This is a genomic window from Bacteroides sp. OM05-10AA (assembly GCF_003439055.1).
Classification (GTDB): Bacteria; Bacteroidota; Bacteroidia; order Bacteroidales; family Bacteroidaceae; genus Bacteroides; species Bacteroides intestinigallinarum.
This window is the reverse complement of record NZ_QSUR01000002.1, coordinates 288,357-346,027: the sequence shown is the minus strand read 5'-3', so window position 1 is coordinate 346,027 and position 57,671 is coordinate 288,357. Positions and strand designations below refer to the sequence as shown.

Annotated in this window: 30 protein-coding genes (2 of these 30 cut by a window edge); 25 read left to right on the top strand and 5 right to left on the bottom strand. The window is 40.6% G+C overall.

The window, feature by feature from the left end; genetic code table 11:
- Positions 1-1,109: the 5' end (the start) of a TonB-dependent receptor gene (locus DXB58_RS02550; RefSeq protein WP_122135811.1), read on the bottom strand. It extends 1,852 nt beyond the left edge of the window; the window shows 1,109 of its 2,961 coding nt (coding positions 1-1,109); the start codon lies at positions 1,107-1,109; its stop codon lies beyond the left edge, outside the window.
- Positions 1,110-1,479: 370 nt separating this feature from the next.
- On the opposite strand from DXB58_RS02550, the gene DXB58_RS02545 reads away from it, so the two are divergent.
- The 3 genes from DXB58_RS02545 to DXB58_RS02535 all read left to right on the top strand — a co-directional run bounded on the left by DXB58_RS02545 (position 1,480) and on the right by DXB58_RS02535 (position 8,890).
- Entirely contained in the window at positions 1,480-5,427 is a 3,948-nt protein-coding gene (locus tag DXB58_RS02545) for a two-component regulator propeller domain-containing protein (protein ID WP_122135810.1), read from the top strand.
- A gap of 188 nt (positions 5,428-5,615) precedes the next feature.
- The gene (locus DXB58_RS02540) at positions 5,616-6,323 is read left to right on the top strand and encodes a hypothetical protein (protein WP_122135809.1); all 708 of its coding nucleotides are present in this window, start codon (positions 5,616-5,618) and stop codon (positions 6,321-6,323) included.
- A 50-nt stretch (positions 6,324-6,373) separates the two neighbouring features.
- A complete protein-coding gene (locus DXB58_RS02535) occupies positions 6,374-8,890 on the top strand; it encodes a glycoside hydrolase family 95-like protein (RefSeq protein WP_122135808.1) in 2,517 nt (838 codons plus the stop codon).
- A gap of 163 nt (positions 8,891-9,053) precedes the next feature.
- Here DXB58_RS02535 and ahpF read toward each other — a convergent pair whose 3' ends face one another.
- The 3 genes from ahpF to DXB58_RS02515 all read right to left on the bottom strand — a co-directional run bounded on the left by ahpF (position 9,054) and on the right by DXB58_RS02515 (position 15,964).
- A complete protein-coding gene (gene ahpF / locus DXB58_RS02530) occupies positions 9,054-10,604 on the bottom strand; it encodes an alkyl hydroperoxide reductase subunit F (RefSeq protein WP_122135807.1) in 1,551 nt (516 codons plus the stop codon).
- An 85-nt stretch (positions 10,605-10,689) separates the two neighbouring features.
- A complete protein-coding gene (ahpC, locus tag DXB58_RS02525) occupies positions 10,690-11,256 on the bottom strand; it encodes an alkyl hydroperoxide reductase subunit C (RefSeq protein WP_004307892.1) in 567 nt (188 codons plus the stop codon).
- Positions 11,257-11,998: 742 nt separating this feature from the next.
- Positions 11,999-15,964 (bottom strand): hybrid sensor histidine kinase/response regulator transcription factor, encoded by a 3,966-nt coding sequence (locus tag DXB58_RS02515; protein WP_122135805.1) that lies wholly within the window; start codon positions 15,962-15,964, stop codon positions 11,999-12,001.
- 320 nt (positions 15,965-16,284) lie between these two features.
- Between DXB58_RS02515 and DXB58_RS02510 the strand changes: the two genes are divergently transcribed.
- The 22 genes from DXB58_RS02510 to DXB58_RS02405 all read left to right on the top strand — a co-directional run bounded on the left by DXB58_RS02510 (position 16,285) and on the right by DXB58_RS02405 (position 56,416).
- Positions 16,285-19,368: a TonB-dependent receptor gene (locus DXB58_RS02510; protein ID WP_122135804.1), complete on the top strand. Its 3,084-nt coding sequence runs from the start codon at positions 16,285-16,287 to the stop codon at positions 19,366-19,368.
- An 11-nt stretch (positions 19,369-19,379) separates the two neighbouring features.
- A complete protein-coding gene (locus DXB58_RS02505; RefSeq protein ID WP_158571545.1) occupies positions 19,380-21,380 on the top strand; it encodes a RagB/SusD family nutrient uptake outer membrane protein in 2,001 nt (666 codons plus the stop codon).
- Between the two features lie 24 nt (positions 21,381-21,404).
- Complete coding sequence (locus tag DXB58_RS02500) at positions 21,405-24,200, top strand: SusC/RagA family TonB-linked outer membrane protein (RefSeq protein ID WP_122135802.1); 2,796 nt, start codon at positions 21,405-21,407, stop codon at positions 24,198-24,200.
- 21 nt (positions 24,201-24,221) lie between these two features.
- Positions 24,222-25,934, top strand: a complete 1,713-nt coding sequence (locus DXB58_RS02495; protein ID WP_117937003.1) for a RagB/SusD family nutrient uptake outer membrane protein — start codon at positions 24,222-24,224, stop codon at positions 25,932-25,934.
- 29 nt (positions 25,935-25,963) lie between these two features.
- Positions 25,964-27,676, top strand: coding sequence for a hypothetical protein (locus DXB58_RS02490; protein WP_122135801.1), 1,713 nt, complete (start codon positions 25,964-25,966; stop codon positions 27,674-27,676).
- 58 nt (positions 27,677-27,734) lie between these two features.
- A complete protein-coding gene (locus DXB58_RS02485) occupies positions 27,735-29,036 on the top strand; it encodes a glycosyl hydrolase (RefSeq protein WP_158571544.1) in 1,302 nt (433 codons plus the stop codon).
- Positions 29,037-29,075: 39 nt separating this feature from the next.
- Positions 29,076-30,293: a glycoside hydrolase family 27 protein gene (locus tag DXB58_RS02480; RefSeq protein ID WP_122135799.1), complete on the top strand. Its 1,218-nt coding sequence runs from the start codon at positions 29,076-29,078 to the stop codon at positions 30,291-30,293.
- A gap of 345 nt (positions 30,294-30,638) precedes the next feature.
- Positions 30,639-31,736 (top strand): glycoside hydrolase family 26 protein, encoded by a 1,098-nt coding sequence (locus tag DXB58_RS02475; protein ID WP_122135798.1) that lies wholly within the window; start codon positions 30,639-30,641, stop codon positions 31,734-31,736.
- A 20-nt stretch (positions 31,737-31,756) separates the two neighbouring features.
- Positions 31,757-33,958 (top strand): alpha-galactosidase, encoded by a 2,202-nt coding sequence (locus tag DXB58_RS02470; protein ID WP_122135797.1) that lies wholly within the window; start codon positions 31,757-31,759, stop codon positions 33,956-33,958.
- Positions 33,959-33,977: 19 nt separating this feature from the next.
- The gene (locus tag DXB58_RS02465; protein ID WP_122135796.1) at positions 33,978-35,420 is read left to right on the top strand and encodes a family 43 glycosylhydrolase; all 1,443 of its coding nucleotides are present in this window, start codon (positions 33,978-33,980) and stop codon (positions 35,418-35,420) included.
- A 5-nt stretch (positions 35,421-35,425) separates the two neighbouring features.
- A complete protein-coding gene (locus DXB58_RS02460) occupies positions 35,426-37,912 on the top strand; it encodes an alpha-L-arabinofuranosidase C-terminal domain-containing protein (RefSeq protein WP_122135795.1) in 2,487 nt (828 codons plus the stop codon).
- A gap of 54 nt (positions 37,913-37,966) precedes the next feature.
- Entirely contained in the window at positions 37,967-39,967 is a 2,001-nt protein-coding gene (locus DXB58_RS02455) for an alpha-L-arabinofuranosidase C-terminal domain-containing protein (protein ID WP_117932903.1), read from the top strand.
- A 97-nt stretch (positions 39,968-40,064) separates the two neighbouring features.
- Positions 40,065-41,240, top strand: coding sequence for a glycosidase (locus DXB58_RS02450; protein WP_117932901.1), 1,176 nt, complete (start codon positions 40,065-40,067; stop codon positions 41,238-41,240).
- A gap of 16 nt (positions 41,241-41,256) precedes the next feature.
- Positions 41,257-42,627 (top strand): MFS transporter, encoded by a 1,371-nt coding sequence (locus DXB58_RS02445; protein WP_122135794.1) that lies wholly within the window; start codon positions 41,257-41,259, stop codon positions 42,625-42,627.
- Positions 42,628-43,821, top strand: a complete 1,194-nt coding sequence (locus DXB58_RS02440; protein WP_117932897.1) for an AGE family epimerase/isomerase — start codon at positions 42,628-42,630, stop codon at positions 43,819-43,821. It abuts the gene before it with no gap.
- Between the two features lie 36 nt (positions 43,822-43,857).
- Positions 43,858-44,496, top strand: a complete 639-nt coding sequence (locus DXB58_RS02435) for a hypothetical protein (RefSeq protein ID WP_117932895.1) — start codon at positions 43,858-43,860, stop codon at positions 44,494-44,496.
- Between the two features lie 407 nt (positions 44,497-44,903).
- Positions 44,904-45,428: an NUDIX domain-containing protein gene (locus DXB58_RS02430; RefSeq protein WP_122135793.1), complete on the top strand. Its 525-nt coding sequence runs from the start codon at positions 44,904-44,906 to the stop codon at positions 45,426-45,428.
- 178 nt (positions 45,429-45,606) lie between these two features.
- Positions 45,607-46,917: an ATP-binding protein gene (locus tag DXB58_RS02425; protein WP_122135792.1), complete on the top strand. Its 1,311-nt coding sequence runs from the start codon at positions 45,607-45,609 to the stop codon at positions 46,915-46,917.
- A 23-nt stretch (positions 46,918-46,940) separates the two neighbouring features.
- Positions 46,941-49,958, top strand: coding sequence for a tetratricopeptide repeat protein (locus tag DXB58_RS02420; protein ID WP_122135791.1), 3,018 nt, complete (start codon positions 46,941-46,943; stop codon positions 49,956-49,958).
- 21 nt (positions 49,959-49,979) lie between these two features.
- Positions 49,980-51,701 (top strand): TonB-dependent receptor, encoded by a 1,722-nt coding sequence (locus tag DXB58_RS02415; protein ID WP_122135790.1) that lies wholly within the window; start codon positions 49,980-49,982, stop codon positions 51,699-51,701.
- A 272-nt stretch (positions 51,702-51,973) separates the two neighbouring features.
- The gene (gene topA / locus DXB58_RS02410; RefSeq protein ID WP_004323094.1) at positions 51,974-54,319 is read left to right on the top strand and encodes a type I DNA topoisomerase; all 2,346 of its coding nucleotides are present in this window, start codon (positions 51,974-51,976) and stop codon (positions 54,317-54,319) included.
- 72 nt (positions 54,320-54,391) lie between these two features.
- Entirely contained in the window at positions 54,392-56,416 is a 2,025-nt protein-coding gene (locus DXB58_RS02405; protein WP_009001024.1) for an LruC domain-containing protein, read from the top strand.
- Between the two features lie 236 nt (positions 56,417-56,652).
- On the opposite strand, the gene DXB58_RS02400 is transcribed toward DXB58_RS02405, so the two are convergent.
- Positions 56,653-57,671: the 3' portion of a low temperature requirement protein A gene (locus tag DXB58_RS02400; protein ID WP_122135789.1), read on the bottom strand. Its footprint extends 169 nt past the window's final position; 1,019 of the gene's 1,188 nt are visible here — the last part of the coding sequence; its start codon lies beyond the right edge, outside the window; it ends in the stop codon at positions 56,653-56,655.

Below are 57,671 nucleotides of genomic sequence, written 5' to 3'. Positions count from 1 at the left end.
ATACCCCCGTTATGACTGTGAGTACGTGAAGCATTAATTTTGGTAGAAAGTGTCAACCACTTAGTGAGTTCATTATCCAAATTTATCCGCAACTGTGCACGTTGATACTTGGTCGTGATGGTCATGGCTGTCATATTCAATACATTGGCTGAAATAAGATACTTATTTTTAGCCGTTCCACCCGAAATACCTAATTTATAGTCCTGACTAATACCGGTCTGCAACATCAAATTCTGCCAGTCAATGCCTTTGGAGCCATTCTTATAGGCTTCCATCTCATCATCTGCAAATGAGATACCATTATACTCCTTTAATGCAGTCGCATATTCATAAGCATTCAGTAAGTCATATTTTTTAAGAATGTTCGATACGCCTATAGCCACATCCGCATAAATCTGCACTTTACCTTCCACCCCTTTTTTAGTAGTTACCAATACCACACCATTAGCGCCGCGTGAGCCATAAATAGCCGTTGCCGAAGCATCCTTCAGAACTTCAATAGATTGAATGTCAGCTGGATTTACATCTAGTCCACCAGACATAATGCCATCGATGACATACAAGGGGTCATTGCTGGTATTAAGAGAAGTAGTACCACGAACACGAACTTTAACTGTGCCACCAGGTAAACCATTTACGCTCGTCACTGCCACACCTGCAGTACGTCCTTGCAGAATATCTTCCACCCGCTTTACCGGCTGATCCTTAAATTGTTTGGAAGAAACAGAAGCCACAGCACCTGTTATATCTGATTTTTTCACTACACCATAGCCGATGACCACTACCTCACTCAATTGGTTCTGATCTTCCTGCATTGTAATCTTCAAACTGGTATTCGTTCCCAGTTTAACCTCTTTAGTCACGTATCCGATATAAGAGAATGATAGTGTAGAGCCAACAGGAGCACTAATCGAGAACTTTCCGGAAATATCCGTTACGGTACCAGTTTGTGCATCTTTAAGAGTTACGTTGACACCGATGATAGGTTCATTGCTTTCGGCATCCATAACAGTACCCGAATACTGCTTTGCAACCTGTGCATAAGTAGATGTAACTGCTGCAAAAAGAAATAGTAGCAAGCAGCCAAGCGTTTTTCTTAGATTATCCATATACTTTTCATTTAGTTAGAATATAATAATATTAGATTTTTAGGAATTTTAGATACAAGTCAAGGCATTCAAAATGTTCCCAACATTACTTCGCCACCTCTTCATTCTAAAGTTTTAGGATGTATTCATAGTAAATAGTCTTTTTTTAAGGTTTAATACTATTCCGTATTTAGTGTCAACTATGCAAATATAGGTGCAAAGCGTGGAAATAGAGATCAAATAACATCCATAATTAGTCCGCTACTGTTCAAAAGGAGTATTCTGGATATCCTTTCTAGCTATCTAATGAGCTTTGTGGACAAAAGAAGATGAAATCTATTGTACAGTTTCATAACTTCTTTTATATTTGCTCTATCAAAAGAACATAACTATGTCAAAAGCACACGTACTAAAGAGGTATTCTTTTCTAATCTGGATATTATTCTTTGTTCTTTCTACCAAGGCTGAACAACAAGACTACTACTTCAGACAAATTTCTTTGGAACAGGGATTGTCACAATCAAGAGTGCAGTGCATTTACAGAGATCATTTAGGAGTAATATGGATAGGTACTAAATGGGGGTTAAATAGTTATGACCAATCTGAACTGAAAAGTTATTTTCATGACCGGGAGCAGCCCAACTCATTGCCCGACAATTTCATTCGTTTTATTACAGAGGATCGTTTCGGCGATTTATACGTTTCTACCAATAAAGGAATTGCCATCTACAATAAAGCCGAAAATCAGTTTCAGCCATTGAAATATAACGGAAAACCATTTACCGCTTGGTCTTATCTTCAAATAGATGACAATTTCCTGTTTGGAGGAGAAGAAACCTTATACCAATACAATCTGGCGGATAAAAGTATTACGACGATCTTCCCCGACATCGACGGAGACAAGTTGAAATGTATCAACCGCATCTTTCAGTGGAGTCCCAATATACTGATAACCAGCAGTAAGAAAGATGGGCTTTGGATGTATGATCTAGCAAAAAAGAAAATGTATCGATGTCCATTTGTAAAAGAGCGCGAGATAAACACCATATTTGTTGACTCTCAAAACCGGCTTTGGGTGTCATTCTATGGCAAAGGAATGGCTTGCTACTCGAAAGAGGGGAAAAGACTTTTCAGTTTATCCACCAGGAATTCCGAGCTCAACAACGACATCATTTTTGATTTTCTTGAAAAAGATAATCAACTTTGGATAGCCACTGACGGAGGAGGCATCAACATACTTGACCTCCAGACTATGAAGTTCTCTTATCTTAAACATATTTCCGATGATGAGCAATCCTTACCGAACAACTCTATCTACCGGCTCTATAAAGATCAAATGGACAATATATGGATAGGCAGCATACACGGAGGATTATTCGCTATTAAGAAAGTATTCATCAAAACCTATAAAGATGTTCCACTGAACAATCCCAATGGAGTTAGTGAACGCATCGTGGTTAGCATCTTTGAAGATAAGGATACATTGCTTTGGATTGGAACAGACGGAGGAGGTATCAACTCATTTGACCAAAAAACGAATACATTTCATCATTACCCTACTACATACGGAGAGAAAGTCACCTCTATCACAGATTTTTCTGAAAATGAGCTCTTATTATCATGTTTCAATAAAGGGGTCTATACCTTTAATAAGAGAACCGCACAGATGCAACCTTTTCCCATTATCAATGACTCTATTTCTAAAAGAGAATTTTCATCCGGCGACTTGGTAAACCTATATGCTACAAAAGATAACATTTACATATTAGGAGCAAAAGTCTATATCTACAACAAGCATACCCGGCAAACATCTATTCTCTATGCACCCCAAATAGACATTCAGCGCCAAATAGCTATGCAGGCTATTTATTCCGACGATACCCATCTGTATCTAATGGGAACCAACAACCTGTTTAAACTAAACTTCAAAACCAACGAACTGTCCTCATTGGTCAGCATGAAAGAGGGAGATGATTTCACATCGGCCTGCCGAGATGATAAAGGTAACTTTTGGATAGGAAGTAATTTTGGATTGCTCTTCTACAATAAACAGACTGGAAAAACAGAAAAGATACACACCAACTTGTTCAACAGTGTATCCAGCCTTGCCTATGATAAAAAAGGAAAAGTCTGGATAGGAGCGCAAAATATGTTCTTTGCGTATATTATTAACGAAAAACGTTTCGTTATCCTGGACGAATCCGATGGAGTTCCTTCCAACGAATTGATATTTACCCCTATTCCTGCTCTTCGTACTCCCAATCTGTATATGGGAGGCACTATGGGACTGGTACGCATTAATACGGATATTATTTTCGAAAGTAATTCGTCTCCTATTCTCAAGCTACTTGAAGTAAAACTAAATGGTAAATCAACTCTGAAACAGGTTAATAATAACTGTATTTCGATTCCCTGGAATCATTCATCGTTCAACATCAAAGTGATTGCTGACGAAAAGAACTCCTTCCGAAAACACCTTTTCCGGTATGTCATCACAGGAAAAGACAAAATGGTGATCGAGAGTTATCTCCAGACACTCGAATTGGGTACCTTAGCATCAGGGGAATATACCATCAGCGTATCCTGTGATACCCCCAACGGTGAATGGAGCCAGCCGACAGAGATCTTAACTATTATGGTCTCACCTCCTTGGTGGAAATCTACCTGGTTTATTATACTATGCATTTTCTTTGCATTTCTAGTTGCAGGAGTAGTCTTCTTTAGTTTGATAAGAAAAAAAGAGAATCGGCTGAAACGTGAGATGCGGGAACATGAGAAGAAGATATATGAAGAGAAAATACGCTTCTTAATCAATATCAGTCATGAGCTACGTACCCCTTTGACACTCATTTATGCTTCCCTGAAACGAATTCTAAATAAAGAGGTAAAGCAAGATGAGCTGCCAGAATATCTACAGGGTGCATTCAAGCAGGCCAATCAGATGAAAGATATTATCAACATTGTGCTTGATGCACGCAAAATGGAGGTAGGACAGGAAGTGCTACACATCTCTTCGCATCCTTTGCACAAGTGGATACAGGAAGTGGCAGAAACATTTCAAACTGCATCAAAGGCCAAAGAAATTGAAATTACATACGACTTTGACGACAGCATACAATATATCGCGTATGATGACACCAAATGTAGAGTTGTTCTTTCCAATCTGATTATGAATGCTTTGAAATATAGCCCTAATCAGACTCGTATCGTCATAAAAACAATCCGTACAAATGAAAGTATACAGGTACACGTACAAGACCAGGGAATCGGATTGGATAATGTAGATATAAAAAAGCTCTTTACCCGTTTCTACCAAGGCAAACATAATGAGGGAGGAAGTGGTATCGGTTTATCTTATGCTAAAATGTTGATTGACCTGCATGGAGGCAGGATGGGGGCTTTCAATAATGAAGACAGAGGGGCCACATTCTTTTATGAAATACCGGCTAATCTACAAGAGCAGGAAGTATCATGTCCTCAACATTCCTACCTCAATGAACTTTTAAGTTCTCCGGAGGAAGAAGAGAAAATAGAATCCGGTTCTTTCTCTCTACAAGGATATTCGCTGTTGATTGTAGAAGACAAACAGGACTTAAGGGAATTCTTAAAAAGTGCCCTTAAGGATAAATTCAAGAAGATCTATCAGGCAGAAAATGGACTGGTAGCACTGGAAGTTATTAAGCAACAGCAACCGGACATTATAGTAAGTGATGTAATGATGCCACAAATGAATGGCTATCAGCTATGCAAGGAAATTAAAGAGAATCTGAATATTAGCCATATCCCTGTCATCCTGCTTACCGCCAGAGCCGATTCTGAAAGCCAGATGTTAGGATACAAATTAGGAGCTGATGCCTATTTACCCAAACCATTTGAAATGGAAATGCTCCTCAGCGTGATCCAGAATCAGATGAGAAACCGTGAATATATTAAGTCCAGATACAGGGGCAATCAATTCATTCTGTCTCCGCAAGAGGCTACTTTCAGCAATGCAGATGAACAATTTATGATTAAATTGAATGAAATGATCGATCAGAATCTGTCTCAACCAGATTTGGATGTGAAATTCCTGACTGCTCAAATGGCAATGAGCCGGACATCCTTATATAATAAGATCAAGGAACTGACCGGCATGGGAGCAAACGATTATATCAATCGTAGAAGAATCGACAAAGCAATCATTCTTTTAACTCAGTCTGACATGAGCATTACTGAAATATCAGAGCAGGTAGGTTTCACTTATCAACGATATTTCAGTACGTTATTTAAAGAAATGAAAGGAATGACTCCTTCTCAATTCAGAGCGCAACACGGTTCTACCCAACAACAATCAGAGTAGATTCAGCACTTTAGTTTATCATTTATATAGAAATTATACTTTCCGGGACAGAGCGATTAGGATTTTCAGTGCAGATTTGGACGTTTCATGATTTGAAATGACTAAAATCTGATGAGCAGAATAGGGTATTCGACTACTTTTGCAACGAAGCAATTTAAAGAAAACGAATACACTTAAATTCAATTATTATGAGAAACTGCTATTTAACTCTGTTACTAATATGCATTTGCGGCCTTTGCTTTGCACAGCAACAGACCAATGACATCAGTACTAAAAATCCGCCAAACAAAGAATGGAACTTCAATAATCTGGATGGATGGGAATATGGACATCAGGATGACAACCCGGATAATCAATGCATATTAGAGAATGGTTACTTACGGATCTTTACACGGGCTAACTCGGTGGATCGGAAAAAGGTTCGCACTGTAGAACGGATTTATACAACAGGAAGATATACCTGGCGCACTCATATCCCACAAATGGGAATAGGAGATCAATGCAGCGTAGGTTCGTGGATATACCATGACGACCAACATGAATTGGATTTTGAAGTCGGATATGGTAAAGATACAGTTCGCAAGGAGTTAAATGCAACTCCCGACGAAATGATTGCTTATATGACATCGCAGGCATATCCTTTTTCTTCCGTTCCTGTAGTAATCAAGACCGGATGGCATCTGTTCGAAATTGATCTGACATTAAAAAACGGGAACTATTACATCACCTGGTTAATAGACAACGAGCCCAAACATGAACTTCAACTGAAATTTGGAAAAGACATTGCATTCCATATTTTTTGCAGTGTAGAGAATCTTAAATTTATTGGAGACCGACCGGCACAGCAGGAAAATTCCGGATTGTTTGATTTCGTCAGATATACATATCATGACTAAATAAATGAGCTTAGCACATATTTCTTAAAAGCCCCCAAAAAATTAATACCATGAGAACAACGTTCATTTCACTTTTCCTGATATTCATGAGCACTTGTCTCAATGCGCAAGATAGAGCAGACTACAAATATCTTAATATGTCCTCCTCTCCTTTCAAAGTTGATGAAAGTTATCTGTCAAAACATGATATCGTTTATTTTTCTCCGACTCAATTAGAAGCCGAGGGGTTTCCTATGGGAAACGGGAACATAGGAGGCATGATCTGGAACAACGACAATGGTATTGAACTCCAGATAAACAAAAACGATTTATGGAGCAAACCAGATAAGGAAGAAAACGACCTATCCGTCCTAAAGCATGCAGCGCGTCTAAAGATAGATTTCGGTATTCCTGTTTTTAGCTGGATACACTTGAAGAACTTTGAGGGACGATTATCATTACAGAAAGGTGAAACGACTTATAAAGCCGCCACTCCTTATTCGACAACCACTATCCGGACCTGGCTGGCTCATGATCGAAACGTATGGATACTGAAATGTGAAAACCTGCCCAATGAAGAGCTAACAGGAGCTGAACAGAAATCAACCGTTTCACTCGAAAGGCTCGGCAGTCGTTCTTTCTCCGGATGGTATGCCGGACGATTTCCCAAAGATCCAAAGATAGGCATAGGCAAAACCCAGTCATTGCTCAACGGCAATGATATGATTATTGAAGAAAATGGCGACGGACTGCATTTCGCCGTAGCGTGCAGAATCATAAAAGAACCGGCTTCGCCTGTGATTATCAATTCGCATCGCATGGAACAGAAAACGGTTAAAAACAAGCTCACAGTCCTGATTAGTGTAGTGACAGATCGTGAGAATAAGGCTCCTGTAGAAGCTGCCCGAAGATTACTTGATGAAGCGGAAACAGATGGCATTGAACAATTAAAGGCAGATAAAGATAATTGGTACAAAAATTTCTGGTCTAATGCTTTCATGAAATTAGGAGACGATTATCTTGAAAACATCTATTATTTGCGCAGATACCTGATGGCTGCCGGTTCGCAAGGAGAATTTCCTGTTGCATTCAATGGAGGATTGTGGCGTTGGAATCGCGATGTCATGAATTGGGTAACTCCTCATCATTGGAATACACAACAGCAATACTGGGGATTATGTGCGCAGAATGACTGTCAACTAATGGCTCCGTATCTCGACACATACTTCAAGATGATTCCATCGGGAGAAACGCTCGCAAAAGAATATGGAGCATCAGATGATGCATTACTTATCACTGAAGCCCATTGTTTCACCGGAGAGCAGACAGGGAAAGACCGTGAAGATATGAGAAACAACTTTACTCCTGCTTCACAAATAGCTTCTCTCTTTTGGGATTACTATGCATTCACCGGAGACAAAGACTTTCTGAAAAGCAAAGCATACGTTTTCATGAAAAAGGCTGCTAATTTCTATCTCGAGAAATTACAATGGGATGCAGAAAAGAAAGAGTTCTATTTTCTTTCTTCTTTATATGAGTCAGCAGATATCAGCTATGTAAAGAATACGATTAGTGACAGGAATTGCATCGAACAGCTTTTCAGAAATTGTATCAAAGCAGCCACTCTATTAAAGACGGACAAAGATAAAATTGCCCAATGGAAACACGTATTGAATCACTTATGGAAGATTTCTTACGAGCCGTTTGAATCATGTGGAGAAGTTATCGCTCCGGCGGAAGAATACTATACAGAGTTACGATACTCTCCCTGGATGTGGGCGAGTGCCGGCTCAAGTGCCTTTCCAACAGGTCTGATTGGCATTGATGATAAAGATTCGCGCATGGGAAAAGCTATAACCAATTTACAGAAATGTCGTGAGAGTGCAAATGCACACTACCCTCTCCCGGAAATTGCAGCACGAATGGGACTTGGAGACGAAGCTCTTAAATACCTTATGAATGGAGTGAACATCCATCAAATGTATCCACAAGGACTGATGCACAATGTCACCGGATATCCGGATAATATTTATGACCTCCAATCCGTTCACGACTTGTTGGGGCATATTTACACTATCCGTTCGCATGATTTCTTCCAATGTGGAATGGAGCCTATAAGCAATTATAGTACAGCAATGAATGAGATGATGCTCCAAAGCAATGAAGACAAAATCAGAGTATTTCCTGCAATACCAGCAGCATGGGATACAACACGAATAGCTTTCACCTTACTGGCAAGAGGAGCATTCATTGTGTCGTCCGAAAGAGATGAACAAACCAAAGTAACCCAGATAGGAATAAAAAGTCTGAAAGGAAATATCTGCAGAGTTCAAAACCCATGGCCAGTTAATAATATTGTGGTTATGTCAGTCAATGATAAAAACAAAGTAAAATATAAAATTGAGAAGAATAATGTGATTACGTTTACCACAATCACAGACGGAGAATATATTGTTAAGCTCAACAGTGATAAAGAAGTAAATGTTCCAACTGTTTATTCCGGAACTCCTAATAGCAAGGTTAAATATTGGAAACAGCGTACTTTAGGTAAAAATAGCGGATGGAACGACAATCCCATCCAACATTAGCCCACATCAAATGAACAGGTCTTTCACTGCCATTCAAAGAGAACGTCATACTCTCTAAATGTAAAATAGCCCTCGCTACAAATCTGTAACGAGGGTATTTTTTAGAGGAGTCATTCCTCCTTTCGCTAATGTTTTGTTTCTGTGCTTTTTATATCTGAATATATCAGATAATTCCTCTCACTCTATCATCAAATGCAGAAAGCGCAGCTTTCGCCCCTTCGCCCATAGAGATAATAATTTGCTTATAAGGAACCGTAGAAACATCTCCGGCTGCATAGATACCCGTCACATTCGTACGGCAATGTGCATCAATCATGATTTCGCCCGGACGGTTGGTTTCCACTATGTCGCGGAATACACTGCTATTCGCAGAAAGCCCGATCTGTACAAATACACCATCCAATTCCACCAAACGTTCTTCTTCCGTTTTGCGGTCTTTGATGCGCAGGGCAGTCAACTTATCACCATTTCCTATCACTTCCGTAGTCTGTGAACTTACAAACACTTCCACATTCGGCAATGATTTAAGTCGCTCTTGAAGTACACTGTCTGCTTTCAACTCATCCATAAATTCAAAAACAGTCACTTTGGAGCAGATACCGGCCAAGTCAATGGCTGCCTCAATACCGGAATTTCCTCCACCTACTACTGCTACCTGCTTTCCTTTATAAAACGGACCATCGCAATGAGGACAGAAAGCAACACCACGACCAATATATTCGGCTTCTCCCGGAACATTCAGTTTGCGCCAGCTTGCACCAGTTGCAATAATCAGTGCCGGAGCCAGGAATTTCTCACCAACAGAGGTAGTGATCTGCTTCTGTTTTCCAACCACTTCTACTTTTTCTACTTTACGATGCTCCAGTAAATCCACCGGATAGCGTAAGAGATGTGTTTTCAGATTATCGGCAAGTTCATTTCCTGTCGTTTCCGGAACAGAGATTAAATTTTCAATACCTACCGTTTCTTTCACCTGTCCGCCGACACGCTCGGCCACGATAGCTACACGGAGTCCTTTACGGGCAGAATAAATAGCTGCCGATATTCCAGCAGGTCCTCCACCGGCTACAATCACATCATATTCTTTCACCTCTGCATTCGCTTTGGTTTCGTCAATACCATATTGTTCTTCCAACTTGGCAAGCAATTCGCCAAATTCACCACGACCTACATGAAGTAATTTTCCGTCTGCAAAGACAGAGGGCACTCCTTGTATCTTCAGTGCATCTACTTCATCCTGATAAAGCGCACCGTCTACCATTTCATGCGTAATAGCCGGATTCAAAGTAGTCATTGCATTCAGGGCCTGCACTACGTCAGGGCAGTTCGTACAAGTCAACGAAACATAAGTGGTCAGATGTATCGGACCTTTCAGTGCTTTCACACGGTTGCAAACGGCCTCATCGGGAAAGTTCTTTCCTTTGCCATCCTGATTCAGGATAGCCAAAAGCAATGACGTGAACTCATGTCCGTTAGGAATACCCCGGAATGTAATTCCGGTGCGGTCGCCATTCTTCAGTAAAGTAAACTTCAATGCGTCTCCCTCATTCACTACACAAGTGATATGATCGGAACAATCCGCTACATCTCCCAGCAGCTCCAATAATTCTGTTTTGTTTTCGTGGCTGGATGATACGGATATATCAAAAGTAAAGTTTGCCTCCAGCCCAGCAAAAATACCCTTTAATTGTTCTTTTAATGCAGATTCTAACATATCTTTTTCCCTTTCATTTTTTTAAAAGAAAGGCCGGCAGCGTCTCCCGTTACCGGCCTCCCATAATCACCATTATCAAGATCTATCAAATCTTACCTACCAGGTCGATGCTTGGTTTCAGGGTAGACTCACCCTTCTTCCATTTAGCCGGGCAAACTTCTCCGTCATGGCTGGCTACAAACTGTGCAGCTTCCACTTTACGAAGCAATTCACTTGCATCACGGCCAATATTGTTATCATTCAGTTCCACCACTTTAATCTTTCCTTCCGGATTGACAACGAATGTACCGCGATAAGCCATACCTTCTTCTTCGATATATACACCCAGTGCACGGCTCAAAGCGCCAGTCGGGTCTGCCAACATCGGATATTGAATCTTGCGAATGCTTTCAGAAGCATCATGCCAAGCTTTGTGCACGAAATGAGAGTCAGTACTTACCGAATAGATTTCTACACCCATCGCCTTGAACTGATCGTACTTTTCAGCCATATCCACCAATTCAGTAGGACATACGAAAGTAAAGTCAGCAGGATAGAAAAAAAGAATCGCCCATTTACCTTTCAGGTCATTGTTGGTTACAGTCTTGAAAGCTCCGTTGTGAAAAGCCTGAACGCTGAATTCAGGAAGTTGAGAATTTAAAATTGGTTCCATAATCTTTATTGCTTTTATTGTTATTAATTGATTTGACTTATAACATCAGAAACAATGTTTTGTTTTTTGTTTCTGGTGCAAAGATAAAGGCAGAAACCCTGCCTTTGCAAAAAAAGTCCAATCGAATATTTCTATGCTATGATAGATGAAATTAATAACATCCATAAAGTTCCATTTTTAAGATTTGTGCCACCACCAAATTGTCCAAATATCCACAACGAGAAAAAATAGCACATAAAATCACGCATATATATACCATTCCCGATGATTTTATGCATGCAAACAGTACTAATATACAGAAAAGAGAAGCTTTCCCAATCATTCCCCGGTGAGAAACGAAATGTTTCTCACCGGGGAACAAAGTGTTTCTCGGTGTGGAACACTTTGTTTCAAGGTAAGAAATGATTCGAAAGACATAAAGAAGAATTCTAAACGTCTATATGGAGCGCTAGTTACTCTAGTTAGTATACAGATAAAAACTTATTGATATTATCAAATTGAATAGCTATCCAGAGTTTTTCTATCAATGATTCACCTTATTCAACCCAGAAGATACTCATTGACAAGAAATAGTCCGATATAATACCACTCCCAAATACATTAATATCAATTCCTACAGATATTTTTCCTTGCGCTCACAACCCACTGCATATTTGAGAAAACAGAATGATTTAATATACAATTTTTCATATCCGATCTTTTTCAATACTCCCCATAGTATATATTCAGTTACATCAGAAAATTATCTGTCTTCTTTCTTTTTATATTCAGACGGCAACTCTCCATAAGCCTCTTTGAAGTATTTTGAGAACTGCTTGGGAGACAGTCCAACCTCGTATGCTATTTCCGAAACACCAAGCTGACTCTTTTCCAGCAACTGTTTACCTCTTTTTATCCGGATAGCCCGAATAAATTCTATTGGCGATTTTCCTGTTATCGTCATCAGCTTCTTATATAAATGTCCTCTTGTCATTCCAATAGCAGAACTTAACTCCTCCACTGAAAATTCCGGATTACTGATATTCTCCTCAACCAACTTAATAGCTTTACTAATCAGTTGCTCATCCAAAGAGCTAATAGTGATCTCACTAGGTTCAATATCTATTGTTTTAAATTTATTGTAGTTCATTTTCCTCCATTCCAAAAGCTTATTGATACGCAATAATAAAATATCGAGATTAAAAGGCTTGGTTATATAATCATCAGCCCCTTCTTTCAGACCGCTTAATACATGCTCATCGGCAGCCCGCGCTGTTAATAAAATAACAGGAATATGAGAGAATCTGATGTCTCCCTTTATCTTATTGCAAAGCTCAAGTCCATCCATTACAGGCATCATAACATCACTAATCACCATTTTTACAGGTTGATGGCTCATCACAGAAAGAGCCTTTTTACCATTAGGCGCAGCAACGACAGGATAGTGTTCCTTCAAACAGTCTATTAGGAATTGACGGAAATCATCATTGTCTTCCACAATCAGAATAGGATAATCGTTTTCAGTGCTCTCCATGCCTTCCGTCGGAACGATTTCTTCCACTTGTTCTTCTTCGGCATATTTCTCATAAGTCAGGCTGATAGGAAGCGTTATAACAAACACAGTACCCCGGGGAACATTGTTCTTAACTTCTATGTTTCCGCCATGCATACTCACATACTCTTTTACAATATGTAACCCGATACCACTTCCAATATAGTCAGAAGTATGTGTTTCCTGATAAAACCTCTCGAAAATAAGTTCTTTACCATCCTCACTGATTCCTATTCCAGTATCCGCCACCTGAATCCTTATCTTTTCAGCATTCGCTTCCGTAATTTTATCGACTGTTATGGTTATACTCCCATTCTCTGTATTGAATTTGTATGCATTTGAGAGCAGATTCATTAAAATACGCTGAATCTTATTCCGGTCAAAATCCATCTCAATAGACGGGGATTTCAAGATCAACTTCAACTGTATACCCTTTTTGTTTGAATAAGGTTCGAAAGAACCGCATGTTTCTTTAATGAATTCCGAGATGTTTCCGTGTGATAGTTTAAGTTCACTCTTTCCATTCTCCAGCTTTCTTAAATCCAATAATTGATTCACTTCTCCCATCAATATTTCTGCATTGCGATGCATCAGTTTCAGATCTGATTTCACCTGGTTATCAGAAATAGACGAAGCTAGTAACTTCTCCAGAGGAGTTATGATAAGAGATAATGGCGTACGTAAGTCATGACTGACATTGGTGAAGAAACGCATTTGAGCCTCATCAATTTCATGCTGTTTGGCTACATCCAACTCTAATTTCTGCATCTTTAGCTTGAATTTAGCTTTCCGCCGTATATACATAATTGAAGCAACCACAATCGCACATATAAAAATCACGTACAAGATATAAGCTGTTGATGATAACCAGAATGGAGGATTTATATGGATAGTTAATGATGATATCTCATTATTCTGGTATTCATCGCCAATAACTTTCACCTGCAAATTATAAGTCCCCGGGTGCAACTTATTAAAAGAGATCGTATTTCCATTGAGTTGAATCCATTCAGTGTGATCTTCAAGCCGGTATGCAAATAAAGTTTTATGCAACGCCTGATAGTTCAAAGAAGACACATCAATGGCAAAGTTATTGTTAGAATAATCCAACGATATTTCTTTAAGAAGCTGAATATTCTTGTTTAGCAAAACACGCCCGTTTATAACCTCATCTACCTCAATTCTTTTGTTTGCAATATACAAGGCAGTAAATTCCACCTTCGATTTATAAGGATTATACGGTACCGGTTCGGGCATGGTTTTAATATATCCACCTATTCCTCCCATCATGATTTCCCCATTCTTTTTACACCATATAGAATGATTATTAAACATGATATTACCCAAACCGTCCTCATTATAATAACGATAACACCTGAAAGTAGGCATAAGAGACATGGGATCATTAACGACCACAATATTAGTTACCCCTACATCTGTTGTTACCCATATATTCTTGTTATGGTCTTCAGTGATCCCCCTGACAAAATTGTGAGACAACCCATTATTTGAATTTAAATTGGCTATAGAGTCTTGTGTCTCATTATAAATCCAAAGCCCTTCTTTCCCTCCAATCCATAATAACCCCCGGCTATCCCGATATACGCAACTAATAAAAGAGTCAAGTTGCCGTTTATGAGCACTATTCTTAGATAGTTGAGAGACTTGACGGGAATATGTATCTATTACATGTAAACCGGCAGTGGTTGCTATGTACAAATTTTGTCCATATTGACAGTATAAATCTGTGATACTATTAGAGGCTATAGGAACATCATCCACAGTATAATCTGTAAATGTACCATTGGTTTCATAACAATATAACCCTTTTACTACGGTTCCAATCCATATATTTCCGGCCATATCTTCATTGATGCTCCTAATATCCTGAAGAGGATTCTCTTTTCCATCCACATTACTATAATGAAGACTGGTAAATTTTCCTTTCTCATAGTAAAAGACTCCTCCCCCATACGTACCGAACCATATTCTATTTTTAGAATCAAGGAAAGAACATACAATCAAATTCTCCGAAATACTTCCATCCCGATGATTATACTTGGTCAAACTATTAGTTACCGGATTTATATAGGTGATTCCGTCTCCATCAGACCCCAACCAAATATTGCCATTATTATCTTCCAACACACAGCTAATATCATCCTGTTCCGAAATGTTTCGCCGTTTGAAAAGTGTATTATTTAAGCATGTATATGCAACTCCTCTTTTGCTTGTACCTACCCACATGATATTCTGCTTGTCGTGATAAAAACAATTTATGTGATTGGTAGGAATAGAAAACTGGTTACTTTTTTCATACTCTATTTCAGAACATTCATCACTGCTTGTATTATAAATTGTGATTCCCGTATTATCCGTACCGATCCATATATTTCCTTTACCGTCGTCCATCACTGCCGTTACAAAATAATAAGCACGATTGTCGCGGTCCGTAAAAACTTTCAGTTCTTTAGTTTTAGGGTTATAATATCGTAATGCATCTTCTGAAGAATGTGGAGTATAAAACCATAAATTAAATGCAAAATCCAAATACATTCTGTGGTGAGGATAAGTCGACAAGGATAGAAAGAGCTCATCCGAAATTTGTTTGGTTTTAAAATCAACCTTCCGAACCTGTCCATTCGTGAATAAGACATAGGCTTGTTTATTCCTACATTCGATCCATTTTATCTGGTCATTTGGAGATAATATAAAGTCGGAGAATCTGTTTTTATCTATTTCATAATAAATTAATTTATCACCTGTAGAAAACCAGATATTATTATCATAGTCAACAAACAAAAGCTTTATTTCACCTTGAATATCTACCCCCTGCAATATACCAGTAATATTGTCATCAATACAGTCTTTTACACGATCATACACAAAATACTTTTCACCGGCTTGAATCCAGATATTCTTGTTCTTATCCTCTTTGATACTATATATACTACTTTGAATGGCTATAGAATAATACTTAAAATTATAGCCATCATAACGACTTAGACCATTACCACTGATAAACCACATAAAACCATAGCTATCCTGCAGAATACCATATATATAATTATCAGGAATCCCATCCTTGACATCAAGAGATTTAAAATTAAAACTTTCAATAGGACGGATACAAATGGAAACAAAAAGAAGTCCTATCAATAATATGTATTTCTTCATATAGTACTGTTATAATTATTGTTATAGGCAAAGATACGATTTTAGAGCAATCGTTTGTTCGTATTATGTATCAGAATACTATCCCATTTGTATTATTTACCTTGCAAGAACGATGTCTTACGAGTCAGAACGGGCGATCACCCACAACTACCCAATTGTATTTAATAACCGTCCCTTTTGTATTTTGTCGCATTTGAGCTATATCTATGATTCATTTTAGGAATGTACTATATTAAATTATGTTCATTTTTGCATAAGATTCTTTGCGAATCTATCATAAGAATTTATATCTTTATTATTAACTTTAATTTAATTACACAATGAAAAAACAGAATGGATTGAAATTGTGGGGGTTACTTGCAATATGCCTTGTAATACCTCAAATCATTTCAGCACAATCAACCATTACTGTACGCGGAACCGTTGTTGATGATGCGGGCGAAACGATGATTGGGGTTTCGGTGCAAATCAAAGAAACAAAAAGCGGAACAATTACAGATTTTGATGGTAAGTATTCAATCAAAGCACCTGCCAATGCCACCTTGGTATTTTCCTATGTCGGCTATAAAACAAAGGAAATACCTGTTGCAGGAAAGAGTCATCGCGATGTAACGCTCGAATCCGACGCACAGACACTAGATGAAGTCGTTGTTGTAGCTTATGGTGCACAGAAAAAAATCACCATAACAGGTGCTGTAAGCAACGTGGGAGGAGAAGAACTCTTAAAGTCACCCACAGCTTCCTTGGGAAATGCTTTATCAGGTAAATTGTCAGGTGTATCATCCGTACAATATTCAGGTATGCCGGGAGGAGACGACCCGGTTATACAAATTCGTGGAGTTGGTTCGCTCAACAATTCCAACCCGTTAGTGTTAGTTGATGGAGTAGAACGCTCCTTTAACCAAATAGACGCCAATGAAGTAGAAGACATCTCTATCTTAAAGGATGCTTCGGCTACAGCAGTATTTGGAGTACGCGGAGCCAACGGTGTGATACTTATCACAACCAAACGTGGTGAGATAGGCAAAACAAAGATCAGTTTTTCCGGTTCTTACGGGATTCAACAGGTTTCAAGTTTTTTAGATATGGTTGATTCCCATACCTGGGCGAGTTTATATAACAATGCTCAATTAGGAGATGGGACTTCTCCCGACCAACTGCGCTTTTCTGAAAAAGCTATCCGACATTTCAAAGACGGAGACCAGCCTCTCCTGTATCCCAGTGTTGATTGGCTCGATTATGTAATGAAAGATTCTGCCCCCCAACAACAATACAATGTTTCTGTATCAGGAGGTAATAAAACGGCCCGTTATTTTGTATCAGTAGGTATGTTGTCACAAGATGGATTGTTCCGTTCCTTTTCTCAAGATAAAAATTCAAACTTCAAATACAAAAGGTACAACTATCGTGCCAATATAGATCTTACCTTGAATAAAAGAAACGAATTATCCATCAATGTCGGCGGTCGTATAGAAGATCGATACGAACTGGCAGCAGGAGAAGAAAGTGTTTTTGGCAGTTTACTCAATGCTGTACCGTTCGCCGGATATGGTATTGACGACCAAGGGCGTCATATTACGGCGAATAAAAGCTATGTCGGAGATTATGATAATGATGGACTATCTGCTTTTTACGGTCAGGGATATAATCGCAAAACAACCAATGTGTTGAACTTAGACCTTATATATAAGCTCAAACTTGATTTTATTACTCCCGGCCTCGACTTTAAGGTGAAAGGTTCCTACAACTCCGATTATACACAGCAAAAAAGACGCACTGGATCTGGGGTAACTTATGAACCGCTCTTGTTAGACGATGGGACTATAGCCTTGCGAAAAAGTGGTGATGTGTGGAACCTAGGATATGAAGAATCGTATTGGTTCAATCGCAACTGGTATGCAGAAGCCAGTTTAAACTATGCCCGTAAATTCGGTAATCACGACTTCACAGCACTTTTACTATATAATCAAAGCAAGTACTATTATCCGGAACCACAAGACAAAAAAATACCAAGTTATATAGATATACCTCATGGATATGTAGGCTTGGTAGGACGAGTAACCTATAATTATAAAACCAAGTATCTGGCAGATTTTAACATCGGTTACAATGGCTCTGAAAATTTTGCTCCCGGATATCGCTATGGATTATTTCCTTCGGTATCGTTGGGGTGGATCGCATCGTCCGAAAATTTCTGGAAACCTTTAGAAAAAGTAATCTCTTATTTTAAACTGCGCACATCTGTTGGACAAGTCGGCAACGACAATATGAATGATATGCGTTTCCTTTATTTATCGGGTACCTATAAAATTAATCATGGCAACGGATATAACTTTGGCTTAGGCACATGGCTCGGTAATGCATACGAAGAGACAGCAGGTAACCCGTTCATTACTTGGGAAACCGCCACTAAATGGAATTTTGGTGTCGACATGAAATTCTTCAACGATAAACTCAGTGCCAATATTGACGTTTTCTTTGAAGACAGAAAAGACATATTAATTGACAACGCCGCTAAACTACCGGGTATTACCTCGCAAAAATCCAGTTCTGTAAATGAGGGACGTGTGAAAAACAAAGGATATGAGATAGGGCTTTCATGGTCAAGCAAAATTGGAAACGATTTCCGGTTTACGATAAACCCGAGTATCACATACGCCCGGAATGAAGTAATTGAAAATGGAGAAGTACGCCCACAGTACCAACATTTATCAGGAAAAGGGCACCCTGTAGGTCAACGAACTGGCTACACGTTCTTTGAATTCTATGATCCCGGAAATACAGAAAGCAGATATCAACAAGCCTACGGCACAGCTATGCCTGAGCAAATGGTATCTCTAAAGCCCGGAGATTGTGTATATGTGGATATTACCAATGACGGTGTAGTCGATGAAAATGATGTTTGTGCCATGTATTATAGTGACATTCCCGAATACAACTTTGCTGCAAATATTAATTTACAGTATAAAGGATTCGACTTTTCTATGCTATGGACAGGTGCAACCCATGTAACCCGTAATCTACAAGGTGTTTACAGACAACAGTTTGGCGCAATGAGCAGATCAAATATGTTACAATGGGTTGCCGATAACAGTTGGACACAGGAAACGGCCCAAACAGCAACCCTCCCTCGCCTGTCCTTTATCAGTAAAGAAAACAACTCTGTCAATTCCAGTGTATATTATGCTGACGCTTCCTACGCACGATTGAAAAATGTAGAGTTAGGATATACTTTCAAGAAAATACCGGGCATTCCGCAGGTATCCAACCTCCGTGTCTATTTCTCGGGGTATAACCTGCTTACATTCTCCAAGTTCAAGGCCAATGACCCTGAAAGTCCATCCGATAAAATTAAATATCCTCTGACACGTATTTTCAATTTCGGATTAAATGTTAACTTTTAAATTGTATGACGATGAAATATATAAAATCAAAATTAGCAGTTTGGTCTTTGGTGCTAAGCATGCTTATACCAACCTTCGTAAGTTGTGTTGACGATTTTGCTGTGGGCGACTCCTTTCTAGATAAACAGCCGGGAGTGGACGTTACCTTAGATACCATTTTCTCGAAAGCCGAGTATGCACGGATGTTTCTTTGGGATAGCTACAAACATATCTATAACGGATTATCCGGACGTACTATTTATAACGCTGTAATGCCGGAAGCACTTAGCGATGTAGTTCACTCCTTCCTGGGATGGGGTGGCGTAATCAATCCTTATTATGCAGGCATGCACTCAGAAGCCGGAAACGGCAGTTATTCTGTTGATAAAATGGCATTTATTGGTAATAACGATCGCTTTGGAATTTGGGAGGCAATACGTAAAAGTTGGATATTTATTGAGAATATAGACCGTGTTCCCGATATGGATAGCAAAGAAAAGGCTCGCCTTAAAGCCGAAGCTAAATTAATAATTGCCACCCGTTATTTCGATGGAATATGCCACTTTGGAGGACTTCCTTTGGTAGATCATGCCTATGAAATCGGAGAACAATTCAAAGGGGGGTACGTAAGCGGAATAGTAGGTGAAGGAGAATTTGTACCGGGACGTGCTACCATTGAGCAAACAGCTACATTCGTTGACAATCTCCTTTTACAGGTCATCAACGAATCCGAGCTTTCATTTGCTATCGGCGACTATTTGAATGAAGGCGGACGTCTTAGCAAAGGTGGCGCTTATGCTTTACGAGCCAAACTATGGCTCTTTATAGCTAGTCCTTTGTTTAATGATACAGAGCCGTATCGGCAATACGATACCCCTCCAGTGTTTCCCGCAGGTTTTGGAGACAATGTAGACCCATTGCTTCGTATATGGTTGGGGCATAAAGATGAAAGTCTTTGGACTAAATGTGTTGAGGCTTGCGAAGATTTCTTCAAGGAAAACCAAAAGGCAGGTACTCCTTATGCTCTTGTGCAGCCTGCCGGAAATTCAGAAGGTGATTACCGCCGTGCTTATCGTTCAGCTTATTTTTCGCGAGGAACAACAGAAAAGATAATTGAAGTTAGAGGTGAAGGGAATGGCTACAGTGATGGCGAATACCTGTTGGAATGGGGAGCTAATGTGCCGGGAAATGTATCACACTATGGAGCTCATGCTCCGACAGTGGAATGGTTTAATATGTTCCCCTGGGCAAACGGTAAAAATTTTGATGGCCAGCGTGTATACAATACGCAGAACCTTGAAAACCTTGACATATTTGCTAATCGTGACCCACGTCTCTATGAAAGCATGCTTGTTCCGCAACGGAATATCAACAATTTCTATAATACTTATCAGAACAAGGATATTGATTGTTGGCAAGGCGGTAATCTGATTTCGGGAAACTGGTGGTTTACAAGTGGATATAATGCACACGGATTCGGACAATTCAAATGGGTATTGGATTATAGCCATATGGGTGACGAACGTTATTCATGGCCTTATCTGCGTATGGCAGATATGCATCTTATCTATGCTGAAGCATTGGCTCAGGCAGGACGTTCAGGCGACGCAATCAAAGAAGTAGATAAAGTACGTGCACGAGTTGGTTTACCTTCTTTGAGTGTAAACACAGATCTTAATCTCAGCGACAAAAATGTATTGGTAAATGAAATCTTGCGTGAACGTGCCTGCGAACTTGCTCTTGAAAATAGCCGGTTACTTGATCTGATCCGGTATAAAAAACAAGATGTATTTTGTTCTCCACTTCATCGCATGACTATTTATGCAAAAGATGCCCAAACCGGAGAGAAAACAGAGATTCCTTTCAGCCAAATGAATGGCGTATGGCCCAAGTTCATTTATGAAACCACTGCAATCTCCACTTTTGCAAGAGTTTGGTGGAGTGGAAACTGGGATAATAAATGGTATCTCTCTCCGATAAATAGACAAGAGATAAATAAGGACTATGGGCTTTCACAAAATCCTGGATGGTAATACCCTTTTTAATTCAATAGCATTATGAATAAATATATATCGAGAATCTGTTTGGCTGGCGTATTGGCATCTGCCTTGACAGCAAACGCACAGAATAAGCTGCAAGATAAAGACAGTATTAAGGTAGATTTGGGATTCGGTGTGGAACAAAAACTGTCTGTCTCATCAGCTGCCGCAACCATAATTACCTCAGAAGAACTGAAACAAACATCAGCAATTAATCTCCCGGATGCGCTGTACGGACGTTTGTTAGGACTAACGGCATTAAAAACCGGTGGTTTCTCCGGTGATGATAATTATGGAGCATGGTTTAATATACGAGGAGAGCAAACCACTTCGGAAAATGGGATATTAATCTTAGTAGATGGAATTAAACGCCCCATCGACCGTTTGACAGTGGACGAGGTGGAGTCCGTTACGGTACTTAAAGATGCAGCAGCCGTGGCACTGCTCGGTTACAAAGGTGTAAACGGAGCCTTATTGGTAAAGACCAAACGGGGAAAGGAAGGAAAACTGAATGTAGATGTGTCATATAACCACAAGTTCACTTTCTCTCCGAAGATTGCCGATTTTGTGAATGCCGAAACGTATGCAAAGGCTACAAACGAAGCGCGGGTGAATGACGGATTGGCTCCAACCTATTCTGAACTCGAATTGGAGCTGTTCAAGTTTGGTAGTGACCCTTATTATTATCCGAATGTCGATTGGAAGAATGAAGTTCTAAAAGATGTAGGTTCAGAAGATCAAGTGAATGTTGCTATCCACGGAGGCAGTGACAAAGTGAAGTATTTCACCATGCTTGATTATACAGGAAGCAGAGGTATGCTTAAAGGAACCAATCAGAGTGATTTCGATTCCCAATTGCGCTATTCCAAAGCTAATATTCGTGTCAATCTGGATTTCGCTGTTACTCCAACTACAAATATGGCAGTGAATGTACTTGCCAATTTTATCGAAACCAACGGACCTGCATCGAGCAGCGGAAACGATATTTTCTATCAACTCTATCGGCTTCCAGCAAGCGCTTTCCCTGTAAAAACGCCCAATGGAGTGTGGGGAGGTAATCAGAACTATGGAGATGCCAACCCTGTGGCACGCATACAAGATACCGGTCGAGGGAAAACCCATCAACGAGCTTTATATGCCGATGCTCGTCTGACACAAAATCTTAATTTTTTATTAGACGGTTTGAGCGCCTCTGCCCGAATTGGATATGATAATTATTCGCGTATTAACGAAAGTCATAGCAAAAGCTTTCAATATGGATATGTAGAATATACAGGCGACACAGGTGACAAGAATAAATCCAAAGAGGTTCTTTATGGAGATAAGGTAAATAGTTTAACTTATAGCAAAGGATTGAACAACCAATGGCGTTCTTCCCATTTTGCTTTATCGCTAGATTACCAGAAAGCGTTTGGCGACCATTCTCTAGCAACCTCCATCATTTATAATACGGAATCAGAAATCGGCATGGGCCAATACAATACGTTCTATCGGGCCAATATCATGGGCTATTTGAACTATGCATGGAGACAAAAATTAGTGGCAGATATAGTATTGGCAGCCAATGGTTCTAACCGTTCTTATCCCGAAAAGTGGGCATTCTCTCCAACGATGTCATTGGCATATATCTTTGCCAAAAAAGAAGACAGTCCTGTGCTTAACTATGGTAAAGTGAGAGGATCATTTGGTATCCAACATACCGATTATGTTCCCATCGAAGGCATTTGGCTTGAAAATTATGGTGGCGGCCACGGAAATGTAGTATTTAAACCTAGCTACGACGGCAGCTTTTGGGGGACCTATCTTTCATACTATCCGCTCAGCAGCTTTTCCCTCGAAACGGCTTATAAGTATGACATAGGAGTCGATCTGCGTTTGTTTAAAAGTCTGGATGTAACGGCAGACGTGTATTACAATCGCCGCAGTAACATCATGCTAAGTGCCAATGACCTCAACTCTTGGGTGGTAGGGCGTCCTAACTCCTATGCTGCCAAAGGAAAGGTAGATAGCTATGGAGTGGAACTCGGACTGAATTATGTAAAGCAATTCAATAAAGATTTTCTGCTCCGTGCCGGTGCTGCCTTCACATGGGGAACCAATGAAATTGTAGATTATATAGAAAACCCGTCGGAAGATTACCAATCACGCATCGGGCAACGTGTTAGTCAAGCTCAAGGACTCGAAGCTATCGGTTTCTTTAAGGACGAACAAGACATTGCCAAAAGTTCTGTACAACAGTTTGGTCAAGTACGACCGGGTGATATCAAATATAAGGATCAAAATAAGGACGGAGTAATCAACGAGAGTGATGAAGTCTATTTTGGTTATGGAAGCAGTGTACCGGAAACGAATTACTCATTTACGATTGGTACTCAATACAAACGTGTAGGGTTCAATGTTCTATTTCAAGGCATCTCCGGTTTGACTCAATACTTAGGCACAACAGGAGTTTGGGATTGTGTGAGAAATAACAATAATCTTTCAACGCATTATTTGGAAAATGCCTGGCGTCCCGGCAGTGACAATGCTAATGCACTTTATCCGAGACTCACATCTCTAGACAATCCCAATAACTACAGAGCAAATAGCGTGTGGTATAGTAATATCAATTGGTTGAAGTTACGGAATGTAGAAGTCTATTACTTACTTCCTGAAAACTGGTTGAAAAAAATATCAGTTTCCGATGCAAGGATCTATGTCAAAGGAGAAAACTTATTGACTTTCTCCAATATGGATGTGATGGACCCCGAACTTATAAATACAAATTATCCTACTATGAAGGGGGTAAGCATCGGATTCCTCGTTAATTTTTAAATCAATAGAATAACGAATATTATGAAAAGAATAGCTACATATTTGATAGTCGCAGCATCACTCATACTGAACGGATGTGTGGACCTCAATTACAGTGAGGTGGTAACGAACGATGAAGATTGGGTATATGACAGCCCGATTTATGGAATCGAAAAGTTGGTCAATGATATTTATGCACAATTTCTGAACGAATTTGAGAACAATTATGATGGAGCTTTTAGAGCGTGCGCTACCGATGAAGCCGATTATGCGTTATCAGGTTCAGATGTACATAGATTTTATAATGGTGGATGGACACCCAACAATCCGTTGCCAGAATACTGGAAAAACAATTATACCGCCATTCACGAGGCCAACAACTTCCTAGAGAAACTGGACAAGATATCATTGGAAGATTACATCTACAGTGTAAGCGAAGGAACAAACTATCCGGAGTTGAAAGCTCGTTTTGAACTGTTCCCTTATGAAGTCAGAGCACTCAGGGCCTATTATTATTTTGAGCTGGTCAGAGCGTATGGTGATGTACCTTTAGTACTCTCGACACTGACCATATCAGAAGCTAATAATGTAGAGCGGACCCCGGCAGACAAAGTTATAAAGTTTATAGTCGATGAGTGCGATGCCATAGCAGAGTACTTACCCATCAATTATCAAAACGAGATGAGTCAACAGTTGGGACGTACCAATCGTCCTTTCGTACTGGCTCTGAAGGCCCGTACGCTACTATATGCTGCTAGCCCACTTTTTAATCCCAACAACGACAGGAATAAATGGGAGGCAGCTGCTAAGGCCAATAAAGAAGTGATTGACAGATGTGCGGAATGGGGAATTGCATTAGATACGTATGCTTCTTTATGGGGAAATAATAGTTTTGTGAATAAAGAAATCATTTTCGCAGTAGCAAAAACAGAAGATAATACTTTTGAAAAACAAAACTATCCCATAGGTATCGAAGGAGGCCAAAGCGGGAATTGTCCAACACAAACACTGGTCGACCAATATGAGTATCAGTCAGGACCTTATGCAGGAAGGACTTTCGGAGAGATGCATCCCGGAACAATCGATTTGACCAGTGGCGCTCCTTATAACGGTTTGGATCCGCGTTTTGGAATGACAATCGTGAAAAACGGAGATCTTTGGCCTTTAAACAGCAATCAGCAGATGCCAATACAGACATATGAGGGTGGTTTTAACGGTTCACCAAAGTACAATGCCACACGTACCGGATACTATCTGAAAAAGTATGTGGACGGGAATACTGATTTAACACCCAATGTAAACAGCAGTTTCAGACATGCATGGATTGTTATGCGTCTTGCCGAGTTTTATCTGAACTATGCAGAATGTATATATCATATTACCGGTGATGCTGATTCAAAAGGAGATTATGGAATGTCAGCCAATGAAGCAATCAATGTGGTACGTGACCGTTCTGATGTTATGATGCCTCATTTTACTGGCAATCCCACAGATTTTCTAGTACGCTACGAACGGGAACGATTAATCGAATTTGCTTTCGAAGATCAGCGTTTCTGGGACGTACGCCGATGGAAAAAGGGAAAAACCTACTTCAAAACAATAGAAGGTGCCGAACTGGTAAAACAGGGTAACGGAAATATCATTTTAACCCGTAAAGCATTTTCTCGTCAGTGGGATGAAAAATATAATAAATTTCCGATTCCTTATTCTGAAATCAAGAAAAATACCAAATTGTATCAAAATGAAGGTTGGTGAAAATATTAATGATATAAAAATATAAGTATATGAGAAACAAGATATCATACCTTTGGATTATTGCTGCCATCATTCACATGTTCTTTTTTACAGCCTGTGAGGATGAGACAGAACAGGATCAGGCTGCCGGGCTGGCATTAAAAGCATATAGCCCGACAGTAGTAATGGCAGGAGGCGAAATGGTAATAACAGGAAGTGGGCTGAACCAAGTAAATTCAATCCTTTTCCCCGGAAATATAGAAGTGACTGATTTTGAAGTGGTAACATCCAATCAAATCAAGTTAATAATTCCCAGCGGCATAGATGAAGAAGGTGGTTTCCTAAAAATTGCTTCAGAAGATAAAACGATTGAGAGCTCGGTTGCAATGAGATTAGCCAAACCGGAGTTAAATTCTATGGACCCGGGAGATGAAGTCAAGACCGGACAAGAACTAACATTTAAGGGTGTTGATCTGGAATGTATCAAACAGGTAATTTTTCCTGCTAAAACAGAAGATCGACAAATTGTAATCAACGCTATCGATTTTATTCGCAAAGCATCTGATAATCTCAAAGTAAAAGTCCCGGCAGGAATAAAAAATGGAATGGATAGAATAATCCTCGTTGCAACAGATGGAACAACTTTAACATCTGAAGAAATAAGGCTGATACCTTCAGAAACAGGAGGAGAAAATATCCTATGGGAAGACAATTTCGTAATTGGAGATTGGGATACCTCATTGAACTTGGATGTGAACTATTTCCAAAAACTTTCCGTTGGTGATAAACTCCGATTCTATTTTACTCCGACCCCAGGTGATCATTGGCAGCAAATTGACCTTCGAGACAGTTCGGATAAAAGTTTCCCGGGATTTGAATTTGTAGGGCTTGTAGTTTATCCGGATGGGTATGCCGATTTAGAAGTCACCCAAGATGCGTACAATCGCATTATGGTAGGCGGTCTACTTGTACGGGGAGCCTTTTATACCTTAACAAAGGTCGAACTGATTAAGGGATCTCCGGTAGACCCTAGTTCAAATGTGATATGGGAAGGTGAATTTAAATCTGACAAAGCAGAAGGTGAGGATGGTTTTCTTAGCTTTAAGTTGGAGCCGAGTTATCTTTCTAACCTTGCTGTAGGACAAACTATCCGGATTTATTATAATTTCGACGAGAGAAACTATACAGGTTATTGGGGACAAGGTCTTTCCGGAATAAACCTTCGCTCTGGTAATGACGACAATGACCTTACCTTTGGGAACCCCCAAATCACAGATTTTCAGGATGTGCAACTCACCGATGTTGGATATTACGATTTGGTTGTTACACAAGCAGTGTATGACTGTATTAATCCCAATGGTACAAGTCCGGGACTTCTTATTCGCGGCTGGAAATATATTCTAACAAAAGTGGAGCTTATTCAAGATGATCCGATAGAACCATCCAATGTGATATGGAAAGGTGAACAGAAATATGGAGAATGGTATGATCTATTCCTGGATTTAAGTTATTTCCAAAATCTTTCTGTTGAACACAAGATTCGTATGTATTTTACTCCGAACCCAGAGGACGGTTGGCCACAAATTGATATTCGCGATAATACAGACACAAGTTTCCCAGGATTCGAATGGACGGGGCTTGATGTCTACCCTGACGGATATGCTGATTTAATAGTCACACAAGATGTATACGACCGAATTAGGAAAGGCGGATTACACATACGTGGATTTTTTTATACATTGACTAAAGTTGAACTTATATAATAAATAATATAATATGAATAATCGATTATTTAAATGTATTACAAATTTATTGTTCTGTATGTTGTTAGTAACATCATGCGAAAGCGATTCGAAGAATGTCGAGTATTCTCCGTTGCAACTACTCTCTGTCAAGCCAACGGCAGGAGAACAAGTCTCTCCTGGAGTTGTGGAAATAGTATTTGAATTTGATCAACCCATAACCATCAATGACGTCACTAAAATAACATTGAATAATAAAGTGGTGGAAAATGCCTATGCTGTAGCCAGATATTTAAAAGCAAGAGTTGAGGTAGAGTCGGAAAGTACAAACGTTTTTAAAATAGATACAAGAACCCTATCTATCTTTTCGACAGATAAGATGAATGAAACAGCATATTCAGTCGAGTTTACCGCTCCTGCCATTGACAATCCGGGTCCTGAATTCAATATTAGTGATACTCCTTGTAATCCGAATGCCGATGCCGGTGCCAGAGCACTATATACATGGATGCTTAAACAGCACGGAAAGAGAATAATCTCGGGTAGCACAGATGGAGACTCATTCAGTTATGCAAAACGAATTACCGGACATACACCTCTACTCAAAGGATTTGACATGCAGGCCTATAGCCTACATTATCCATACCTCTGGGGAGGCGACGGTCATACCTTCGGCCCCGATTTGAATAATCCTAGTACACCAGATGCGATAGCGTGGTATAACGATAACGATCAGAAGCCAATTATTGCCTTCACTTGGCATTGGCATTCCCCAATGGGAGGAGAACCTGGCAAGAATACATTCTATACAAATGAAACGGATTTTGATGCAAGTCAAGCTGTAATAGAAGGAACAGAGGAGTATAATGCAACCATAGGCGATATTGATGCAATTGCTGACCAGTTGAAAAAATTGAGAGATGCCGGTGTGCCTGTGTTGTGGAGACCTTTACACGAAGGCTCCGGAACTTGGTTCTGGTGGGGTGCTAAAGGACCGGAAGTTTATAAAAAATTGTGGAATATGATGTACGACAGACTCACAAACCATCATCAATTGAATAATCTCCTTTGGGTTTATAATGGCGGTGATGTCAATTGGTATCCCGGCGATGATAAATGTGACGTTATCACTGATGATGTTGGTCAAGATGATATTTATAAAGATAGATTCGAGAATGTATACAAGATAACTAATGGTAAAAAAATGCTGGGCTTAAGTGAAAGTGGGAATGCCATTATGGATCCAGATAAAGCATTAAGAGAAGGAGTGTATTGGTCATACTGGATGACATGGCACGATGCTATCAAAAATGGAGATCCCGAAGATTTAAAAGCCGTATATAATAATCCCAAAGTAGTTACATTGGAAAGCTATTATTAAATAGCTTGCTTTGATCTATTAATTATAAAATACAAGATAATGAGAAAAAACATTTTATTTTTACTGCTTTTTCTTACATCTCTGAATGTCTTTGCACAAAAATTTGAGGGGTTAGCCTTAACCCCTCAAATGGGATGGAACAGTTGGAATAAGTTTGGGACAGATATAAACGAACAAATGGTCAAGGAAATGGCAGATGCTTTGGTGAGCACCGGATTAAGAGATGCCGGTTATAACCATATATTGCTCGATGATGGTTGGATGGAAATGGAGCGAGACGCCCAAGGCAATCTGGTTCCTCATCGGAAGAAATTTCCGAATGGCATTAAAGTCGTTGCAGACTACGTACATTCCAAGGGATTGAAATTCGGTTTATACAATTGCGCAGGTTCAAAAACCTGCGCAGGGTATCCCGGCAGCCGTGGACACGAATATCAAGACGCACTTAAATATGCTGAATGGGGTGTCGATTACCTGAAATACGACTGGTGTAGCACTGGCAAACTGAATGCAGAGGAGGCCTATATAACTATGCGCGATGCCATTTATACAGCAGGCCGCCCCATTCTTCTGAGTATTTGTGAATGGGGGACCGATGCTCCTTGGAAATGGGCACAATCGGTAGGTCATAGCTGGCGGACAACCGGTGACATCTACAACTGTTTTTCATGTAAACACGACCATGGCGGATATTTCTCATGGGGAGCACTGAACATCTTGGACATGCGCGATCAGGACGAACTTCGCAAAGCTGCAGGACCAGACCATTGGAATGACATGGATATGCTCGAAGTAGGAAATGGTGGCTTGACGCCGGATGAAGAACGGACGCATTTCGCATTATGGACCATTCTCAATTCACCTCTTTTGCTGGGTAACGATTTGCGTAATATGTCACCTCAAACATTGGACATACTTACTAATAAAGAAATTATAGCCATTAATCAGGATTCATTAGGTATTCAAGGTTTCAAATATAAAAAAGAAGGAACAATTGAAGTATGGGTAAAGCCTATGGCAAACAATGAATGGGCCATCTGTTTCTTCAACCGCTCACAGCAACTTTCAGATTTCACTTTTAACTGGGAAAGGGAAACCATCAAAGACAATGTATTTGATAAAGAAATTACATTCAACAGAGACAACATCTATAAGATCAGAGATTTGTACCAACACAAAGTGATTGGGAATACAAAGAAAGCTTTGAAACAGAAGTTGGAGCCTAATCAGTCATTAGTAGTAAAGATATTCAAATAATTGATATCAATTATAGTGTTGATGAAACAACCTAATTATACAAATAATCTTCAATCTTGCCGGATGCCAAAGTTATTTCTTTGGTATCCGGTTCTTCATATCTCATATATCCCGGTTCTAACTTAATTCCACTAATAGAATACATATCGGAAACAATAACTTTTCTTGAACACTAGAAACAATATTCCTCTTGAATGTATCAAAAGAAGGTATCAAATGTATTATCAGACAAATCCGGACGGTGTAAAAGCCATATGGGAATAGCTATTTGTATCCTCCTTTTTATCTTTGCTTCCGACAAATCACCGAATTGCGATTATTAATCATGAACTTTAAATATATAGTATGATAAAAACAAATTTAATTGCCATAGCAGGTCTGTTTCTGATAGGAATGTCTGCTTGCCAAAAAGAAAATGCGCTTCCAAAACGGACTCATGAAACCGAATGTTTATTGAAGTCATTAAAGCTTCTTCCCGAAACCGGATATATGTTCGGACATCACGATGCAACTTCTTATGGTATCGGTTGGGATGGAGATGCGGATAGAAGTGATGTGAAAAGTGTATGTGGTGCTTATCCGGCTGTCATGTCTTTTGATTTGGGACGCATCGAACTGGGTAATGACAATAATCTGGATAATGTTCCTTTTGAAAGAATAAAAAATGAAATCATTTCACAATATAATAGAGGTGGTATGAGTTCATTAAGTTGGCACATGGATAATCCGGTTACAGGGAAAGATTCCTGGGACGCAAGTGATACGACTGTAGTTACTTCAATTCTTCCCGGAGGAGCCTATCATGAGAAATTCACAGGCTGGCTCGACAAAGCTGCTGAATTTATAAATTCAGTAGTTACGGCAGATGGAGTAAAAGTTCCGATTCTTTTTCGTCCATGGCATGAGCATACAGGAAGCTGGTTCTGGTGGGGGCAAAACCTTTGCTCTGCAGAAGAATACAAAGCCCTATGGAAAATGACCTATGAGCACATGCAGAAAAAAGGGGCAAACAATCTTCTTTATGCCTATTCTACCGGATCGGAGCCCAATGATACTACCGAATATTTGGAACGTTATCCGGGAGACGACATTATTGATTTGATTGGTTTTGACACTTATCAGTTCAATCGTCAAGATTATGTGAATACCATGGAAAAATCACTATCTATTCTTACAGAAGTCGGTAAAGCGCATCAAAAACCAATCGCTGTCACTGAAACCGGATTCGAGACAATCCCGGATTCCGTATGGTGGACAGAAACACTCATGCCGGTGATCGATAAATATCCGATCACTTATGTACTTGTCTGGCGAAATGCCCGCGAAAGAGAAGGGCATTATTTCGCACCTTACCCAGGACAAACATCTGCAAACAATTTTGTAGATTTCTATCATTCACCGAAAACACTCTTTATTGGAGATAACTTTACACTATATAAATAAGAACAGAAATAACGAATATCATGAGAAAATACTTTTTAGTCGCAGGAATCTGTTTGTTTACTGTCAACTTGTTTGCGCAGAACGTATGTATTTCAACTCCGGGGACATCACTGGTTTTGTCCGCCCCTACAGGAGGAGATTTAAGATATGTGTATTACGGCAATAAATTGTCAGCAACAGATGTAACTACCATCAATCAGACTGGAAGCGACAACTACTCGGCATATCCGGTATATGGTTTGGGAGGAGCCAGCGAGGCAGCCTTAGCAGTTAAGCACGCCGACGGAAATATGACCCTACAAATGACAGTCACAGATGTGAAAACGAACCAAGAGGGTAATGCGAAAATCACAATTGTCAAAATGAAGGATAAGGTATATCCTTTCTTTGCCAACATCTGCTACAAAGCGTACCAAGATGTAGATATTATCGAAGTCTGGACTGAAATCAGCCATCAGGAGAAAAATCCGGTATTATTGAATCAGTTTGCTTCCGCCTACTTGCCGATACGTCGAGGTGAGGTTTGGTTATCTCATTTATATGGTTCTTGGGCAAATGAAGGACGTTTGGCACAAGAACCTTTAAAACCGGGAATGAAAATCATAAAGAATAAAGACGGAGTACGTAATTCGCATACAGCACACGCGGAAGTGATGTTTTCACTCGATGGCAAACCGCAAGAAAACACAGGAAATGTGATCGGCGCAGCCTTGTGTTATAGTGGCAATTACAAATTACGTATTGATACTGACGACAGCGAATATCATCACTTCTACGCCGGCATTAATGAAGACAATTCATCTTACAACCTGCCAAAAGGAGAAGTTTTTCGTACTCCGGAACTTGCGCTGACCTATAGCAAAGAGGGATTAAGCGGAAGCAGCCGTAATTTCCACCGATGGGCACGAATATACAAATTGGCACATGGAACTTCTCTACGTAAAATCCTGCTGAATAGCTGGGAAGGTGTTTATTTCGACATCAACGAGCAGGGTATGGACCAGATGATGAGTGACATTGAGTCTATGGGAGGCGAGTTATTTGTGATGGATGACGGTTGGTTTGGAGATAAATTTCCGCGTAAATCGGATAATTCTTCCTTAGGCGACTGGAAAGTGGACAAGAGGAAATTGCCAAACGGCATTAGAGGCTTGGTGAAAGATGCACAAAAACACGGCATCAAATTTGGAATCTGGCTGGAACCGGAAATGACGAATACGACTAGCGAACTCTATGAGAAACATCCCGATTGGATCCTTAAAGCACCGGAACGTGATCCGATCACCGGACGCGGAGGGACACAACTCGTATTGGATCTTACCAATCCGGAAGTACAGGACTTCATATTCGGGGTTGTTGATAACTTGATGACCGATAATCCGGAAATTGATTATATCAAATGGGATGCCAATATGTCGATTATGAATCATGGCTCCAGCTATTTACCCAAAGATAAGCAAAACCATCTTTACATAGAGTTTCATCGTGGATTCGAGAAAATATGCCAACGCATTCGTGCCAAATATCCGGATTTGACTATTCAGGCATGCGCAAGTGGAGGAGGCCGTGCCAACTATGGTGTATTGCCTTATTTTGATGAGTTTTGGGTAAGCGATAATACAGATGCTTTGCAACGGATATATATGCAGTGGGGAACATCTTACTTCTTCCCGGCTATTGCGATGGGATCGCATATCAGTGCCACCCCCAATCATCAAACTTCTCGCACGATTCCTTTGAAATACCGTGTTGATGTGGCAATGAGCGGACGTCTGGGAATGGAAATACAACCTAAAAATATGACTGAAGAAGAAAAAGCACTTTGTAAGAATGCAATTGCCGAATATAAAAAGATACGTCCTGTTGTACAATTGGGTGACATTTATCGCTTATTGTCTCCCTATGATAACCAAGGCGTTGCATCTTTGATGTATGTGTCTCCAGAAAAAAATAAAGCTGTTTTCTACTGGTGGAAGTTAGAGCAATTCTGTAATCAACACTTACCACGTGTGAAGATGGCTGGCTTATCGCCAGAAAAGCTCTACAAAATACATGAATTAAACCGTATTGACAACATTCTTTTAAAATTCGAAGATCAAGTCTTTACTGGTGAATACCTCATGGCTAACGGTTTGGAAATACCTTATAAACATACCGTGGATTACAACAAACAAACTGACTACACTAGTCGTGTACTCTATTTGGAAGAAGTGAAACAGTAAAACCCTATAAAGAAATATTATGAAAAGATTCTTTTTAGCAGCATTGTTATTGATAGCAGGCAAAGCAAGCCTGAGTGCTCAAACTATCGAAATACCTTTTACCGGAGACTATGCCGATCCTACCATTGTGCGGGTTGGTGAGGATTTCTATATGACTCATTCCTCCTATAACTATTACCCCGGACTATTGGTGTGGCATTCAAAAGATCTGAAAAAATGGACACCTGTCACCCGTACTTTACATGAAAATGTAGGTACTGTATGGGCTCCGGATATCACTTATACCAATGGCAAGTTTTATATCTACTTCCCTACCAATTTAGGAGGTAATTATGTGGTGACAGCTGATCATATAGAAGGTCCATGGACAACACCAGTCAAACTTGAAGTGAATGGAATTGATCCGGGACATATTGTAGATGCCGAAGGAAACCGATATCTGTATGTGAATGGCGGAGGATATGTCACACTTGCTAAGGATGGTCTGTCGGCAACCAGTAAGGAGAAATATATTTATCGTGGATGGGAGATTCCTCGCGATTGGCCGGTTGAATGCCATTGCCTGGAATCACCGAAGCTATTCTTCCATCAAGGCTATTATTATATGGTATCTGCCCAAGGAGGTACTTCAGGGCCATCTACCAGCCACATGGCAATCGTGGCACGTTCGAAAAAAGTGGATGGACCTTGGGAAAATAGTCCTTATAATCCTTTAATTCATACCTATGACCCCAGTGATGAATGGGTGTCTAAAGGACATGCCACTCTTTTTGATGACACTAAAGGTAACTGGTACGCAGTTTATCATGCATTCAAGCGTGAAGAACGTCCTCAAGGGAGATCGACTTTAATTCAACCTATCAAATGGACAAAGGATGGTTGGCCTGTATTGAAAACATCTTCTAAAGAAAAATATGTAGCTTATACCAATACGCGTCCTCAATCTGATGATTTTAACACCGGAAAATTGAATTGGCAATGGAGTTTTTGGGGAATTGACTCTCCTACCGACTATCAACTGAACAATGGAAGTGTCACATTAAAAGGTTCGAAAGATAAACTCCGCGCCTTGATAGCTATCGCTTCGGATGCAGACTATGAAGTAACTGCTGAAATTGAAACGGAAGGAAATGTGGAAACCGGATTAGCATTGATGTATAATGATGGAGTCTATGCCGGTATTGGATTGAATAAAGGAATTATCCAGGGTTTGTGGCATGGAGCACCTTCCTGGAGTACTTTCGACGCCAAAGATTGCAAATTTCTTAAACTGAAAGTAGAGAAATACACCATCTCTGTTTCATATAGCAATGATGGTGTGAACTGGTTGGGATATCCTCATGGTTTTGATGTGTCGGGATATCATACTAACATTTACGGCGGCTTCTATTGCTTGAAACCAAGTATCTTATGCAAAGGAGAAGGTAGTGTTACCATTAAGAATGTAACCTTCAAATATTAATATCAATGAAACGCTTTAAGTCGATTATAGTAATAGCATTTATTATGACCGCCATTCCAATGAAGGCGAACCAACCTGACTCTGTTTATCTTTTCTCATATGCGAAGCACGGGGGGACTAGCGGTCTACGTTTTGCATGGAGTGCAGATGGTAAACAAAACTGGATGCCCGTGTGCGGTGATTTTGAATATGTGAAATGTGATTTTGGTCCATGGGGACGTGAGAAGAAAATGATCACTCCTCATCTACAACAAGATGTCCAAACCCAAAAATGGCATTGTGTATGGTACCTTTCAGAGAGCGGTAAGGCTTTAGGACATACTGCTTCAAAAGATTTACTGGATTGGGAGGCTCAAAGTTATTTCGCCCCTGAAGTATTAAGCAAGTACCAACCCGCTCAAGCCTATCCGACTAAGGCTTCCAAAGTGATAGTGGCAGGTAATGAGGAACAAGGTTATGTACAGCGTGTACCCTGTGATATATTAACAGATTTGGTGCGCTTTGCCGAACATAAGAGATACCGCCAACAACTGAACGATGAACATGCCGGGCAGGATTCGATACGCTTTGCAGGTTTGGAGCCTGTGATGACTGAAATCATTGTCAATACGAAAGACGCAAAAGCAATTAGTGATAAGTTTATTGGCATCTTTTTTGAAGACATCAACTACGCTGCCGATGGCGGATTATATGGAGAACTAATACAAAACCGCGACTTTGAATATTTCTTAAACGAAAATCCCTGGGATAAGAGCTGGGGACCAACTAAAGCCTGGAGCATAAAAGGGAATGCAGAGTTTAACATCGCTACTGAAAATCCTTTGCATGCAAACAATGCGAACTACGCCATTTTAAAGATTCATTCCATAGGTGCATCGTTCTCAAACGAAGGATACGATGGCATTAACTTGAAGAAAGGAGAAAAATACAACTTTTCACTTTGGGGACGTATTCCGGCTACAGCCAAGGGAGGCAAAATACTAATAAAATTGCTTGATGAAAAAGGCCATACGGTAGGTAGCACTACCATATCAGTTACATCCAGGCTGTGGAAACAACGCAAAGCGGTAATTACCGTGACTGAAAATGTAAAATCAGCCTCATTGGCCCTCATTCCTCAAACAACAGGCGAATACCACTTGGATATGATTTCTCTCTTTCCCCAAAACACCTTCAAGGGGCGCATAAATGGTTTACGTGCCGATCTGGCTCAAACCTTAGCAGATCTGCATCCTCGTTTTGTGCGTTTCCCCGGTGGCTGTGTAGCTCATGGCAATGGTTTGGATAATATATATGACTGGAAAGGTTCTATCGGTAAACTCCATGAGCGTAAGCCTTTACGTAGTTTATGGGGCTATCACCAGACACGTGGCTTGGGTTATCACGAATACTTTCTCTTTTGCGAAGACCTTGGAGCAGAACCTGTACCTGTAGTAGCCGCTGGTGTACCTTGTCAAAACAGCGATTGGAAGCATAAGCATACACACGACGAACTAACGACCTTCGGACAACAAGGAGGTATTTCCATGGAAGATATGCCGAAGTATGTACAGGATGTACTCGACTTAATTGAATATGCCAACGGTGATGCCAAGAAAACTGTATGGGGTAAGAAACGTGCCGAGGCCGGTCATCCCCAACCCTTCAATTTGAAGTATATCGGCATCGGTAATGAAGATTTGATTACAGAAGTCTTCAAAGAACGCTTTCTGATGATTTATAATGCAGTGAAAGAGAAGTATCCCGAAGTAACAGTAATCGGTACTGTCGGTCCTTTTTACGAAGGAAGCGACTACAACGAAGGTTGGAAGTTAGCTACCAAGCACCAAGTACCTGTGGTAGATGAACACTACTATGTGGCCCCAGGTTGGATGATCCACAACCAAGACTACTATGATGGTTACGACCGTAACAAAGCGAAGGTTTATTTAGGTGAATATGCAGCTCATTTGCCTAATCGCCCTAATAATATTGAAACAGCGTTAGCAGAAGCCCTTTATCTGACTTCTGTAGAACGTAATGCTGATATCGTCATCATGACATCCTATGCACCTCTTTTGGCAAAAGACTATCATATGCAATGGTGTCCTGACCTGATTTACTTCAACAATCAAGAGGTGAGACCCACCGTAGGTTATTACACTCAACAAATGTACGGTCAGAATCCCGGTACTCATTACTTGACTTCCCAAGTGAAAGTGAAACACGAACAGGAAGGGGTGAAGAAACGTATCGGTGTTTCTGTGGTAAAAGATGAATATAGCGGTGATTATATCGTTCGTTTAGTGAATATGCTTCCGGCTACTGTCAATACAAAAATTACACTGAAAGATGTAGATTTACAACACCCCACAGCTACCAGAACTTTACTTACAGGTGCTCCAACGGACCAGACTTCCAAACCTGTTATAACGCCATTCGAACTCTCTTCGAATGAATTTGATTATGCAATGCCAGCGTACTCATTTACAGTCATTCGCGTAAAACCGTGAGATGACGAACATAGACAGACTGATTTCTCAACCTATAATAAATAATTTAATGTAATGAAAAAAAACAAACTCTCAATAATAGCATTGGTCTGCCTTTCAGTTCCGGTGGCGGGACAAACGTTCGACCATTACCAAGCACAAACCAAGGAGCTTGTAATCTCAACCAAGAAAATCGGAGCGGAAATTCAACCCACGATGTATGGCTTGTTCTTTGAGGATATCAACTATGCAGCTGATGGCGGTTTGTACGCAGAGTTAGTAAAAAACCGTTCGTTTGAATTCCCACAGCCTTTATTGGGTTGGAAAGCATTCGGTAAGTTTGAAGTGAAAGATGACGGACCTTTCGAGAAAAATCCCCACTATGTACGTCTCTTCTATAAAGGACATGGGCATAAGCTCACCGGTTTGAGTAACGAAGGCTTCTTTGGTATTGGTGTAAAGAAAGATGCCGAATATCGTTTTTCTGTTTGGGCACGAATCCCAGATGGAGGCAAAGCTGCAATGATTCGTGTCGAGTTAGTGAATACCAAGACAATGGAAGAGGGACATGCCTTTGCATCGGAACGCATTACTGTCGATTCAAAGGAATGGAAAAAGTATCAAGTAATTTTAAAACCTTCGATGACTAATCCAAAGGCTGAACTTCGTATATTTCTGGAAGGTGTTGAAACTATTGATTTAGAACATGTTTCGCTCTTTCCTGTGGATACTTGGAAGGGGCATGAAAATGGTTTACGTAAAGACTTGGTCCAGCTTTTAGCCGACTTGAAGCCCGGTATTTTCCGCTTTCCTGGTGGATGTATTGTAGAAGGCACTGACTTAGAAACTCGTTACAACTGGAAAAACTCGGTTGGTCCGGTTGAGAATCGCCCATTGAACGAGAATCGTTGGCAATATACCTTTGCTCATCGTTACTACCCTGACTATTATCAAAGTTACGGTTTAGGTTTTTATGAATACTTTTTAATGTCAGAAGAGATTGGTGCAGAGCCTCTTCCTATATTAAGTTGTGGTCTGGCATGCCAGTTTCAAAACTATCATATCAGCGCTCATGCCGCACTTGAAGAATTGCAGCCATATATCCAGGATGCGCTCGATTTAATTGAGTTTGCTAACGGTGATGTGACAACTAAATGGGGAAAACTTCGTGCCGAAATGGGACATCCGGCTTCATTCAACTTGAAGTTCATCGGTATTGGGAACGAACAATGGGGACCTGAATATCCAGAACGTTTAGAACCATTTATTAAAGCCATCCGTGCTGTTTATCCCGATATCAAGATCGTGGGTAGTTCCGGTCCCCATTCGGAAGGTAATGATTTCAACTATTTGTGGCCAGAAATGACACGTTTGAAAGTTGACCTGGTAGATGAGCACTTTTATCGCCCTGAAGATTGGTTCTTAGCCCAAGGTTCCCGGTATGACAACTATGACCGTAAAGGTCCGAAAGTATTTGCCGGTGAATATGCTTGTCATGGTAATGGTAGAAAATGGAACCACTTCAATGCAGCTTTAATGGAAGCTGCGTTTATGACAGGTTTGGAACGTAATGCAGATATCGTTCATATGGCAACGTATGCTCCTTTGTTTGCTCATGTGGAGGGTTGGCAATGGCGTCCTGACTTGATCTGGTTCGATAATTTGAAATCAGTTGGTACTGTAAGTTACTATGTGCAGCAGTTGTATGCTACTTACAAGGGTACTAACATGCTGAAATTAACCATGAATAAGAAACCAGTAACCGGTTCAGAGGATCAAAACGGTTTGTTTGCAAGTGCAGTATTAGATAAGGATAGTAATGAAATTATTGTCAAAGTCGCCAATGTTTCTGATGAGCCCCAAGCTTTATCTATAAAGATAGATGGTTTGAAAAAGAAAGAAACCTTAAAAGGCGCCCGTGCTATTAAACTCCAAACAGACAATATATTGAAAGAAAATACGCTAGATAACCCCTATGCAATTATTCCTCAAGAATCGATATTGGCTGTTAACGGAAATATACTGAATGTGACAATTGAACCTAAAACATTTGCAGTATATGTATTGAAGAAATAGACCATCATAAAAATAAAATGCTACCTCAATGATCTTCTTTATTCGAAAGAGGAGAAGCAGTCTTTAGTATAATTTGAAACACTTAAAAAATAGAAAGATGACTTCTTTTAAAAATAAATTACAAACACTTTTTGAAGAGTACGAACAGTTAATCACTCGTACAAACAAGCCATTGGAAAATGGAAATGGTATTTTCACACGTTATCAATATCCCATACTCACAGCAGCTCATACTCCCGTCTTCTGGCGGTATGATCTGGATGAACAAACAAATCCGTTTTTGATGGAACGTATTGGCATGAACGCCACCCTAAACTCCGGCGCTATCAAGTGGAATGGAAAATACTTATTGATAGTCCGTGTAGAAGGAGCCGACCGCAAGTCTTTTTTCGCAGTGGCTGAAAGTCCTAATGGAATTGACAATTTTCGTTTCTGGGATTATCCGATAGTGATGCCTGAAGATATCATTCCTGCCACGAACATTTATGATATGCGTTTGACAGCTCATGAAGACGGATGGATTTATGGAATCTTCTGTGCAGAACGCCACGATGACACAGCTCCGGCCGGCGATCTTTCGTCTGCTACGGCAACCGCTGCAATAGCCCGTACGAAGGACTTGAAAATATGGGAACGCTTGCCGGATTTAAAAACAAAAAGCCAGCAACGTAATGTGGTTCTTCATCCGGAGTTTGTAAATGGAAAATATGCTTTGTACACACGCCCCCAAGATGGTTTTATCGATGCCGGCAGCGGTGGCGGTATTGGCTGGGCACTACTGGACGACATGACACATGCAGAAGTAAAAGATGAAATAATTATCGACCGGCGTTATTATCACACCATCAAGGAGGTGAAAAATGGAGAGGGTCCCCACCCTATCAAAACTCCGCAAGGATGGTTACATCTGGCACACGGAGTACGAGGGTGTGCTGCCGGGCTTCGTTATGTGCTTTATATGTACATGACCTCGTTGGAAGATCCGACAAAAGTGATCGCCTCTCCGGCTGGTTTCTTTATGGCTCCGGAAGGAGAAGAACGCATCGGAGATGTTTCCAATGTACTCTTTACCAACGGATGGATTGTTGATGAGGATGGCAAAGTGTTTATCTACTATGCTTCTTCCGACACACGTATGCATGTGGCTACTTCTACGGTTGACCGATTGGTGGATTATTGCCTGAATACCCCGTCTGACGGTCTGTCTTCCTCGTCTTCGGTGGCTACGCTGATAAAGCAAATAGAGAAGAACCTTCGTTTGATGAATAAATAATCATCTACTCAATACTATGATAAAACTTCAGGAAAAAATTGGATATGGTTTGGGCGATATGGCTTCTTCTATGTTTTGGAAGTTGTTCGGCTCCTATCTGATGATTTTTTATACAGATGTTTTCGGAATGTCTGCTGCAGTAGTAGGTACGATGTTTCTCGTCACCCGTATATGGGATTCCGCGTTTGACCCGATTGTCGGTGTAATAGCCGACCGGACTCAATCACGCTGGGGAAAATTTCGTCCTTATCTATTATATCTGGCCATCCCTTTTGCATTGATAGGAATACTCACATTTATGACTCCGGATTTAAGTGACACCGGCAAAATAGTGTATGCCTATATAACCTATTCGCTGATGATGATGGTGTATTCGGCCATTAATGTGCCTTATGCTTCATTACTCGGTGTCATAAGCCCGGAATCAAAAGACCGGAATACACTCTCCACCTACCGTATGACATTTGCGTATATCGGCAGTTTTATCGCGTTGCTCTTGTTTATGCCGATGGTCAATTTCTTCAGTAAAGACCATAGTGAACAATACGGTTGGATGATGAGTGTCGTTGTCATTGCCGTGTTATGTGCTTTGCTTTTTTACGGATGCTTTGCCTGGACAAAAGAACGCGTAAAGCCTATCCGGGAACAGCAGAACTCATTGAAAACTGATTTGTCGGACTTACTTCATAACCGTCCCTGGTGGATTCTTTTAGGAGCCGGGATTGCCGCTTTGGTGTTCAACTCCATTCGCGACGGGGCAACAGTGTATTACTTCAAATACTATATCGTAGAGGAAGAACATGCCTCTATTTCTCTGTTCGGCATTTCTTTTGTGTTAAGCGGGCTATATCTGGCAGTGGGGCAAGCTGCCAATATTTTAGGAGTCATTCTGGCTGCTCCGTTAAGTAACAGCATTGGTAAAAAGAAAACATACATGGGAGCCATGCTGATAGCCACAGTGTTTTCCGTCATCTTTTATTGGCTGGATAAAGAGGAATTGGTGCTTATTTTCACTTTTCAGATATTAATCAGTATTTGTGCGGGAAGCATATTTCCTTTATTATGGTCGATGTATGCGGACTGTGCTGATTACTCTGAATTGCAGACCGGTCATCGTGCCACAGGGCTTATCTTTTCTTCATCTTCCATGAGCCAGAAATTTGGTTGGGCTATCGGTAGTGCAGCAACAGGATGGTTATTGGCATTTTTCGGGTTTGAAGCTAACGCTATACAGAGTGCCGAGACTATTCATGGAATTAAAATGTTCCTAAGTTGGTTGCCGGCTGTAGGGACGGTTCTTAGCATACTTTTTATAAGTCTGTATCCTTTATCGGAAGAACGGATGTGTGAGATAACCAATCAGTTGAACGCTAAAAGAAAGGAATAAATGGAAAAGACAGTAACAAAGTTAAGGGAAGAAATGCAGAGTGTACTGACAGAGAATATTCTTCCTTTTTGGATGAATCGCATGGTAGATACAGAGCATGGCGGCTTTCATGGATGTATTGCCGGTAATGGAGAAGTGATTGGTGGGGCTCCGAAAGGAGTAGTATTGAATGCACGTATTCTATGGACATTTTCATCCGCCTATCGCCTGCTCTGTAAAGAAGAATATTTGGAAATGGCAACCCGCGCTAAAAGAGAAATCATCGATCATTTTTACGATCCTGTATATGGAGGCGTATATTGGTCACTTTCCGAAGACCATACTCCTTTGGACACCAAAAAACAAATATATGCGTTGGGATTTGCTATTTATGGACTTAGTGAGTATTTTCGAGCGACGGAAGATAAAGAGGCATTGGAGTACGCCATACGTTTATTCAATGATATTGAAGAACACAGCTTTGACCGGAAAAAAAACGGATATTGTGAGGCGCTGACCCGTGAATGGGAAACAATAGAAGATATGCGTTTGAGCGAAAAGGATGAGAATGAACGGAAAACAATGAATACGCATTTACATATTCTGGAACCTTATGCCAATTTATACCGGGTATGGAAAGATGACTGGCTGGAAAGACAACTACGGAATCTTATAGAGCTTTTCACAGAGCGAATCATAAACTTTGAAACAAAGCATTTGGATCTGTTTTTTGATGATGACTGGAACAGTAAATATAACATTGTTTCGTACGGGCACGATATCGAAGCTTCCTGGCTCCTGCATGAAGCAGCTTTAACTCTTGGCGACAGACGGCTGGCAGAGCGTATCGAACCTTATGTAATTGACATGGCAGAAGCCGCCTCTGAAGGATTTCTTCCCGGTGCAGGTATGATTTATGAGATGCATGGTGACCGTGCCTCAATAGATGCCGACCGGCATTGGTGGGTGCAAGCTGAATCTGTTGTGGGTTATATGAATCTTTACCAGTATTTTGACGACTGTTTGTCATTAGTACGGGCTACCCAATGCTGGGAGCTCATAAAAGAACATTTGATCGACAGCGAAGGAGAATGGTTCTGGAGCCTACGAGCAGATGGTACAGTGAATAAAACCGATGATAAAGCCGGCTTCTGGAAATGTCCCTATCATAATGGAAGGATGTGTATGGAGGTAATAGAACGTTTTCACGAATAAATATAAATTACTATCTTACAACAAAACAGCTATCTTATGATTAGAAAAACAAGCAAGAAGTGGCTGATCACTTTATTACTTATTATTTGCTACTCATCAATTAGCGTAGCACAGCAAACTATACAACTAAGTGGAAAAAGTCAAGGTAAGCGTTTTGATGGTATTGGGGTAGTTAATGGAGGCGGTGCAACATCCGTCTTACTGAAGGACTATCCTGAACAACAGCGTAACGAAATCATGGATATGGTCTATAAACCTATGTTCGGTGGTTCTGTCAGTTCATTGCTCGTAGAAATTCCCGGTGACGGCAACTGTACTCTGGTTATCACCCGAGGAAAACGCGACCAGAAAGAGCTCATTGGCGGTGCTGAACAGCAAGCCATGATCCTTGCTCGTACCGATATGGAGATTGGTGGTGAATACACGCTGGCCAGTGTCAAGATTGAAGGTGTCAACGCCTGCCAATGGCATTCATTGAAACTACGCCTCCTTGGCGACGAACTAACAGGTTTTGTAGATGGAAAGGAAGTGGTGAAAGCTACATCAGCCCACTATCTACGCGGTATGGCCGGACTAATGGCTCCGTTACAAAAACAGCGTATCTGCACCCCCTATTTTGACAATCTCAAGATTCAGCCCATTGGGCGCACCAAAGGTTACAAACGTTGGATATAAGACCAATGTACCCTTCCCACCAGGCAAATTATCGCGAGTAAAATAGACTTATCCAATAAAGAATGATGAGGAAGTCAAATTTGTCTATCATCTAAAAGGAGACAATTCTCAACAGAATCATCAATGAAAAATCATAAGATCAAATCTATATCTCCGTTAATATCCCCCAATTAACAAGACGTTAATTGCTTCCAACAGATAGTACTTCTATTGTTATGGAAGCTAAATAACTCATATAACGGGAGTATTATTAATAGTTTCAAAAAAAGTAGGAAATAGGAGTTAGAAATAACTCTTATTTCCTACTTTCTGCAATACAGGGCTCATTATTCCTCCTTTTTGTTTACTTAATCTCGTTTTTTTATAACTTTGCAAGCATAAACAAAAACCTGGAAATATATACGATCATGGAACATCCTCTTGCCCAATTCCTATATTGCCCTGAATGTGGTTCCTCTCATTTTGAGATCAACAACGAGAAATCTAAAAAATGTGCAGATTGCGGCTTTGTCTATTATTTCAATCCTTCTGCCGCCACAGTAGCACTCATCTTGAATGAGAAAAATGAACTGCTTGTCTGCCGACGTGCCAAAGAGCCAGCCAAAGGAACTCTCGACCTACCCGGCGGATTCATCGATATGAATGAAACGGGCGAAGAAGGTGTTGCCCGCGAAGTACTGGAAGAAACAGGGCTGAAAGTTAAAAAAGCCGTTTACCAGTTCACACTTCCCAATATTTATGTTTATTCAGGTTTTCCTGTACACACACTCGATATGTTTTTCCTCTGCACTGTAGAAAACATGAGCCATTTCTCCGCTATGGATGATGTAGCAGATGTTTTCTTCCTGCCTCTCTCCGAAATTCATCCGGAAGATTTTGGACTGGATTCTATCCGGCGAGGACTTATTCTGTTTCTAGCTCAATACCACTAAAATCATTCTATCAGTCTGATATAATGCGTATTTTTTATCATCAGAGCAATTTATCACATAATCTTAAACAATCATATTATATTACTATAAATGAACAAAATACAACATATTGTGTTACCTTTGTAACCATCATTAATTTAATGACCATTAAATTAACCGCCATTAAGATAGTAATAATATGAAGTTCTACGACCGAAAGAAAGAAATGGCGATACTGTATGCAGCTAAAGAGCAATCACAAACGAGCGCTTGCTTTACTGTAATGACCGGACGCCGACGGATCGGAAAAACAGCTCTACTTTTAGAGTCTATCAAAGACACCCGATTCGTATATATATTTGTAGCAAGAAAGAGTGAAGTCCTGCTTTGCGCACAATATCAACCTGTCATTGAGGAAACACTTGGCATTCGTATCTATGGAGAAATCAGAGAGTTCGCACAGCTCTTTGAACTGCTGATGCAACATTCCCAAAAGGAAAATTTCACATTAATCATTGACGAATTTCAAGAATTTCTCTATATCAATCCGTCTATCGTCAGTGACATACAACGTATCTGGGATCAATATCACGCGACTTCCAGAATCAATTTCATTGTATGCGGTTCCGTTTATTCAATGATGAAAAAAATATTCGAAGACCGCAAGGAGCCACTATACGGACGCCTTACCGCCCAAATTTCTCTGCATCCATTCACCACCACCGTTATCAAAGAGATTCTGGCAGACCATGCCCCCCAATTCACATCGGAAGATTTGCTTTGCCTGTATTTGCTGACAGGTGGAGTAGCCAAATACATCACCCTATTGATAGAAGCGAAAGCATTTAATAAAACAGCCATGATAAATTATGCGCTTTCCGAAGGCTCACCATTTCTGACAGAAGGCAAAGACATGCTGATTTCCGAATTCGGGAAAGACTATGCCAATTATTTTTCTATCCTATCTCTCATTGCGGAAGGAAAAACAACACAACGAGAGATTGATTCCATCATCAATAAAAACACCGGTTCCTATTTAGCCAACCTTGAGGATGAATATTCATTAATCAAAAAAGTGAAACCGATGTTCGCTAAACCTAATAGTCGTTCCACCCGTTATTGCCTGCAAGACAATTTTCTACGATTCTGGTTTCGCTTCATTTTCCCAAACAACGCAGTACTGGAAATGGGGAAAAACCATTTACTGATAGAATATGTAGAAAAGAACTACGAACAATACAGCGGCCTACTGTTAGAAAAATATTTCCGTGAACGTATCGCTGAAGAAGAGGAAGTTACTGACGTAGGTAACTATTGGGACAAAAACGGAGAAAATGAAATAGACCTGATTGCCCTCAACCGATTTAACAAAACAGCATTTATCGGAGAAGTAAAAAGAAATCCGAGAAAAATAAGTATCCCGGCATTGGAAAAGAAAGGAGAAACTTTACATAAAGAATTAAATGATTATAAAATAACTTTCAAAGGATTCTCATTGAAAGATATGTAGTACTTTTGCATAAACACCCGATTATGAAAAAAGAAATTACTAGACTCATTTGTGCGGCTATCTGCTGCACGCCTATGATAGGATTTGCTCAGACAAGTGATAAGTTCACTTCGACCGACAACCTTTATAAAGAAGGGAAAGAACTTTTCCAGGAAAAAAATTATGCAGCCGCCCTGCCGGCACTAAAAGCATTTGTAAAACAAAAGCCAGCCGCCAGCCTTCTTCAAGACGCAGAATACATGCTGGCCAGTTCCGCTTATGAACTGAAAGACAAGAACCGGATCGAAATCCTACGCAAGTATCTCGACCGCTATCCGGACACTCCTTACGCCAACCGTATTTATGCACTATTAGCCTCCTGCTATTTCTATGAAGAAAAATACGACGAAGCACTAGCACTCTTCAACTCTGCCGACCTCGGTCTACTGGGTAATGAGGAACGGGATGACTGCACTTACCAATTGGCTACCTGTTATCTGAAAACCGATAATCTGCGAGAAGCAGCAATTTGGTTTGAAACATTGCGCGCCAACAGTCCCAAATATGCCAAAGACTGTGATTATTATCTCTCTTATATCCGCTATACGCAAAAACGCTATAACGAAGCACTGAAAGGCTTCCTGCCGTTACAGGACGATTCGAAGTACAAAGCACTTGTCCCCTATTACATTGCCGAAATTTATGCACAGCTTCAAAACTATGATAAGGCACAGATTGTAGCACAAAACTATCTGTCGGCCTATCCAAATAACGAGCATGCCGCAGAGATGTATCGCATTCTGGGAGATGCCTACTACCACTTCGGACAATATCACCAAGCTGTAGAAGCATTCAACAATTACCTGAACAAAGATCATTCGGCTCCACGCCGCGATGCTCTTTATATGTTAGGGCTCTCCTACTATCAGACGAAAGTCTATTCCAAAGCAGCCGAAACATTAGGCAAGGTCACAACTGCCAATGATGCCCTTACTCAAAATGCATACCTCCACATGGGGCTCTCTTATCTGCAACTGGCAGAAAAAAGCAAAGCCCGCATGGCTTTCGAACAGGCAGCCGCCTCCAGTGCTAATATGCAAATCAAGGAACAGGCAGCTTACAATTACGCTCTTTGCCTGCATGAAACTTCCTTCTCCGCTTTCGGCGAATCCGTCACTGCCTTCGAGAAGTTCCTGAATGAATTCCCGACTTCTCCTTACGCTGAAAAAGTCAGCAGCTATTTGGTAGAAGTTTACATGAATACCCGCAGTTATGATGCAGCCCTGAAATCCATCGACCGGATAGCCAAACCAAGTGCACAAATATTGGAAGCCAAACAGAAAATCCTGTTCCAACTAGGTACACAAGCATTTGCTAATGCTGATTTCACACAGGCTCTTAAATATCTGAATCAATCCATCGCCATCGGACAATACAACCGGCAGACCAAAGCAGACGCTTACTACTGGTGTGGCGAATCTTACTACCGCCTCAACCGAATGACGGAAGCAACCCGTGACTTCAACGCTTACCTGCAACTCACCACCCAGCCCAATAACGAAATGTACGCACTTGCCAACTACAACCTAGGGTATATCGCTTTCCACCGCAAAGACTATACACAGGCAAGCAATTATTTCCAAAAGTACATCCAACTGGAAAAAGGTGAAAATACAACCGCGCTTGCCGATGCCTATAACCGTATCGGTGACTGTTACCTGCATGTACGCAGCTTCGAAGAAGCCAAACATTACTACTCACAAGCGGAACAAATGAATACTCCTTCCGGCGACTATTCTTTCTATCAACTCGCTCTCGTATCGGGACTACAGAAAGATTATTCCGGCAAAATCACTTTGTTAAACCGACTGGTGGGTAAATATCCTTCTTCTCCTTATGCAGTAAATGCCATTTATGAGAAAGGGCGTTCTTATGTCCTAATGGATAACAACAATCAAGCCATTACCTCTTTCAAAGAATTGCTAAGCAAATACCCCGAAAGTCCTGTCAGCCGGAAAGCCGCTGCAGAAATCGGATTATTGTACTATCAGAAAGGAGACTACAATCAGGCTATCGGAGCTTACAAGGAAGTAATCGAAAAATATCCGGGCAGCGAAGAAGCCCGCCTTGCCATGCGTGACTTGAAATCTATTTATGTAGACCTGAACCGCATCGACGAATTTGCAGCTTTAGCAAATGCCATGCCGGGACATATCCGTTTCGATGCCAATGAACAAGACTCACTTACATATGCCGCTGCAGAAAAGATTTATATAAAAGGCCGGATGGAAGAAGCCAAAACAAGTCTCAACAAATACTTGCAGACTTTCCCGGAAGGTGCTTTCAGCTTGAATGCGCATTATTACCTCTGCCTGATTGGTAACGAACAGAAGAATTACGATATGGTTCTTCTCCATTCCGGTAAGTTATTGGAGTATCCTAACAACCCATTTGCAGAAGAAGCACTAATCTTGCGTGCCGAAGTGCAGTTCAACCAACAAAACATGGCCGAAGCATTGGCTAGCTATAAAATGTTGAAAGAAAAAGCAACTAACGTAGAACGTCGCCAACTTGCCGAAACAGGTATTTTGCGTTGCGCCTTCCTGTTGAGAGATGACATAGAAACCATCCATGCAGCTACCGACCTGCTTGCAGAAGCCAAACTTAGTCCAGAGTTAAGGAACGAAGCTCTTTATTACCGTGCTAAAGCCTACACCAAGCAAAAGGCTGACAAAAAAGCACTGGAAGATTATCGTGAACTGGCAAAAGATACACGTAACTCTTACGGTGCCGAAGCAAAATATCAGGTTGCACAATCACTCTATGATGCAAAAGAATATGCCGCTGCAGAGAAAGAATTGCTCAACTATATAGAACAGAGCACACCTCATGCTTATTGGCTGGCACGTAGTTTTGTCCTTCTGTCCGATGTTTACCACGCTACAGGTAAAGATCTGGATGCACGTCAGTATCTGTTAAGTTTGCAACAGAATTACCAGGGTAATGACGATATTCAAAGCATGATTGAAAGCAGACTTCGTAAATTGAAAGTTGAGAATTGAGAATTAAATAAATAGAAAAGTATGAAACGATCTCATTATATAATAGGAGGGCTCGCATTGGCAATCTCAATGCCATCCTGCCTTCAAGCCCAAACGACCCAACCGAAGGATACGACAATGAACCGCACGGTCATTGTGGAACAAGAATATAATCCGGACATTATGGATGCTTCGAAAGTGAACGTCCTTCCTAAAGTAGAAGAACCGACAGTGAGCAAGAAAGAGGTCGAATATGCTACGACATTCTTTCCGGCTACTTCTGTTCCGGCAGGTCTGATGCGTCCCTATACCGGAAAAGAAATTCAGCCAGGCACTACTCCCGGATATGTACGTGCCGGATATGGCAATTATGGCAATTTAGATGTTCTTGCCAATTATCTATTCCGCCTGTCGAAGAAAGATAAGCTGAATGTTCGTTTCCAAATGGATGGAATGGATGGTAAGTTAACTCTTCCTTTCACAGATGGAGAGAAATGGAATGCTTTCTACTACCGCACACGTGCTAATGTGGATTATACACATCAATTTAATAAATTGGATTTAAATATTGCCGGAAACTTCGGATTGAGCAACTTCAACTTCCAACCGGGGAGCGTAAACAGCAAACAGAAATTCACATCCGGTGACTTTCATGCAGGCATTCATTTCATTGATGAGACTGCACCACTGCGTTTCAATGCAGAAACAAATCTGTTGATGTATGAACGTCAGCATAACATGTTCAATGAATCTGAAGCCAATACAGGTATCAAGGAGACAATCATACGTACCAAAGGTGATGTCACGGGAGCTATCGGTGACCAACAATTAATAACTATCGCTTTGGAAATGAACAATCTTCTCTACAGCGGATATACAAAGAATGTTTCCACCGGAGATGAATATTTCAAGAACTACACAACGCTTCTTCTAAATCCATATTATGAACTGGATAATGATGACTGGAAATTGCATATCGGAGCCAATGTAGATTTATCTTTCGGATTTGATAAGTCTTTCCGTATTTCACCCGATATCACTGCACAGTATATTTTTTCTGATAGCTACATTGTTTATGCAAAAGCAACTGGCGGTAAGCAACTGAATGATTTCCGCAGATTAGAAAACATCTGTCCTTACGGTGAACTGCCGGAGGCAAATACCACTGCTACTTTGGGATATGTACAACGTCCTTATGATACTTACGAGCAAATCAACGGTAGTATCGGATTCAAAGCAAGCCCTTATCCGGGACTTTGGTTCAACGTGTTCGGTGGTTATCAGAATCTAAAGAACGACTTATCTTATTTAGGTTTTGACCCGAGTAATCTTCATTCAGGCTCTTATCTTTCTTTTGCTCAAGATAATACAGACAATCTCTACCTTGGCGGTGAAATCAGTTACGATTACAAAGATATCCTCGGAATATCAGCTAAATATACTTACCGTAATTGGGACAGCAAAACAGAGGAATATCTGTTGGCTGTGAAACCTGTCAGTGAAATGTCTTTCAATGTACGTATTCATCCGATCTCTGCTCTTAACATAAATCTGGGTTATGATTACATCAACCGGAAAGAAGTGAAAGAGTATGCAAAAATGACCGCAATTAATGATTTGCATATCGGAGCCAGCTATAATGTATTCAAAGGAGTATCCGTTTATGCGCAAGTACATAACCTGCTGAACAAGAAATATCAATATTATTTGGGTTATCCTACGGAAGGATTCAATTTCCTGGGAGGATTGAGTTTCCGGTTCTAAGGAAAATAGACAGAATATAATAAAAACACAATATGCCCATCCCGTACTATTCGAGATGGGCATATTGCATTAAATATCATCTTATTTCATTTTAACATATACCACCGAACATCCTGAATCAAATTTTAAGATTTACCATATTAGCCTTTACCTTCACAGATGTAAATTTCAAGATTTTATTAAATTCTCCTTATAATATAAGGTAGGGAGAATCTTTTTTTTTACTTTTGTCCCCGAATATTGTGGTACAAGCCATTATAAAAGAAAGAATTATGCAGAAAAACCTTGTCATTGTCGAGTCTCCGGCAAAAGCAAAAACGATTGAAAAGTTTCTTGGGAAAGATTTTAAAGTCCTTTCTAGTTACGGACACATACGCGATCTGAAGAAAAAAGAATTCAGCATCGACGTAGAGAAGAATTTTACACCTAGCTACGAAATCCCGGCAGACAAAAAGGCTCTGGTTAACACACTGAAGACAGAAGCTAAAGACGCAGAAACCGTATGGCTCGCATCCGATGAGGACCGCGAAGGAGAAGCGATCGCCTGGCACCTGTATGAGGTCTTAAAACTAAAACCGGAAAACACAAAACGAATCGTATTTCATGAAATTACGAAAAGCGCTATTTTAAAAGCAATTGAACAACCACGCGACATTGACCTCAACCTCGTAAACGCACAGCAAGCACGACGGATTCTGGACCGTATCGTAGGTTTCGAACTCTCTCCCGTGCTTTGGAGAAAAGTGAAACCGGCACTTTCTGCCGGACGTGTTCAGTCTGTTGCTGTCCGCCTGATCGTTGAACGTGAACGCGAAATACATGCTTTCCAAACGGAAGCTGCTTATCGCATCACTGCCGTATTCCTCGTTCCAGACACAGACGGAAAACTGGTGGAGATGAAAGCTGAACTGGCTCGCCGTATTAAAACAAAAGAAGAAGCAAAAGCTTTCCTCAACGCATGTCAGGGAGCAAGCTTTGCCATCGACGATATTACTACCCGCCCGGTCAAGAAAACGCCTCCTGCTCCATTCACAACATCTACGTTGCAACAGGAAGCCGCACGCAAACTGGGATATACCGTAGCGCAGACCATGATGCTCGCGCAACGCTTATACGAATCGGGATTCATCACTTATATGCGTACAGACTCTGTCAACCTCTCGGAATTTGCGACAGCAGGCAGTAAAGACGCTATCATCAAAATGATGGGTGACCGCTACGTACACCCCCGTCATTTCGAAACAAAGACTAAGGGTGCACAAGAAGCGCATGAGGCTATCCGTCCTACCTATATGGAAAACCAGTCCGTTGAAGGAACAGCACAGGAAAAGAAACTGTACGACTTGATATGGAAACGCACCATTGCCTCACAAATGGCAGATGCGGAACTGGAAAAGACAACTGCTACCATAACAATAAGTGGCAGCAGCGATGTATTTACAGCCATCGGCGAAGTGATTAAGTTCGACGGATTCCTGCGTGTATACCGTGAATCTTATGATGATGACAACGAACAGGAAGATGAGAGCCACCTGCTTCCTCCTCTGAAAAAAGGTCAGAAGTTGGAACACGGCCCTATCATCGCAACCGAACGTTTCACCCAACGTCCTCCACGCTATACGGAAGCAAGTCTTGTACGCAAGTTGGAAGAACTGGGTATCGGACGTCCGTCTACGTATGCACCTACTATCTCTACCATCCAACAACGCGAATATGTGGAGAAAGGTAATAAAGACGGGGAAGAACGGCAGTTTAATGTCATGACATTGAAAGATCGTCAGATTAAGGATGAAAACCATACTGAAATTACCGGTGCAGAAAAGGCTAAGTTATTCCCAACGGATACCGGCACTGTGGTAAATGATTTCCTTACCGAATATTTCCCGGACATTCTGGATTTCAACTTTACCGCTAGCGTAGAAAAGGAATTTGACGAGATTGCAGAAGGAGAAGTGAAATGGACTTCTATCATGAAGAATTTCTATGATAAGTTCCATCCGTCTGTAGAAAATACATTGGCTATCAAGACGGAACATAAAGTAGGCGAACGTATTCTTGGAGAAGAACCGGGAACAGGTAAGACTGTTTCTGTTAAGATTGGTCGCTTCGGTCCTGTTGTACAGATTGGTACTGTAGAAGATGAAGAAAAACCACGCTTTGCACAAATGAAGAAAGGTCAATCCATGGAAACCATCACTTTGGAAGAAGCACTGGAATTATTCAAATTACCTCGTACACTGGGCGAATATGAAGGAAAATCAGTAAGTGTAGGTGTAGGCCGTTTCGGTCCGTATGTCCTGCACAATAAGGTATATGTATCGCTCCCGAAAACACTTGACCCGATGGAAATTACTTTGGAAGAGGCTGAACAGCTGATTCTGGAGAAACGCCAGAAAGAAGCGGAACGCCACATCAAAACGTTTGAAGAGGAGCCGGAACTTGAGATTCTGAACGGACGTTACGGACCTTATATTACCTATAAGGGTTCCAATTATAAAATTCCTAAAGATATCGTCCCACAAGATTTGAGTTTAGCTAGCTGTTTGGAACTCATCAAATTACAAGATGAAAAAGGACCAGCGACCACAAAAAAAGGACGATTCGCAAAAAAGAAATAAAAAAACTAGAAAAAGAGCAAATTATATAATTAAATGTATATATTTGCTCTTTATCTTTTAATACACAAACTTATGAAGCAAACAATTTTAAAGTATTTAATGATAGGAGTACTTGTCATATCTTCCATCAGTTGCATGGACAAAGAGCGTGACTTATCCTGGGAGAGAAGGCATATGCCAAAAGAAGCATACTTCGACTTCAACATGACCCAAGCTGTTGCTTTGGATGTTGATTATTGTTTTAAAAGCGACAATTATCGTGTCCTTTTTGATATTTACGATCAAGATCCCATTGAATACTCAGCTGATGGCACCGTGTCCCAAAAGGGCATAGAGCCTATCTACCGTGCAGTTACAGACGAAGAAGGCAAATTCAGCGGAGAGATGAATATTCCGGCAGACATCTCGGAAGTATGGTTATCATCGGATTATTTAGCCACCGCATCTCCTCTAAAACTAACGATTGACGACAGTCGTCGACTTTCATTTAATCAAGATGCATATATCACTACCTTACGTTCACAAACGGCATCAAAAACCAGAGGAGTGACCGTGAACCAACATACCTATCTAAAAGAATGGAATGTTCTTCCCGATGCAGACTGGGATGACAGCGGAAGACCAACCAACCTGGAAGCCAAAATAAATATACCTCCAGCAGATGTACTATACAACATCAAGTATGTTTTCAGAAAGGTTACAGTCAAAGATGAAAACGGTAAAAGCAAGGTTATGAACATCAGTCAGAATTATCCGGAGTTTTTTGATGGTACCATTAAAATGACTTCAGATATTCCAATTGTTAACCCGACCGAAGTGAGCCTCGTATTTATAACCAGCTCTGCTGCATGGTACAATACAGTTGGATATTACACCTATCCTACCAACAATCCGCCCCAGAGCGCGAGTGATGTAAAACAAATAATTGCATTTCCAAACACCTCTCCTATTTACAAGACTTTAGGAGCAGGAGCATTAGTGTGTGGCGAAGAAATAAAACTCAAATATTGGAATGAAGAGACACAGGAATACGAGGACAAATTTCCTGCAGGAGTCACCATTGGCTGGTGCTTGCAAGGTATGGGATTCAAGAGCAAACTCACCTCTGAAACAGATAAAGACAAAGTGGGTGATATCATAAAAGGTATGGGGGCACGCTACTCCACCAGGAATCTAAACACGAATAATACACAAAGAACTGTATCTCTCCGTGATTCCAAGTCCGGACAGATTGTAGCAGTAGGATTCGAAGATAATATTGACTTCGATTATGCAGATGCCATCTTCTATATTCATACGTCAGAAAAGAATGCTATTGACCCGGCATTGCCTGCACTGCCTGAGGACCCCGAAGCAATCCCCGAGCAATATAAAATTTCTTATTCCGGTACACTGGCTTTTGAAGACTTATGGCCTAAACTAGGTGATTACGATATGAATGACGTTATGGTAAAGTACACCAGTACAATGACCCGAAACGCTCTTGACAATCGCATTTACGAAATAGAAGACAAGTTTATCTTACAGCACTGTGGCGGTTATCTGCAAAACGGGTTTGGATATCAATTCCACAAGCTCTCAAACAGCAATGTCAAGAGTGTAAAAATAACGGGGCCTGATGCCAATGGTTTATCAAGTTCTATATACATGGAAGGAAAAGAAACAGAGCCTGGACAGTCTCACCCAACCATTTTGTTGTATGACGACATGACCAAATTCAAAAATATCACTGATGAATCAAAAAAAGAATATACTGTAACCATCACGCTTGATGGAGCCAGTGAGAAAGATGTGGTACCTCCTTATAATCCGTTTATCTTCATCAGTTCCAATGAGGGTAGAGGCAAAGAATTACATCTGATGAATTATCCCCCGACTGACAAAGCCGACTTATCAATACTGGGAACCGGAAAAGACATCTACAGACCGGAAGAAGGGATGTATTATGTTTCTGCAGACTTGATGCCGTTTGCTATCAATATGCCGGTAAGTAATCTCCCAGTTCCAGAGGAAGGGAAACGAATCGATCAATCATATCCCAAGTTCTCAGGATGGGTATCATCGAATGGGAAACAAAATAAAGATTGGTACAAATAAAGATTGATACGATTTAAATAAGAACAGGCCGGATATTGTACGGAATCGTTATCGGGACTTCGCATTGCGAACCGTCGATGAAAAATACATAATAGACATCCGTTTATAAAGGCGAAAATTACACAGTTCACACAACTTCTTGAATACTTACCAAGAATTCGTGTGAACTGTGTTTTTATTTTAAGCCACCATACAATAGGATATAAGTATTATCTGTTATAAATGGGCTTTTATTATTAAATCTTCGGCTCCCATTTTATCTTAAAACCTTTATTAGGGAATAGCATATCAAACACAATCACGAATATAAAAACAGATGTCACCAAGATATTCATCGTCAATAAAGAAATGTGATAAGGCCAGGGAAGCAGTAAAGCCAAAGCTATTACAGCAATAATATGTGATAAAGGAAGCATACGACACGTGACGTATTTATAGATACTATTTGCCAGAATATAAACGATTGGTCCGATAATCAGAACAAAAACGACTTCCGCTCTCATTTCTTGCTCGGGATGGGCAACAATCAGTTCGTCTCCTACCGCACAAATAATCAATGCTCCCACCAGTACGATATGAATTGCATTATAAATCAGCCCCAGCTTTCCGGGATTTTTCACTTCCTGTATTTTCCGGCTACCGGCTTCACTGCTCACATCAAAGTAAACCCACCACATAGCCAAGCTACCAATGAAAGATATGACAGCAGAGATAATCACAAGAGGCGTCCATTCTTCTACTTCGCTCAAAGAAGCTCCCGTCATCAATAGAGTTTCTCCAAAAGCAATAATCACAAACAACTGACAACGTTCCACCAAATGATGCCCTTCAATAGTCCATTCCTTACTACTGTCCGAACGCCCCAGACGAGGTAAAGCAAATCCGTGCATTGGGGCTGTATAGTCACAGATAGCGGCTATAATCCACAATAGAATTTGCCATTCTCCCTGCAATATGGCACCCGTAACCCAAAAGACGGCAGATATACAGAACCAGCCCATAATTCGCTTAAAATTAGCAGCCAGATGATGATCGCCTAACACCCCGATAATATAAAGTGTTCTCCCTGCCTGTATCAGGACATAGCAGATAGCAAATATCAATCCCCGGTAAGTAAAGGCGTAAGGAATGGCAGCTGCCATCACCAGCCCTACCAGCATACTGATAAAAAGAAGAATACGTATCGGCCGGGTATCCGGGTTGAACCAGTTAGTCACCCAGATGGTATGTTGCCACAACATCCAGACTGCAAACC

Excerpts from the sequence above, each read along its gene's own strand:
- DXB58_RS02545 (WP_122135810.1), top strand. The coding sequence starts at position 1,480 with ATGTCAAAAGCACACGTACTAAAGAGGTATTCTTTTCTAATCTGGATA.
- DXB58_RS02540 (WP_122135809.1), top strand. The coding sequence starts at position 5,616 with ATGAGAAACTGCTATTTAACTCTGTTACTAATATGCATTTGCGGCCTT.
- DXB58_RS02535 (WP_122135808.1), top strand. The coding sequence starts at position 6,374 with ATGAGAACAACGTTCATTTCACTTTTCCTGATATTCATGAGCACTTGT.
- ahpF (WP_122135807.1), bottom strand. The coding sequence starts at position 10,604 with ATGTTAGAATCTGCATTAAAAGAACAATTAAAGGGTATTTTTGCTGGG.
- ahpC (WP_004307892.1), bottom strand. The coding sequence starts at position 11,256 with ATGGAACCAATTTTAAATTCTCAACTTCCTGAATTCAGCGTTCAGGCT.
- DXB58_RS02515 (WP_122135805.1), bottom strand. The coding sequence starts at position 15,964 with ATGAAGAAATACATATTATTGATAGGACTTCTTTTTGTTTCCATTTGT.
- DXB58_RS02510 (WP_122135804.1), top strand. The coding sequence starts at position 16,285 with ATGAAAAAACAGAATGGATTGAAATTGTGGGGGTTACTTGCAATATGC.
- DXB58_RS02505 (WP_158571545.1), top strand. The coding sequence starts at position 19,380 with ATGAAATATATAAAATCAAAATTAGCAGTTTGGTCTTTGGTGCTAAGC.
- DXB58_RS02500 (WP_122135802.1), top strand. The coding sequence starts at position 21,405 with ATGAATAAATATATATCGAGAATCTGTTTGGCTGGCGTATTGGCATCT.
- DXB58_RS02495 (WP_117937003.1), top strand. The coding sequence starts at position 24,222 with ATGAAAAGAATAGCTACATATTTGATAGTCGCAGCATCACTCATACTG.
- DXB58_RS02490 (WP_122135801.1), top strand. The coding sequence starts at position 25,964 with ATGAGAAACAAGATATCATACCTTTGGATTATTGCTGCCATCATTCAC.
- DXB58_RS02485 (WP_158571544.1), top strand. The coding sequence starts at position 27,735 with ATGTTGTTAGTAACATCATGCGAAAGCGATTCGAAGAATGTCGAGTAT.
- DXB58_RS02480 (WP_122135799.1), top strand. The coding sequence starts at position 29,076 with ATGAGAAAAAACATTTTATTTTTACTGCTTTTTCTTACATCTCTGAAT.
- DXB58_RS02475 (WP_122135798.1), top strand. The coding sequence starts at position 30,639 with ATGATAAAAACAAATTTAATTGCCATAGCAGGTCTGTTTCTGATAGGA.
- DXB58_RS02470 (WP_122135797.1), top strand. The coding sequence starts at position 31,757 with ATGAGAAAATACTTTTTAGTCGCAGGAATCTGTTTGTTTACTGTCAAC.
- DXB58_RS02465 (WP_122135796.1), top strand. The coding sequence starts at position 33,978 with ATGAAAAGATTCTTTTTAGCAGCATTGTTATTGATAGCAGGCAAAGCA.
- DXB58_RS02460 (WP_122135795.1), top strand. The coding sequence starts at position 35,426 with ATGAAACGCTTTAAGTCGATTATAGTAATAGCATTTATTATGACCGCC.
- DXB58_RS02455 (WP_117932903.1), top strand. The coding sequence starts at position 37,967 with ATGAAAAAAAACAAACTCTCAATAATAGCATTGGTCTGCCTTTCAGTT.
- DXB58_RS02450 (WP_117932901.1), top strand. The coding sequence starts at position 40,065 with ATGACTTCTTTTAAAAATAAATTACAAACACTTTTTGAAGAGTACGAA.
- DXB58_RS02445 (WP_122135794.1), top strand. The coding sequence starts at position 41,257 with ATGATAAAACTTCAGGAAAAAATTGGATATGGTTTGGGCGATATGGCT.
- DXB58_RS02440 (WP_117932897.1), top strand. The coding sequence starts at position 42,628 with ATGGAAAAGACAGTAACAAAGTTAAGGGAAGAAATGCAGAGTGTACTG.
- DXB58_RS02435 (WP_117932895.1), top strand. The coding sequence starts at position 43,858 with ATGATTAGAAAAACAAGCAAGAAGTGGCTGATCACTTTATTACTTATT.
- DXB58_RS02430 (WP_122135793.1), top strand. The coding sequence starts at position 44,904 with ATGGAACATCCTCTTGCCCAATTCCTATATTGCCCTGAATGTGGTTCC.
- DXB58_RS02425 (WP_122135792.1), top strand. The coding sequence starts at position 45,607 with ATGAAGTTCTACGACCGAAAGAAAGAAATGGCGATACTGTATGCAGCT.
- DXB58_RS02420 (WP_122135791.1), top strand. The coding sequence starts at position 46,941 with ATGAAAAAAGAAATTACTAGACTCATTTGTGCGGCTATCTGCTGCACG.
- DXB58_RS02415 (WP_122135790.1), top strand. The coding sequence starts at position 49,980 with ATGAAACGATCTCATTATATAATAGGAGGGCTCGCATTGGCAATCTCA.
- topA (WP_004323094.1), top strand. The coding sequence starts at position 51,974 with ATGCAGAAAAACCTTGTCATTGTCGAGTCTCCGGCAAAAGCAAAAACG.
- DXB58_RS02405 (WP_009001024.1), top strand. The coding sequence starts at position 54,392 with ATGAAGCAAACAATTTTAAAGTATTTAATGATAGGAGTACTTGTCATA.